Annotated in this window: 53 protein-coding genes (2 of these 53 running past the window's edge); 28 read left to right on the top strand and 25 right to left on the bottom strand. The window is 72.9% G+C overall.

Translation table 11 applies throughout. The annotated features are described in order from the left end of the window. Together ABD832_RS24165 and ABD832_RS24160 are read left to right on the top strand one after the other, a co-directional pair. A protein-coding gene (locus ABD832_RS24165) for a type I polyketide synthase (RefSeq protein WP_344899223.1) crosses the window boundary here: on the top strand, positions 1-447 show its final stretch. 3345 nt of this gene lie to the left of the window's left edge; only the last 447 of its 3792 coding nucleotides appear in the window; its start codon lies off the left edge, out of view; it ends in the stop codon at positions 445-447. Between the two features lie 175 nt (positions 448-622). Further along, the gene (locus ABD832_RS24160) at positions 623-1771 is read left to right on the top strand and encodes an NAD(P)/FAD-dependent oxidoreductase (RefSeq protein ID WP_344899221.1); all 1149 of its coding nucleotides are present in this window, start codon (positions 623-625) and stop codon (positions 1769-1771) included. A 31-nt stretch (positions 1772-1802) separates the two neighbouring features. Here ABD832_RS24160 and ABD832_RS24155 read toward each other — a convergent pair whose 3' ends face one another. Beyond that, positions 1803-2738: an AraC family transcriptional regulator gene (locus tag ABD832_RS24155; protein ID WP_344899219.1), complete on the bottom strand. Its 936-nt coding sequence runs from the start codon at positions 2736-2738 to the stop codon at positions 1803-1805. Positions 2739-2827: 89 nt separating this feature from the next. Here ABD832_RS24155 and ABD832_RS24150 point away from each other — a divergent pair, with 89 nt between their 5' ends. Continuing rightward, positions 2828-3760 (top strand): NADP-dependent oxidoreductase, encoded by a 933-nt coding sequence (locus tag ABD832_RS24150; protein WP_344899217.1) that lies wholly within the window; start codon positions 2828-2830, stop codon positions 3758-3760. Beyond that, positions 3757-4167: a DUF6069 family protein gene (locus ABD832_RS24145; protein WP_344899215.1), complete on the top strand. Its 411-nt coding sequence runs from the start codon at positions 3757-3759 to the stop codon at positions 4165-4167. The genes ABD832_RS24150 and ABD832_RS24145 overlap by 4 nt, the downstream gene beginning before the upstream one ends. A 95-nt stretch (positions 4168-4262) precedes the next feature. Here the strand turns inward: ABD832_RS24145 and ABD832_RS24140 are convergent, their stop codons facing one another. Together ABD832_RS24140 and ABD832_RS24135 are read right to left on the bottom strand one after the other, a co-directional pair. Further along, entirely contained in the window at positions 4263-4937 is a 675-nt protein-coding gene (locus ABD832_RS24140; protein ID WP_344899213.1) for a response regulator transcription factor, read from the bottom strand. Next, positions 4934-6154 (bottom strand): sensor histidine kinase, encoded by a 1221-nt coding sequence (locus ABD832_RS24135; protein WP_344899211.1) that lies wholly within the window; start codon positions 6152-6154, stop codon positions 4934-4936. Before ABD832_RS24135 ends, ABD832_RS24140 begins: the two co-directional genes overlap by 4 nt. Positions 6155-6264: 110 nt before the next feature. On the opposite strand from ABD832_RS24135, the gene ABD832_RS24130 reads away from it, so the two are divergent. Beyond that, entirely contained in the window at positions 6265-7986 is a 1722-nt protein-coding gene (locus ABD832_RS24130) for a DUF1349 domain-containing protein (RefSeq protein ID WP_344899209.1), read from the top strand. A 51-nt stretch (positions 7987-8037) separates the two neighbouring features. Here the strand turns inward: ABD832_RS24130 and ABD832_RS24125 are convergent, their stop codons facing one another. Beyond that, positions 8038-9669, bottom strand: coding sequence for a hypothetical protein (locus tag ABD832_RS24125; protein WP_344899207.1), 1632 nt, complete (start codon positions 9667-9669; stop codon positions 8038-8040). Positions 9670-10020: 351 nt separating this feature from the next. Between ABD832_RS24125 and ABD832_RS24120 the strand changes: the two genes are divergently transcribed. Continuing rightward, entirely contained in the window at positions 10021-11157 is a 1137-nt protein-coding gene (locus ABD832_RS24120; RefSeq protein ID WP_344899205.1) for an SMI1/KNR4 family protein, read from the top strand. Between the two features lie 68 nt (positions 11158-11225). On the opposite strand, the gene ABD832_RS24115 is transcribed toward ABD832_RS24120, so the two are convergent. The 3 genes from ABD832_RS24115 to ABD832_RS24105 form a co-directional block, all read right to left on the bottom strand. Continuing rightward, positions 11226-12194, bottom strand: coding sequence for an ankyrin repeat domain-containing protein (locus ABD832_RS24115; RefSeq protein ID WP_344899203.1), 969 nt, complete (start codon positions 12192-12194; stop codon positions 11226-11228). 108 nt (positions 12195-12302) lie between these two features. Next, positions 12303-13244, bottom strand: coding sequence for a trypsin-like serine peptidase (locus tag ABD832_RS24110; protein ID WP_344899201.1), 942 nt, complete (start codon positions 13242-13244; stop codon positions 12303-12305). A 435-nt stretch (positions 13245-13679) separates the two neighbouring features. Further along, positions 13680-14195, bottom strand: coding sequence for a carboxymuconolactone decarboxylase family protein (locus ABD832_RS24105; protein WP_344899199.1), 516 nt, complete (start codon positions 14193-14195; stop codon positions 13680-13682). Between the two features lie 208 nt (positions 14196-14403). Between ABD832_RS24105 and sigJ the strand changes: the two genes are divergently transcribed. Next, positions 14404-15411: an RNA polymerase sigma factor SigJ gene (gene sigJ / locus ABD832_RS24100; RefSeq protein ID WP_344899197.1), complete on the top strand. Its 1008-nt coding sequence runs from the start codon at positions 14404-14406 to the stop codon at positions 15409-15411. A gap of 209 nt (positions 15412-15620) precedes the next feature. Further along, complete coding sequence (locus ABD832_RS24095) at positions 15621-16034, top strand: hypothetical protein (RefSeq protein WP_344899195.1); 414 nt, start codon at positions 15621-15623, stop codon at positions 16032-16034. Here the strand turns inward: ABD832_RS24095 and ABD832_RS24090 are convergent. Continuing rightward, entirely contained in the window at positions 16012-17769 is a 1758-nt protein-coding gene (locus ABD832_RS24090) for a condensation domain-containing protein (protein WP_344899193.1), read from the bottom strand. The genes ABD832_RS24095 and ABD832_RS24090 overlap by 23 nt on opposite strands. 387 nt (positions 17770-18156) lie before the next feature. Here ABD832_RS24090 and ABD832_RS24085 point away from each other — a divergent pair, with 387 nt between their 5' ends. Both ABD832_RS24085 and helR read left to right on the top strand, forming a co-directional pair. Further along, positions 18157-18693, top strand: a complete 537-nt coding sequence (locus tag ABD832_RS24085; RefSeq protein WP_344899191.1) for a YceI family protein — start codon at positions 18157-18159, stop codon at positions 18691-18693. A 282-nt stretch (positions 18694-18975) separates the two neighbouring features. Beyond that, entirely contained in the window at positions 18976-21081 is a 2106-nt protein-coding gene (gene helR, locus ABD832_RS24080; protein WP_344900059.1) for an RNA polymerase recycling motor ATPase HelR, read from the top strand. A gap of 112 nt (positions 21082-21193) precedes the next feature. Here helR and ABD832_RS24075 read toward each other — a convergent pair whose 3' ends face one another. After that, the gene (locus ABD832_RS24075; protein ID WP_344899189.1) at positions 21194-21610 is read right to left on the bottom strand and encodes an ArsR/SmtB family transcription factor; all 417 of its coding nucleotides are present in this window, start codon (positions 21608-21610) and stop codon (positions 21194-21196) included. Between the two features lie 91 nt (positions 21611-21701). Further along, a complete protein-coding gene (locus tag ABD832_RS24070) occupies positions 21702-22661 on the bottom strand; it encodes a serine hydrolase (RefSeq protein ID WP_344899187.1) in 960 nt (319 codons plus the stop codon). A gap of 202 nt (positions 22662-22863) precedes the next feature. Between ABD832_RS24070 and ABD832_RS24065 the strand changes: the two genes are divergently transcribed. The 7 genes from ABD832_RS24065 (at position 22864) to ABD832_RS24035 (ending at position 31481) form a co-directional block, all read left to right on the top strand. Then, positions 22864-23637, top strand: a complete 774-nt coding sequence (locus ABD832_RS24065) for a hypothetical protein (protein ID WP_344899185.1) — start codon at positions 22864-22866, stop codon at positions 23635-23637. 617 nt (positions 23638-24254) lie between these two features. Then, positions 24255-25823: a pectate lyase family protein gene (locus tag ABD832_RS24060; protein ID WP_344899183.1), complete on the top strand. Its 1569-nt coding sequence runs from the start codon at positions 24255-24257 to the stop codon at positions 25821-25823. Positions 25824-26130: 307 nt separating this feature from the next. After that, positions 26131-26904 carry an AraC family transcriptional regulator gene (locus ABD832_RS24055; RefSeq protein WP_344899182.1) on the top strand — a complete coding sequence of 258 codons (774 nt, stop codon included), beginning with the start codon at positions 26131-26133 and terminating at the stop codon, positions 26902-26904. 330 nt (positions 26905-27234) lie between these two features. Then, positions 27235-28293 (top strand): iron-siderophore ABC transporter substrate-binding protein, encoded by a 1059-nt coding sequence (locus tag ABD832_RS24050; protein WP_344899180.1) that lies wholly within the window; start codon positions 27235-27237, stop codon positions 28291-28293. 46 nt (positions 28294-28339) lie between these two features. Further along, positions 28340-29383 (top strand): FecCD family ABC transporter permease, encoded by a 1044-nt coding sequence (locus tag ABD832_RS24045; protein WP_344899178.1) that lies wholly within the window; start codon positions 28340-28342, stop codon positions 29381-29383. Positions 29384-29517: 134 nt separating this feature from the next. After that, on the top strand, positions 29518-30576 hold the full coding sequence (locus ABD832_RS24040; protein ID WP_344899176.1) for a FecCD family ABC transporter permease: 1059 nt from the start codon (positions 29518-29520) through the stop codon (positions 30574-30576). Continuing rightward, positions 30573-31481, top strand: coding sequence for an ABC transporter ATP-binding protein (locus ABD832_RS24035; protein WP_344899174.1), 909 nt, complete (start codon positions 30573-30575; stop codon positions 31479-31481). The genes ABD832_RS24040 and ABD832_RS24035 overlap by 4 nt, the downstream gene beginning before the upstream one ends. A gap of 12 nt (positions 31482-31493) precedes the next feature. Here ABD832_RS24035 and ABD832_RS24030 read toward each other — a convergent pair whose 3' ends face one another. Both ABD832_RS24030 and ABD832_RS24025 read right to left on the bottom strand, forming a co-directional pair. Then, positions 31494-31937 carry an acyl-CoA thioesterase gene (locus ABD832_RS24030; RefSeq protein WP_344899172.1) on the bottom strand — a complete coding sequence of 148 codons (444 nt, stop codon included), beginning with the start codon at positions 31935-31937 and terminating at the stop codon, positions 31494-31496. Between the two features lie 2 nt (positions 31938-31939). Beyond that, positions 31940-32572: a TetR/AcrR family transcriptional regulator gene (locus tag ABD832_RS24025; protein ID WP_344899170.1), complete on the bottom strand. Its 633-nt coding sequence runs from the start codon at positions 32570-32572 to the stop codon at positions 31940-31942. A gap of 155 nt (positions 32573-32727) precedes the next feature. Between ABD832_RS24025 and ABD832_RS24020 the strand changes: the two genes are divergently transcribed. From ABD832_RS24020 to ABD832_RS24005, 4 genes are all read left to right on the top strand, one after another. Next, a complete protein-coding gene (locus tag ABD832_RS24020) occupies positions 32728-33096 on the top strand; it encodes a YciI family protein (RefSeq protein ID WP_344899168.1) in 369 nt (122 codons plus the stop codon). 70 nt (positions 33097-33166) lie between these two features. Beyond that, complete coding sequence (locus ABD832_RS24015; RefSeq protein ID WP_344899166.1) at positions 33167-34414, top strand: RNA polymerase sigma factor; 1248 nt, start codon at positions 33167-33169, stop codon at positions 34412-34414. Positions 34415-34674: 260 nt separating this feature from the next. Further along, a complete protein-coding gene (locus tag ABD832_RS24010) occupies positions 34675-35385 on the top strand; it encodes a dihydrofolate reductase family protein (protein ID WP_344899164.1) in 711 nt (236 codons plus the stop codon). Between the two features lie 164 nt (positions 35386-35549). Next, positions 35550-36077 carry a DoxX family protein gene (locus ABD832_RS24005; RefSeq protein ID WP_344899162.1) on the top strand — a complete coding sequence of 176 codons (528 nt, stop codon included), beginning with the start codon at positions 35550-35552 and terminating at the stop codon, positions 36075-36077. Positions 36078-36128: 51 nt separating this feature from the next. Here the strand turns inward: ABD832_RS24005 and ABD832_RS24000 are convergent, their stop codons facing one another. Further along, positions 36129-36920 (bottom strand): hypothetical protein, encoded by a 792-nt coding sequence (locus tag ABD832_RS24000; RefSeq protein WP_344899160.1) that lies wholly within the window; start codon positions 36918-36920, stop codon positions 36129-36131. Further along, positions 36917-38293 carry an alpha/beta hydrolase gene (locus ABD832_RS23995; RefSeq protein WP_344899158.1) on the bottom strand — a complete coding sequence of 459 codons (1377 nt, stop codon included), beginning with the start codon at positions 38291-38293 and terminating at the stop codon, positions 36917-36919. Before ABD832_RS23995 ends, ABD832_RS24000 begins: the two co-directional genes overlap by 4 nt. 100 nt (positions 38294-38393) lie before the next feature. On the opposite strand from ABD832_RS23995, the gene ABD832_RS23990 reads away from it, so the two are divergent. Both ABD832_RS23990 and ABD832_RS23985 read left to right on the top strand, forming a co-directional pair. After that, the gene (locus tag ABD832_RS23990; protein ID WP_344899156.1) at positions 38394-39467 is read left to right on the top strand and encodes a sensor histidine kinase; all 1074 of its coding nucleotides are present in this window, start codon (positions 38394-38396) and stop codon (positions 39465-39467) included. After that, positions 39464-40120 (top strand): response regulator, encoded by a 657-nt coding sequence (locus ABD832_RS23985; RefSeq protein ID WP_344899154.1) that lies wholly within the window; start codon positions 39464-39466, stop codon positions 40118-40120. The genes ABD832_RS23990 and ABD832_RS23985 overlap by 4 nt, the downstream gene beginning before the upstream one ends. 159 nt (positions 40121-40279) lie before the next feature. Here ABD832_RS23985 and ABD832_RS23980 read toward each other — a convergent pair whose 3' ends face one another. Continuing rightward, on the bottom strand, positions 40280-40618 hold the full coding sequence (locus ABD832_RS23980; protein WP_344899152.1) for a transposase: 339 nt from the start codon (positions 40616-40618) through the stop codon (positions 40280-40282). Between the two features lie 178 nt (positions 40619-40796). Here ABD832_RS23980 and ABD832_RS23975 point away from each other — a divergent pair, with 178 nt between their 5' ends. After that, positions 40797-41639, top strand: a complete 843-nt coding sequence (locus ABD832_RS23975; protein WP_344899150.1) for an NAD(P)H-binding protein — start codon at positions 40797-40799, stop codon at positions 41637-41639. 16 nt (positions 41640-41655) lie between these two features. On the opposite strand, the gene ABD832_RS23970 is transcribed toward ABD832_RS23975, so the two are convergent. Continuing rightward, entirely contained in the window at positions 41656-42147 is a 492-nt protein-coding gene (locus tag ABD832_RS23970) for an SRPBCC family protein (RefSeq protein WP_344899148.1), read from the bottom strand. 1 nt (position 42148) lies between these two features. After that, entirely contained in the window at positions 42149-42571 is a 423-nt protein-coding gene (locus tag ABD832_RS23965) for a nuclear transport factor 2 family protein (protein WP_344899146.1), read from the bottom strand. 71 nt (positions 42572-42642) lie between these two features. Between ABD832_RS23965 and ABD832_RS23960 the strand changes: the two genes are divergently transcribed. Continuing rightward, positions 42643-43137, top strand: coding sequence for a MarR family winged helix-turn-helix transcriptional regulator (locus tag ABD832_RS23960; protein ID WP_344899144.1), 495 nt, complete (start codon positions 42643-42645; stop codon positions 43135-43137). A 117-nt stretch (positions 43138-43254) separates the two neighbouring features. Here ABD832_RS23960 and ABD832_RS23955 read toward each other — a convergent pair whose 3' ends face one another. Next, positions 43255-44769: a ricin-type beta-trefoil lectin domain protein gene (locus tag ABD832_RS23955; RefSeq protein ID WP_344899142.1), complete on the bottom strand. Its 1515-nt coding sequence runs from the start codon at positions 44767-44769 to the stop codon at positions 43255-43257. Between the two features lie 172 nt (positions 44770-44941). Between ABD832_RS23955 and ABD832_RS23950 the strand changes: the two genes are divergently transcribed. Beyond that, entirely contained in the window at positions 44942-45529 is a 588-nt protein-coding gene (locus ABD832_RS23950) for a helix-turn-helix domain-containing protein (protein WP_344899140.1), read from the top strand. On the opposite strand, the gene ABD832_RS23945 is transcribed toward ABD832_RS23950, so the two are convergent. The 6 genes from ABD832_RS23945 to ABD832_RS23920 all read right to left on the bottom strand — a co-directional run bounded on the left by ABD832_RS23945 (position 45498) and on the right by ABD832_RS23920 (position 53007). After that, positions 45498-46490, bottom strand: coding sequence for a hypothetical protein (locus tag ABD832_RS23945; protein WP_344899138.1), 993 nt, complete (start codon positions 46488-46490; stop codon positions 45498-45500). The two genes, ABD832_RS23950 and ABD832_RS23945, sit on opposite strands and share 32 nt — an antisense overlap. Continuing rightward, positions 46487-47239, bottom strand: coding sequence for a MerR family transcriptional regulator (locus tag ABD832_RS23940; protein ID WP_344899136.1), 753 nt, complete (start codon positions 47237-47239; stop codon positions 46487-46489). The genes ABD832_RS23945 and ABD832_RS23940 overlap by 4 nt, the downstream gene beginning before the upstream one ends. 286 nt (positions 47240-47525) lie before the next feature. Continuing rightward, on the bottom strand, positions 47526-48170 hold the full coding sequence (locus ABD832_RS23935) for a hypothetical protein (RefSeq protein WP_344899134.1): 645 nt from the start codon (positions 48168-48170) through the stop codon (positions 47526-47528). A 266-nt stretch (positions 48171-48436) separates the two neighbouring features. After that, positions 48437-49843 carry an AI-2E family transporter gene (locus ABD832_RS23930; protein ID WP_344899132.1) on the bottom strand — a complete coding sequence of 469 codons (1407 nt, stop codon included), beginning with the start codon at positions 49841-49843 and terminating at the stop codon, positions 48437-48439. Positions 49844-50014: 171 nt separating this feature from the next. Next, complete coding sequence (locus tag ABD832_RS23925; protein WP_344899130.1) at positions 50015-51250, bottom strand: hypothetical protein; 1236 nt, start codon at positions 51248-51250, stop codon at positions 50015-50017. 110 nt (positions 51251-51360) lie between these two features. Beyond that, on the bottom strand, positions 51361-53007 hold the full coding sequence (locus ABD832_RS23920; protein WP_344899128.1) for a dolichyl-phosphate-mannose--protein mannosyltransferase: 1647 nt from the start codon (positions 53005-53007) through the stop codon (positions 51361-51363). A 67-nt stretch (positions 53008-53074) separates the two neighbouring features. Between ABD832_RS23920 and rsmI the strand changes: the two genes are divergently transcribed. Beyond that, positions 53075-53929 carry a 16S rRNA (cytidine(1402)-2'-O)-methyltransferase gene (gene rsmI, locus ABD832_RS23915; RefSeq protein WP_344899126.1) on the top strand — a complete coding sequence of 285 codons (855 nt, stop codon included), beginning with the start codon at positions 53075-53077 and terminating at the stop codon, positions 53927-53929. 45 nt (positions 53930-53974) lie between these two features. Beyond that, on the top strand, positions 53975-55513 hold the full coding sequence (locus tag ABD832_RS23910) for a dolichyl-phosphate-mannose--protein mannosyltransferase (RefSeq protein WP_344899124.1): 1539 nt from the start codon (positions 53975-53977) through the stop codon (positions 55511-55513). 51 nt (positions 55514-55564) lie between these two features. Here ABD832_RS23910 and ABD832_RS23905 read toward each other — a convergent pair whose 3' ends face one another. Continuing rightward, on the bottom strand, positions 55565-56375 hold the 3' portion of the coding sequence (locus ABD832_RS23905) for a hypothetical protein (RefSeq protein ID WP_344899122.1). The gene runs 764 nt beyond the window's last position; the window shows 811 of its 1575 coding nt (coding positions 765-1575); its start codon lies off the right edge, out of view; it ends in the stop codon at positions 55565-55567.

Here is a 56375-nt window from a genome sequence, read left to right as displayed (position 1 = left end):
GACACCGTCCGGGCACTCCTGGCCGACACGGACGGCCGGGTGGTGGGACACCTGGCGGGGCTGCGCTATCCGGTGATCGACGCGCCCGCCCCGGCCGAGGAGGATCTCCGGGGGGCCGCGGAGTCGTTCGCCGGGGTGGCGCCCGAGGACCTGCGCGAGCGCGTCCTGCCCGAGATCCGCGCGGAGATCGCGGCCGTGATGAGGCTGGCCCCCGAGGACCTGGCGATCCGGCGTCCCCTGGTCGAGCAGGGGCTGGACTCGGTGATGACCGTCATGGTCCGGCGGCGCCTGGAGAAGCGCTTCGGCCGGCGTCTCCCCGCGACCCTGCTGTGGCAGCAGCCCACCATCTCCGCGATCGCGGACCACCTGGCCGGGCTGCTCGCGGCTCCCAGGCCGGACGCGGTGGCGGAGAGCGTTCCCGAGAGCATGCCCGCGATCGGGGGCTGAGGCCGCGCCGGGCGGCCCGGGGGAGGATCTCCCCGGGCCGCCCGGCGTGCTCTCCGGGGACGTGACGCCGGTTCCGCGCCCGCCGCCCGCCGGGTGTGGCGGCGGTGTAGAGGTATGCGGCAGGTAGCGTGCAGACCGTCGTGCGGACGGGACATCGTCCCTAACGTCGCATGACATGCAGACAGTGGATGTACTGGTCGTGGGAGCGGGCCTGGCCGGCCTGCACACGGCCCGCCTGCTCGCCCGGCGGGGACTGGACGTGACGGTGGTCGAGCGCCGCAGGTCGCTGTCGGCGGGCATCCGCACGACAGGGATCTTCGTGCGCCGGACCCTCGACGACTTCGACCTGCCGGACCACCTGCTGGGGCCCGGGGTGCGGGACGTGCTGCTGTACCCGCCGTCGCGCCGGGCACCGGTCCGGCTCACCAGCGACCGGGACGAGTACCGCGTGGCCGACATGGCGGCCGTCTACCAGCACGCGCGCCGCGCGGCGGAGTCGGCCGGGGCCCGGGTCCTGCCGGGCGTACGGTACGTCGGCGTGTCCGCGGGCGTCGTGCGGTTCGCGGACGCGGAACCGATGAGGGCACGGTTCGTCGTCGGCGCGGACGGCGCCCGCTCCCGGGTGGCCCGGGACCTCGGCCTCGACGTCAACCGGCGCCTCCTCGTCGGCGCCGAGATCCTCTACCCGGTCGCGCCTGGCACCACCGTCCCGGCGTTCCACTGCGTGCTGGACCCCCGGATCGCCCCGGGGTACCTGGGATGGGTCATCGACGACGGCCGGCACGCGCACGTCGGCGTCGCGGGGTACCCGGACGCGATGCGCACCGGCGTCCGCCACCTGCTGGACGCCTTCGCCGCGGACGCGCCCGGCGGCGCACCGCCGGCCGGGCCGGTCGAGCGCCGGGGCGGTCCGATCCCGGTCGGCGGCGTGCTGCGACGGCTGGCGTGCCCCTCCGGGCTGCTCGTCGGGGACGCCGCCGGCGCGGTGTCGCCGCTGACGGCCGGTGGGCTGGACCCCTGCCTGCGCATGTCCGAACTGGCCGCGGCGGTCACCGCCGAGTACCTGCGCACCGGCGACCGGCGCGTGCTGAGCCGGTACGACGGGGACGCGCTGCGGGCCCGGTTCCGGGGCCGGCTGCTGCTGCGCCGCGCGTTCGCCGGGATCCGGTCCCCGGCTGTGGCGGAGGCGGCGGTGACCGTGCTGCGCGGCCGTGCCGGTCGTGCCGGTCGTGCCTTGGCGGCGCGGATCCTGTTCGGCGACGGCTCGTTCCCCGACGTCGGCCCACGGCCCGCGGCCGGAGCGCCGCGCGTCTCCCGCCGGTGAGCCGGTGGAACCGGCCCGTGACGGCGGTCCGCTACGCCTGGCGGCGGTACCTGCCGGGTGCGGTGCCGTACCGGCGCTTGAACGCGCCGGCGAAGGCGAACTCGGAGCCGTAGCCGACCTCGCCGGCGATGGTGCTCAGGGGCGCGTCGGTCTGCCGGAGAAGCCGCGCGGCGGTGGTCATGCGCCACCACGTGAGATAGGTCAGCGGCGGCTGGCCGAGGAGGGCGGTGAAGCGACGGGCGAACGGGGCGCGTGACAGCCGGGCCTCGGTGGCGAGGTCGGCGACGGTCCACGACCGTGCGGGATCGCGATGCATGGCCTGCAGCGCCGCGGCGATGGAGGGATCGTTGAGCGCCGCGGCCCAGCCGGTGGCGCGGAGCGCGGAACGCTGGTCGAACCAGTCGCGCAGGATGTACAGCAGGAGCGTGTCGAGCAGCGCCGGGATGAGCGCGTCGGTGCCGAGGCGGGGGCGTGTCAGTTCGGAGGTGAGCAGGTCGACGGCGGCCCGGAGCTCAGGGTGGCGCCCGAGGTGCGCGGGGATGTGGACAAGTTCCGGCAGGTCGTGCAGCAGCGGGTGGACGAGGACAGGGTCGAGCTCGTAGGCGCCGCAGAGGATCACCGCGACCGGGCCACCGGCCTCGGAAGGGGCGCCGACGGTGTCGACGGCGTACCGCTGCAGGAGGGCGGGCTCGTCCGGGCGGCACGCGGGCCCGGCGGGCCGGGTGGTCGGGGCGTCGGCCAGGGTGTGGCCCCGGCCGTGGGGCCGGAACACGACGTCCCCGGCGGCCAGGGGCAGCGGGTCGGCGTCCGGAGGGAGGAGCCAGCACGGTCCCCGGAGGATCACGTGGAAGCCCACGGCGCCGGGAACGGGCGCGAACCGCTGCGCCCAGGGGCCGTGCCAGGTGACCTGTACCGAACGGGGCCTGCCGGTTCGCATGACCGCGAGCACGTCACTCAGCACGTCCATTCTCATAGTCTACGTCTGAGAGACGACGACGTATGAAATCAGGATTCCCGAGCATTCAGCGTCCTCTGTTTCGTCCGTAGGTTGAGCACATGAAAGCCATGCGAATCCACCGGTACGGTGACGCGTCGGTCATCCGTCGCGACGACGTCCCCCGGCCGGTACCGAGCGGCGGCGAGGTCCTCCTCCGCGTCGCCGCGACATCGTTCAATCCGTCCGAGGCCGGATTGCGCCGCGGTCTGCTGCGCTCGGTGTTCCCGCTCGCCCTGCCCTACACGCTCGGCAGTGACGTCGCCGGGGTCGTCGAGGAGGTCGGTGAGGGCGTGTCCGCCCTCACCGTCGGAGACCGGGTCGTCGGCCGGCTCGACGGTGGCGCGGCGGCCGAGTACGTGACCGCCGCGGCCGAGGCCCTGGTGGCGGCGCCCACCACCGTCCCGCTGGCGCACGCCGCCGCCATGCCGATCGCCGGGGTCACCGCGTGGCAGGCGGTGTTCGAGCACGCGGACCTCGGTCCGGGACAACGGGTGCTGGTCATCGGCGCGGGCGCCATCGGCAGGTTCGCCATCCAGCTCGCCAGGTACGCCGGGGCGTACGTCGTCGCCACCGCGGGCCCGCGCAGCGCCGAGGTGGTCCGGCGGCTGGGAGCCGACCGGATCGTCGACTACACCGTGACGCCCGTCACCGGCGCCCTGGACGAGCCGGTCGACGCGCTGCTCAACTTCGCCGTGATCGACCCCTCCCGGGTCGCGGAGCTGGCGCCCCTGGTCCGGCCGGGCGGTGTGCTGGTGTCGGCCACGGTCGAGGTCGGGCACCTGGCGGGACCGCGGCTCAGAGCGGTGCGCTTCGTGGTCCGCAACGACACCGATCACCTCGCCGCCCTGGTGAAGCTGGTCGACGCCGGCGCGGTGAGCGTCGGCGTCGAGGCGTCCCGTCCGCTCGCCGAGCTCGCCTCGGTGCACCGCGATGCCGAGGCCGGGCGGCTTCCCGGAAAAACGATCATCGTCCCGGAAGGGAGCCCCGCATGACGGGCACCGCCTCCGTCGCCGTGGCCCCGCGGCTCCGCCGTGGTGCTCTCGCCGTCGCGGGCGCCGTCCTGTCCACGGTGCTGGTGTGGGCCGCGGCTCACGCCCTGGGCGTCGAACTCCGCGTCGATCCCCGCAACGGCCGGCCACCGGGGGTCATCGACCTGCCGTTCGCCGCCATGGTGACGCTCGCCGTCTCCCTGCTCGGATGGGGTGCCCGCGCGCTGCTGCAGCGGGTCACCCGCCGAGCGCCGGCCGTTTGGACGGTGCTGGCCCTCACCGTCCTGATCGTGTCGTTCCTGCCGGTGTTCATGGTCGGAGCCACCGGTGCGACCCGGGTGACCCTGGCCGCGATGCACCTCGCCGTGGCCGCCGTGCTCGTCCCGGTGTTCGGCCGCCGGACATCGTGACGCCCTCTTCCGCCTGAGAGCGGGTCTCCGCACGGCCGTGTCCCGGGAAACGCCCGCCGGCGTTCCACCGAAGCGCTCCCGCGGTCGTCACCGCGTCACGCCTCCTCGGCGGGGCCGGTGATGCGGTACCCCACCCCGGGTGTCGTCGTGATGACCGGCGGGCTCCCCAGTTTGCGGCGAAGCCTTCCGACGGTGACGGCGACGGTGTTGGTGAACGGGTCGGCGTTCTCGTCCCAGACCTGTTCGAGCAGGTCCTCGGTGCTGAGGAAGGCGGGACCGGCGCGCAGCAGGGCCTCCAGGAGCGCGAACTCCTTGACCGAGAGGTCGAGCCTCCTGCCGTCGCGGGTGACGGTGCGGCGTACCGGGTCGAGCTCGATCCCGGCCGCGCGCAGGGTGCGCGGCCGGGCGGACGGCCGGCGCCGGGCCAGGGCGTGGACGCGCAGGACCAGTTCGGGGAAGTGGAACGGTTTGGCGAGGTAGTCGTCGGCCCCCAGGGAGAGGCCGCTGACCCGGTCCCCCGGGGAGCCCGCGGCGGTCAGCATCAGGACCATCGCGCGCCCGTCCCGTTCGGCGATCATCCGGCAGAGGGTGTCGCCGTGGATCCCGGGCAGGTCACGGTCGAGGACCACCACGTCGTAGGGGGTCAGGTCGAGTTTCGCGGCGGCCTCCAGGCCGTCGTGGGCCACGTCGACGGCCATGCCCTGGTCCCGCAGGCCCTCGGCCAGCACCTCGGCGAGCGAGCGCGCGTCCTCCACCACCAGGACCCTCACGCGACAGCGCCTTCCGGTACGGGTGCCTGCGGCAGCGAGACGGTGACGCGCAGGCCGCCCTCGGGCCGGGCGCGCAGGTCCAGGAGGCCGTCGTGGGCCTCGACGACGGCCGCGACGATCGACAGGCCCAGGCCGGAGCCGGTCTCGGAGCCGGTCCGGTCGGCACCGAGCCGCCGGAAGGGCTCGGTGAGCCGGGCGACCTGCGCCGGGTCGAGGGGCGGCCCGCCGGTCTCCACGACCAGCCACGTCGAACCGTCCCCCGTGCCGTGCCCGATGCCGTTCCCCGGGCCGTGCCCGGTGCGGGTCCCGGTCTCCAGCCGGATCCGGCCGCCGCGCCGGTTGTGGACGACCGCGTTGTCGATCACGTTGTTCACCATGCGGGACAGCAGGGTCGGGTCGCCCCGGGTCCACGCGGCCTCCCCGGTACGGACCTCGACGGTCAGGTCCCTCTCCGCGACGTCGGCCGCGCGGGCGGCCAGTGCCTCGGACGCCAGGGTCGCGAGCGAGACCGGGACGCGGTCGCGGAACTCGCCGTGCCGCGCGCGGGCGAGGTCGAGGAAGCTCTCCAGAAGGCCGTCGACCCGGTCGAGCTCGGTGCGGAGCCGGTCGGCGAGCGCCAGCGTCTGCGGTGGCACCGGCCGCGGCTTGGCCACGGCCACGTCCAGCGACGCCCGCATGGTCGTCAGCGGCGTCCGCAGTTCGTGGGAGGCGTCGGCGACGAACCGGCGCTGGGCGGCGAAGGACGCCTCCAGGCGTTCCAGCAGCTCGTCGATGGTGTCCGCGAGGTCCTTGACCTCGTCGGCCGGGCCCGGCACGGCCAGCCGCTCGTGCAGGTTGTCGGCGGAGATCCGCCGCGTCGCCGCGGTGATCGTCCGCAGCGGGCGCAGCACCCGTCCGGCCACGAACCTGCCCAGCAGGACCGAGATCACCGCCATCACGACCAGCGCGACCAGCGAACCGGCCAGGAGCCGGCGCGACTGGATCGCCTGGGCGTCCACGAGCTGCGCCTCGAGCCGGTGGGCGTGCTCCCGGGCGAGGCCGGGCCACGGTGTGCCGGGTCCCTGACCGGGGGCGGGCTCGGTCACCCTGACGCCGGCCAGCAGGTTGGTGAGGACCAGCAGTCCCAGACCGGACGCAAGGAACAGCGCGGCGTACAGGGCGGTGAAACGCTGGCCCGCCGTCCGCCTCGGTGACGCGGGGCGTCGCGGCTTGCTCATCGGTTCTCTCCCGTTCGCGTGCGGACCTCCAGGATGCGCCGCCCCGCCTAACAGCGATGTGACAGCACCGGTTCGGCCCGTGTCACGGCCGGTTCCGTAGAACCGGACCCATGCCGCGATCCAGTGAAGACACCGCCGAGCCGTCCCTGACCGTACGCGTGCGACGGGAGTGGGGGAAGTTCCGCACCCGGGGCCGGACGGCCGCCATGACGTCCGCGATCCTCGTCACCGTCCTGCTCGGAGTGCTCTCCGCGATCGCGACGAGCCTCGGCACCTCCTGCACCGCCGGGACGGTGGAGGTCCCCTGCCCCGCCGATCCGGCCGGGCCGCACGGCCGGGCGGTGAGCGACACGTCCTACCTCGTCCACCGGCCCCTGGGGAGGAACGGTGAGATCACCGTCCGCCTGACGTCCATGACGGGCATCATCACCTACCCGCCGCCCGGCCACGACGAGATCGTCCCCGGCCTCGTCCCCTGGGCGAAGGCCGGCGTCATCATCAAGGACGGCACCGCGCGGGGCTCCTCCTACGCGGCGCTGATGCTCACCGGCGCGCACGGCGTGCGGATGCAGCACGACTACGTCCACGACACGGCCGGACGCCCGGGCGGCGTCTCGCCGCGGGCACCGCGCTGGCTGCGGCTGACCCGCTCCGGCGACACCGTCACCGGCCACGAGTCGGCCGACGGCACGCGGTGGGCGAAGGTCGGCACCGCCCGCCTCCCCGCACTGCCCGAGACGGTACGGGTCGGGCTCTTCGTCGCGTCCCCGGGTGACCTGACCCTCACCCGCGTCGGCCTCGGAGCGAGCCTTCCGGAGTCGCGCTTCACCCAGGCCACCGCCGTCTTCGACCACGTCAGCGTGCGGGGCGGCACGTCCACCGGTGGATGGAGCCACGGCAGCGTGGGCGAGATGGGGCACACCGACTGGGAGAGGCACCACCGGCCGCCCGGTCTCGTCGAGTCGGACGGCACGTTCACCGTCACCGGAACCGGCGACATCGGGCCGGTCGGCACCGGAGTGGGTCACGCCGTGGAGGGCTCCCTCGCGGGCCTGGTCGTCGGCCTGGTCATCGTGATGGTGGTGGCCGTACGGTTCATGACCACCGAGTACCGGCCGGGCCCGGCGGGTGGCGCGCCCGGTGACGTGACGGGTGGCGCGGCCGATGGCATGACGGGTGGCATGACCGGTGGCGCGACGGGTGACGTGACGGGTGGCATGACCGGTGGCGCGACGGGTGACGTGACGGGTGGTACGGCCGGTGACGTGAGGGGTGGTGCGTCCGGTGGGGCGGCGCCCGCCTTCCGTACGGCCGTGGCGAAGGCCGTCGTGACGGCAGCGGTCACCTTCGCGGCCGGGCTGGTCGCCGCAGCGGTCGTGGTGGCGGCCGGCCCGCGGATCCTGCGCGCGGGCGGTGCCGGCGTCCTTCCGGTACCGCTCCTCACCGAGCTGCGGGTCGTCGCCGGTGCCGCCGCGCTGCTCGCGGTCGCCGCCGTGCTCGCGCTCGCTCTCGGCGCGCTGTTGCGGCGGACCTGGGCGGCGATCCTCGTCGCGATCTCGGCGGTCGTCCTGCCGTACCTCCTGGCGGTCCTGCCGATCCTGCCCGACGACGTGGCCAGGTGGCTGCTGCGCCTCACCCCCGCCGCGGGCTTCGCCGTCTACCGGACCGCCCGCGAGTACCCGCAGGTGGTCGCCCACTACGCGCCGTCGGCGGGCTACCCCCCGCTTCCCTGGTGGGCCGGGTTCGGCGTGCTCTGCGGCTACGCCGTCGCCGTCCTCGCCCTGGTCCGCCTGCGGTCACACCGCCGCGACGGCGAGCGATCGCCCCGGTGACCGGACGGGGCGACGTCGCCGGCGGAACACGGCCGCCGTACCGGGCACCCGCTACCAGGCGATGCCGTCCAGCGCCCGTTCGCCCTGCCAGATCCTGCGGCCGGGCAGGTTCAGGGAGGGGACGTCTCCGGGGTACGCGTCGGGTGCGGGTGAGCCGGAGGTCCCGTCCAGGTCCACCCGGAACAACTCGTACGGCGGAGCGTCCCCGCAGATGGGCTCGGGCGGGTCACCCGTCATCACCCCGGCCGCGTTGTCCACACCGACCAGCAGGTACCGGCCCGAAGAGTCCGGGGCGAACGACACGACGCTTCCGCATCCGAGGGAGAGGATCGCCCCGACGGGCCGTCTCGCGGACGGCTCGACCAGCAGGAGCCGCCCGCCCCAGCCGCTTCCCGGCTCCGTCTGCAGGACGACCGTCCGGCCCCGGCCGGGGAGCGTGAGCGCGATGCCGTCACCGAGGGAGGGCATGCTCTGGAGCGTCTCGGCGGCGAGCAGGTCCGTGCCCGGCCGGCGGACGTCGAGCATGACCAGGCGGGGTGACCGCGCCTTGCGGGGGAAGGCGCGGAACACCAGCCGGTTCTCGTCCCGCCAGTGCAGTCCCAGCGCACCGTCACGGGAGTCGCCGAGTCCGTGGCCACCGGGAGCCGACCACTCCCGCCGTTCACCGGCGATGCCGGCCACCGTGGTCGCGATCTCACCAGGGTCGTCCGGGGCGGTGACCACGCGCGAGTAGGCCACCCGTCCCTGCGGGGAGACCGCCAGATCGCCGATCCTCCCCTCGAGATCGCCGCCCACCTGGTCACCGACCGTGGCGCCGCCGAAGCCGTCCAGGGCGACCCGATAGATCCGTGACGCCTGGCGGCCGAAGGCACCCCTCCACGCGGTGGTGACCGCGGCCAGATACCATCCCGGCTCGCCGTCCGCCACGACCGAGGTGTACCGGTGGAACCTCCGATCCGGCGCGGGGACCACGCCCGACTCGGTTCCCTCGGTCAGGTCCAGCACCACCAGGCGGTTCCCGGCGTTGACCAGCGCGTACCGGGAGGTCCCGTCGGCGGCGCGGATCGCGGCCTCCGTCACCGGCCCGGGGATCAGCCGGACGGCGACCACCGCCACCACCGTCGCCACCACCACGAGGACGGCTGTGACCGCCCGCCATGACGGCCGCGGGCGCGGTCGCGCCGGCCCCCTGACCCCGGTCGCGGCGCCGATCAGCACCAGCACCGCAGGGGCGAGGGTCCAGGCCGTCTGCTCCCAGCCGACGGCGTTGAGCGTGGCCGGGTCCACCGAGCAGCTCGCGTCCTCGGGCAGCGGATCCAGGAAGGTCATGGCGTGTTCCAGCCCGTGGTCCACGACGACGAGGACGACGGCCGTGAAGGCGGTCCACTGGTGAACGCGGGGACGACCGGCCCCCCGGGCGGCGATGAGCCAGATGCACAGTCCGAGCGCGACGGGCATCGCGAAGGTCAGGTGGCTCTCGACCGGCGCGAGCCGTGCCATCCATTCCCACCGCGACTCGGGCGAGGGCTTGGTCCCCACCCAGGAGCAACTGATCGTCTCGATCAGACCGGCCGTGGGGAAGAACGCGATCGCGAGGTTCCAGGCCGACAGCGTGAACGCCAGCCACCACCAGAACAGCGGGTATACCTGCCGGTTGGGTCCGGCGAGGGCGTTGGGCGGCATTGCGGACTCCTGCGTCCGGACAGATGATCAACTCGAGGAGTCTGGCCGCCCGCGCATATCGCGTCAACTCCGTCCGAGGCGGGGCGTCCGGGGTGGTGCGTGCCGTCGCCGGGGGGCTTCATGCCGCCCTGCCGAGGCCGCCCCGCCCACGCCACGTCCGGCCACGGCGTACCCGCCCGGCCTCGGCCGAACGCCCGCTGCCGCCGGTTCGCGGAAACTTCGCGGCGTTCGACCTGATGTGCACCGTCCACCTCAGGTCGCCATGACCGCAATCCGGCTCCTCGGGGGCCTTCCGATGTCGGTCGTCTCTGCTGGGATGAGCGCGACATGATCGAGGTGAGGGGAGTTCGCATGGACCGTACCGGTTGGAAGCCGTTCCTGGAGCGCTGGAGTGAGGAATGGCGGCTCGTCAATCCGGCCGAGGAGCCGGACGCCGATCCGTGGCTCGGGTTTCCCCCCGCGTCTCCTGAACAGGTGGAGGCCCTTGAGAGACGTCTGGGATGTGCGCTTCCCCCCTCGTTCCGGGAGTTTCTCCTGGTCACCAACGGCTGGCGGGACGCGGGCGACTTCGTGTGGCGGTTGCGCGACACCGACGAGATCGGGTGGATGCGCGACCTGGATCCCTTCATGGCCGACCTCTACGACGGCATGGACGACTACGCAGGCGAGGGAGCGGTTCTCTCGCGGCCGCTGCTGATCTCACTGGAGGCGGACGCCGGCGTCGTCTTCCTCGATCCGGGAGACGTGGACGAGCGAGGGGAGTGGGCCGCCTACGACATGTTCTCGTGGACGGCGTCAGGCCCGCAGCGCCACGACTCCTTCTACGAGAAGATGTACGACTTCTACGCCGGTTTCCACGCCCTGAACCGCCCGCGGTGCGCGACCCAACGCGAGTGGGACGCGAAGGTCGAACAGGCCCGGCTCGCCAGTCTGGCCGGGGAGGTGGATGAACCTCTGACGGTGCTGAAGGAGGCCTCGCGCTTCGGCCGGGACCGTGCCACCTTCCTGCTGTTCCAGATGTCGGCCATATGGGGCTCCGCCGACGCGAGCAACGAATTCGAACATCTCCTCGGACGAGACCACCGGTCCTGGACCCTTGACGAGGACCTCTTCACGCAGGAGATCCTGCCCTTCCTGTTCGCCCAGCACGAGCGCGATCGCTGCCGGGGTGGCCGGTCCATCGTCGCCAGGCTGATGGAGCACGGTTCCGGCCGGGTCCGGCAGTTGATCGCCGACCACCGCAGGCGGGCGGCCGAGCCCGGCTTCCAGGTCCGGTTCGGTAACCCGGACTTCGACACGGCCGTACGCGCCGTCCTCTCCGCCCCCGGCCATGATGACGCCTGGCCGCTCCTGCGTGAGGCCCTGCCGACGTGGCGGCCCCTGGGTGACGACCACCTTGTGCCGATCGCCCTGCTGGCCGATCCCCGGACCGCCCGCCTGATCACCCCGGAACGGGGCCGCGAGATCCTCGCCACGCGACGCAGCTGACCGGTCCTGATCGACGCGATCGGCCCCTCTCCGGCCCGTGCCGGACCGTTTTTGGCCGTGTCGCTCGGTCAGTGTCGCCAGTGGTGCCCGGGCAGTCTCAGCCACATGTCTGGTGGGCCGGTGATCGACCTGGCGTCGGCCGGACGCAGGCCCACGCGGGCGCAGCAATAGGCCACGGCCTCGTCCTGGTAGAGGTAGGCGGCAAGGATTTCCTCGGACGGTTCGTCGTCGGACACGTCGCCACTGCCGGGATACGTGTCCCATTCCTCGATGACGCCGTCGCGGGCGATGCTTCCCTGGTTGCCGCTCTTGGGATTGACGTACAGCCCATAGCAGACGGTGCCCATCGACAGCCGCTCGTTGACGCTGATCACGGAGGGGATGTATCCCCACGGTTGACTGACGATGCATCCGCCCGGCACGTCCGTGACACCGACGACGGCCAAGCCCGTGTCCGTACCCGGCCAGGGGGCCCTCGTGATCGCTTCCATGTCGTCGTCATCGGCCGATGTGGCTTCCAGACGCCGGACCGCCTCGGCCGCGCCGACACCTGCCACGCAGGCCAGGCCGAGGCCGTCGGTGTCGACGTCCCCCAATGCGGTGATCAGGCGTCTGGCCTCCGTCACCGCGGCGGTCTCGTCGGCGGACAGGCCGATCTCGTCGGCGGGCAGGGAGAACAGGCCAAGGGTGGGTCCGGCCAGACTGAGTCGTCCGGGGGACCAGCCGTTCATCATCGGCCGCCACGGGTCGGCTCCGGCGGCGGCCAGGGCGCGGGCGTTGTCGGGGCGGTCGTTGAAGACGGCAAGCCAGAGTGCGGTACGGCCCTCGTGCTCGGCGTCGACGTCGTCGACGCGCCGAGCCAGTTCCGCGACCACTTCCGGTGAGCCTTCCTCGGCCGCGTGGTGAAGGGGTGGTCGGTGAAGGTCGGTTCCCGAGTTCGGGTCGGCGCCCGCGTCGAGCCGGGCACGGATCGCGGCGAGATCCGTCCAGGGGTTCCAGCCCAGGCCGGACCATCCGGCTCCTTCGGTGACGGCCATGGCACTCCTTGAGGGGACGTACTGCACAGGAGCGTCGATCATGACGTACGAGTCCGACGGATCCGGATGAGCCGTGGAAAGCGCGGGCCACGGCGGAACGGGAGCCGTCTAAGCGATGGAACCGGTCCAGTAGTCGAAGGCCTTCCGGTAGACCGTGAGCGTCTGACCGTCGAAGTACGGCGAGACGCCGGTGTCGTACCGGCCGTCGCCATCGGTGTCGGCCACACTGATCGTGATGCCGTTGAGATAGCCCACGCGGTTGTCGCTCGTGTAACCGGTCAGCCATGAGGAACCGAGAGAGCCCTCACCGGTGAAGGAGGAGTCCGCGCCCGTCGGCCGGTCCATCGGGAGGCCGGTGATCTTCATCGTGAACGTCGATCCGGTCGACCGTTCGAGGGTCTGGCCCGTGTAGGGCGTGCTGCCGTCGGGCTGGGGGCCGGCGGGGTAGCCGAAGACGTCGACCGTGGGTGCGAGCGGCTGGTTGAACGTGATCCCCTGACCGCCGACGTTCTCGGTCAGCTTTCCGACGCTGGTCAGCACGTCCGGCGAGGAGAGGACGACACCGCGGTACACGTTGACGAAGGCGAAGTCGCGGTCGTGGTCCCGGATGTCGTCGAAGTCATGGTGGGTGAAGCCCTGCTTGCCGACGTACAGACCGAACGGTGTCGTGCCCTCGGAGTAGCCGGGGACGAAGACCCAGTTGGCCAGCGGGCCGGCCGGGGCCTCGACGTCCAGCAGGCAGTGACCCGCCGTCGCGACGATGTTCCAGTACTTCGACCGCATGGCCGTCCCGGTGCACCAGTGCGGCTGGAGGTCGCTGCCGATGAAGAACACCTTGCCCGAGGTCAGGGGAGTCTCCCCCTCCGGCATGGTCTCCATCTCGTCGGGCGGGAAGGAGAACGGAGAACCGTCCGGGACGATGTCCGTGGACAGGCGTTCCCCGCCGACCGCGGTCCGCACGGCGTACGGTGTGGCGTTCTTCAGGTTGGCGGCCCCGTCGGCGAGCCAGAACTTCGCGACCTGCTGGGCCGCCGCCACGGTGTGGGCCAACGGAACCGCTGTCACGCTCGCGGCCCGTGCCGTCCCGGTGACGACGGTGGAACCCAGCACACTCAAGCCGATGCCCAACGCGATCAACGCACGCCTCAAGATCGATCTCCGTTCGGTCGTGGGGCGTCTTCGCGCCCCGCAGTGTGGAGAACCGGCCGATCGACACGGCCGGCGAACAGCAAGATCGTAACCCTGACAGAAGCTCCGACATAGAAGTTTTAGATCACATGTTCGATACGGTGATGCCCGATGGCTCTCACGTTCTGGTTGTAGAGCGACCGACGTCGCCGCTCTCGCGAGCGACGCGGAGCGGCGCGGGGTGGACGCGCCGTGCGCCGGGAGGCGCGAACGCGCCAGAGGAGGGGAACGCCCGATCGGGGCCTGCCGTGCCCGGGGTGAGGCGCGGTCGTGCTCCGTCACCCCGGGCCCGGGGCGTCACCCCGTGTAGTTCTTCCCCGGGGGCTTGCCGGGGACCGGCTTGGCGATGAGGGCGACGGGGATGAAGAAGCAGATCTGGCCGATCGCCATGACGAGCGTCCAGAGCGCCTTGTCGTCGTAGCAGGCGGACGCCCTGGCGTACAGCTCGTCGGGGACGCGCTCACCGGACGGGTTCGGGGTCAGGACGGCCTCCACGAGCTCCAGCGCGACCCGTTCGGCGTCGGTGAAGTAGGGGGCGTCCCGCCACGACGCCACGGCGGTGATGCGCTCCTCCGTCTCCCCGGCCTTGCGGAGAAGGCCGGTCTGCCGGACGGTGTGGTACGTGCTGCCGACGATCTGCCCGGCGCGCAGGTGCACCAGGCCGACGGTGGTCTGCGGGATCGCGCCGTTGCGGGTGGCCGTGGTCATGCCCGCGGCGATCGTCATCAGGTCGGGAAAGAACGGGGCGGGGTCGGGCAGGCGGGACCGGAGGTCGTCCTGCCCGGCCGTGGTGGGTGTGGTGGGTGTGGACATCGAGGTCTTCCTTTCTCGATTTCGGCGGTGTTCTCGGGACGTACGGCCCGGTGCGGCCGGCCCCCGTCGTGAAGCGGCCGCCCGTGGAGGAGGATGAGGCGATCCGTGCCGGAGTCGCAGGGCTCCTCCGCGTACCGGACCGTGTCCCGGGAGTCCGACGACACGACCGCCGGGAATGTGAGGTGACGCGCCGGCCTCACGGTTCGGCGTGCTGTCTCGTCGATCCGGTGAGCACCGCCGCACCGAGGGAGCCGACGAGACCATGACCGCCCCGTCCGAGCCGGGCCACGCCCGCCCCGATCCGAGCCTGAGCGCGATCATCAGCGAGCGGCGTCACCTGATCAACCTCGCCTACCGGCTCCTCGGCACCCTGGCCGACGCCGAGGACGTCGTCCAGGAGACCTACGCCCGCTGGTACGCCATGTCCCGGCCGCAGCAGGAGGCCATACGGTCCCCGGGCGCCTGGCTGACGACGGTCGCCGGCCGCATCTGCCTGGACCTGCTCGGCTCGGCGCGGGCCCGGCGGGAGAGCTACGTGGGCGAGTGGATCCCCGAGCCGCTGCCCGATCGCACGGAGTGGACCGGCGGGAGGCCGGGCGGTGTCTCGGCCGATCCGGCCGACCGTGTCACCCTCGACGAGTCGGTCAACATGGCCTTCCTCGTCGTGCTGGAGTCGATGACCCCGGCCGAGCGGGTCGCGTTCGTCCTGCACGACGTCTTCCGCTACTCCTTCGCCGAGGTGGCCGGGATCGTCGGCCGTACGCCGGCGGCGTGCCGCCAGCTGGCCTCCTCGGCCCGGCGCCGTATCCGCGCGTCCCAGGCCCTCCCGGCTCCTTCGGCCCGGCGCGACGACGTCGTCAGGGACTTCAAACGGGCCTGGGAGGCAAAGGACATCGGCGCCCTCATCGGCCTGCTCGCCCCCGAGGCCACGATGATCTCCGACGGCGGCGGGCTCGCCAGCACCGCGCTCCACCCGATCGAGGGCGGCGAGCGGATCGCCCGCTACGCCCTGACCATCGCCGCCGTGGCGCCCGGCCTGACGATCCTGGAGCGGACCGTCAACGGCCAGCCCGGCCTGGTGGCCCAGCGGGACGGCGCCGTCTCGGCGGTGATGGCGTTCGAGGTCGTCGACGACCGGATCACCCGCATCTGGGCGGTACGCAACCCCGACAAGCTCCGGCCGTGGACGGACGGGACGGACGGGACGGACGGGTGACAGCCGGGTGACGGACGGGTGACGGCACCGGGACCGTCCCGGGCACGCGGCCGTCACGGCCTGTGACGCTCCGCGACCGGACGCGGATCCACCTCACATTTCCGGTGGTCGTGTCGTCGGAACGATGAGACACCGTCCGGCGGGCGGGAGGGCGTCGCGGTCGCCGTCGTCGCCGTCCGCACCCGCTCCGCAGCCCTCAAGGAGTCACCGTGTTCCTGCGTGTCGCGATCGTCCTGCAGACCGCCGCCCTCTTCGCCGCGCCGATCACCGCCGGCCTGATGCTGTCCTGGCCCAACGGGCACGTACTGCACAGCGCCTCGTCGTACGCGGTGTTCGTCGTGGCGCTGCTGCACCTGGGCACCGCGGTCCTGGTGTGGCGGCCGGGCGGCGGCTCGCCCAGGCCCATCCTGTACGCGGCCGGGTTCCTGGCGCTCACGCTGACGCAGGTCGCGCTGGGCCTCGCGCACCTGACGGCCCTGCACGTCCCGATGGGCGCGCTGCTGTTCGGCCTGAGCCTCCTCCAGCTCGACCGGGTCCTGGCCGTCCGCCGCGCCGGCGGTGCACCCGGCGGGACCGGGCGCGAGGACGCCGGACGGGGTGTCAGCGCCCGGAGCCCTCGGTGACCCTGGGCAGGTCCTGCCAGGGGGCGCCCGGGGCCGGGGCGGCCGCGCAGACGACGTAGTGGTGCGGGGTCATGGCCGACATGCGGCCGGGGAGCAGCCCCAGGCAGGCGGAGTGCAGCGCCGCCGGGGTGGTGGCGGCCGTCGTGAAGCACACCAGCCGATGCCCGAGCCGTTCGTCGGCCTCGGCGACGACGGCCGTCTCGGCGGCGGGGGCCGTCCCGTCGCCGCCGGTCAGCCGCGCGAGCGCGTCCGCCGTCAGGCGCCCGACCTCGGGCAGGTGGACCCAGCAGCCGTCGACCGGCAGCCAGCCGTCGTCACGGGGGACCGGGACGACGCCGGTGAGGGCGGTCAGCTCGGCCCGTGGCACGTCCCGGTCGCCCGCCTCGATGAGCAGCCGGGCGATCCCCTCGCCGAGGGCCAGCGCGTCGTCCCGGGGCAGGCAGCGCGGATCGGCCCACAGGGTGACGTCGAGCTCGCCGTGCGTCCGGTGGACCCAGAGCGAGGTGCGGGTGGGCAGGACGGCCGGTGGGAGCCACACCGAGTGGACGTCCTCACCGGCACGGACGGCCCGCGGGCCCCGGCCGGGGACGCTCATGTCGTTGAACACGATGTCGCGCGCGAAGAACAGGCCGCGCTCCCGCTGGACGTCCTCCATGATCCGGATGAGGGCGTCCGCGTCGAACCGGCTGTTCTGGTACGCGGTCATCGTCGCCGAGCGCGCGCCGCGCAGCACGGCGTCGAAGCCGTCCGCGCCGGTGTCCACGGGGATCAGCGCGTCCTGGGCGAGCGGCCCGACGTACTCGCGCAGCTCGGGCCGGAACCGGTTGGCCGAGATGGACAGCACGACGACCGTCCGCTGGCGGGCCCGTACCCCGGCCAGCACCGCCAGGGCCGCGAGCACCGCCGCCGACGGGCTCGCCCCGGTACGCGCGGAGATCCGCCCCAGCGCCCCGGCCGCGGGGACCGAGCGCACGCGCAGCCGGGGGAGCAGCCAGTCCGTCTCGCCGTCCACCGGGACCGTCAGCGTGGACCGGGGCACCGTGCGCAGGTGGCGCTCCCAGTGGCGGAGCGCCGACTCGGCCCGTCGCAGGCCGGCCGGGGTGCGCTCGGCCGCCACGACGTCGAGCGGCTGCGGCGCGGTCACCGGCGCGAGCGGCTTGCCGAGGAGGAGCTCGTCCCACTCGGTGAGCAGCACGGCCAGCCCGGCCGCGTCCATGGCGCTGTGCGTGGTCACCAGGACGACCTGCCGCGGTACGCCACCGGAGGTGATCACGGCGACCCGGAGCGGGATCTCCGTCCCCAGCGCGAAGCGCGTGCCCTGCAGGCGCCGCGCGACCTCCTCGGCGAGGTCGCTCTCGCGCGTCCCGGCGTCCTCGGGCCCGGCCGGGGACGCGCCGGTGTCGTGGACCTCGACGGTCACCTCCCCGGCGGCCAGGACCCGCTGGAGGCCGTCGTGGAAGGTCGTGCGCAGGGACTCGTGCCGGGTCACCAGCCGGAGCACGGCCTCGGTGAGCACGGCGAGCGTGGTGCCCGGCTGGACGGCGCGTACGACGCGGTAGTTCATGTGCTCGGGCGGGTCGGTGAGCATGCAGCGGACCATGTTGGCCTGGCCCGTCGTCAACGGGCCGTGGCGCGCCGTCAGGCCGGAGAAGCGCACGGTGCGGGAACGGTCCAGCGGGCCGGATCGGTGGAGGGACCGGAACCGTTCCTGTCCGGACGAGAGCGCTTGTGCCACGGGAAGCCACCAGACCGAAGGGTTCGTTATTGGAAAGTTTGCTTACAGTTTCGGGGGTGGTGTCAGTGAATCATGTCCGCGGGAGACGCGACAAGCCTTGCCGGGCACGGTTTTCACGCCTCCCCGGCCGGCTCCCGGCAGTGAGGACGCGTTCCCGGTACGGGACGCCGGCGCGGTCCCCCGGCACCGGGCGGGGAGGGCTTCCCGGTGGTCCCGCGGCCCCGGGGTGTACCTGGCCACACCCGGGTGTGCACGTAGCCCGATGTCGGCGGCGGACCGGACCTCCTACCGTTGTCCTCGGAAGCGACAGGCGTTCCGGGAACCCCCGGACCGGGGGCGGCCTCACACCGCCCGCCGTCGATCCATCGGCACGGGGAGGCGGTCGGCGTGACGGAGCGTTCGGACGGCGGGCACGCGTACGGGGCGGCACCGGGGACCTATCGCGTGGACCCGGACGCGACGACGGTCCGGTTCACGACACGCGCGGTGTTCGGCCTGCTGCCGGTACGAGGGTCCTTCGCGGTCGATCACGGCCGGATCGTGGTCACCGAAAGCGTCGGCGACTCCACCGTGGACGTGGTGATCCGGGCGGCCGGGTTCGAGAGCGGCAACCCGCAGCGCGACGAGCACGTCCGCTCCTCCGACTACCTGGACGCCGCCGCGTACCCCGAGATCGTCTTCCGCGGCCGGGAGGTCGAACGCTCCGCCGAGGGCGCCGGTGTGCGGGGGACGCTCACCGTACGGGACGTGACCCTGCCGACGGTCCTGAGCATCGGCCACGTCACCACCGGTGATGGGTGCCTGAGAGCGCGGGCCACGACGGACATCGACAGGTACGCCTTCGGCCTGACCAGGGCGAAGGGCATGACGGGCCGCCACCTCGGCATCACGATCGAGGTCGTCGCCTTCCTGGACGAGGCATGAGCCCGGCCGGGACGTGGGACTCGATCACCGGCGGGGACGAAGGGGAAAGGGGAGATCCACTCCTTTCCACTCTCAACGTATAGCGCACCGGGGGGCTTGCGGCAAGCCCCCGGTCGTGCCGCAGAATCGTCGGCCGAGGCCGTAACCTGCGGAAACGAGGATCACGACGTGCGTGTGGTGTTGCCGGCAGACAGAACGGGCGAGGACGCAGAGCCGTCGCCGGGGCTCGCGGCGCGGCCGCGGGAACCCCGGAGCGAAGGCGCGTTCGACCTTCCCGCCCACCTGGCCCCCAAGGCGGACCCGGCGCTGATCGCCGGTGACGAGCGGCACTTCGCGGCCATCGCGGAGAGCCTCGATCGGTCGATCGCCGACCTGTCCGACCGCCTCGACGCCGAGCGCAGGTCACCCGGGGGCAAGGGCCGGCAGGCCATGGACCGGGACCTGGAGATCCACCGGCTGGCCTCGCGCCTGCGTGCGCTGCGCCGCTTCGGCCTGGACCTCTGCCTCGGCCACATGGTCGCCGCGGACGACCCCGAACCCGTCTACATCGGACGGCTCGGACTCACCGACAGCGCGGGCCGCCGGCTGCTGCTCGACTGGCGGTCCCCCGCGGCGGAGCCGTTCTTCGGGGCCACGCACGCCGACCCGATGGGGCTGGTGAGCCGTCGCAGGTACCGCTGGGCCCGTGGCCGGATCAGCGACTACTGGGACGAGGTGTTCACCGCGGACGGCCTGGCCGGGCACGCCGCGCTCGACGACCGGTCCGCCTTCATCGCGAGCCTGGGCGCCGACCGGTCGACCAGGATGCGCGACGTGCTCGGCACCATCCAGGCCGACCAGGACGCCGTCATCCGCGCGGGATCGCGCGGCGCCCTCGTCGTCGACGGCGGCCCGGGGACGGGCAAGACCGTCGTCGCGCTGCACCGCGCCGCCTACCTCCTCTACTCCGACCCCCGCCTCGGTCACCGCCGGGGCGGGGTGCTGTTCGTCGGTCCGCACCAGCCCTACCTGGCCTACGTGGCCGACGTCCTTCCCAGCCTGGGGGAGGAGGGCGTGCAGACCTGCACCCTGCGGGACCTCGTCGCCGAGGGGGCCTCGGCGGGCGTCGAGACCGACCCGGAGGTGGCCCGCCTGAAGGCGTCCGCGGACCTGGTGAAGGCGATCGAACCGGCCGTCGCGTTCTACGAGAACCCGCCCGCCAAGGGGATGACGATCACGACGGACTGGTCCGAGATCTGGCTGAGCGCCGACGACTGGGCCGAGGCGTTCGAGGCACCGGAACCCGGTACCCCGCACAACGAGGCGCGCGACCGGATCTGGGAGGAGCTGCTCAGGATCGTGGCGGACAAGCACGACGACGAGGTCCCGCCCGGCCTGCTCCGCGCGTCGCTGTCGGCGGACAGGGAACTGCTGGCGACCTTCAACCGCGCGTGGCCGCTGATCGAGGCGGCCGACCTCGTCGGAGACCTGTGGACGGTCCCCGCCTACCTGCGGATGTGCGCTCCCTGGCTCGACGCCGACGACGTCCGGAGGCTGCAGCGCGAGGACGCCCAGGCCTGGACGGTGTCCGACCTGCCGCTCCTGGACGCGGCACGGCAGCGGCTCGGCGACCCGGAGGCCTCACGACGCGAGCGCCGCCGTAAGGCCTCCCTGGCGGCCGAGCGCGAGCGCATGTCCACGGTCGTCGACGCCCTGCTGGACGCCGACGACGACGGTGAGGGCGTGGTGACGATGCTGCACGGACAGGACCTCAAGGACGCCCTGGTCGACGAGGCCGCGTCGCCCGGCGCCGAACCGGACCTGCTCGCCGGCCCGTTCGCGCACGTCGTCGTGGACGAGGCCCAGGAGCTGACCGACGCGGAGTGGCAGATGCTGCTGCTGCGCTGCCCGTCCCGGAGCTTCACCGTCGTCGGGGACCGCGCCCAGGCCAGGCACGGGTTCACGGAGTCGTGGGAGGAACGGCTCCGGCGGATCGGGCTGGACCGGATCCGGTCGGCTCGCCTGAGCGTCAACTACCGGACGCCGGAGGAGATCATGGCGGAGGCCGAGCCGGTCATCCGGGCCGTGATCCCGGACGCCAACGTGCCGGTCTCCGTCCGCAGCGGGGGCGTCCCCGTCGAGCACGGATCCGCTTCGGAGCTGGACGCGATCCTCGGCACCTGGCTCGCCGAGAACGCCGACGGGGTGGCCTGCGTCATCGGCGACCCCACGTTCCGGGCGACGTCCCGCGTCCGGTCGCTGACCCCGGAACTGGCGAAGGGGCTGGAGTTCGACCTGGTCGTCCTCGTCGACCCGGAGGCGTTCGGCACGGGCGTCGAGGGAGCGGTCGACCGCTACGTCGCCATGACCCGGGCGACCCGGCGGCTCGTCGTCCTCACGAGCCCCTGACGCCGGTCACCACCTCGCCCGGCCCGTCCTCGCCGGTCCCGTTCTCGCCGGTCCCGTACAGGAGGGATCCGGTCACCGTCCCGTGGCGGAGACCCCGCGCGTCCGCCGGAGTTCAGCCGGGAGGGTCGCCGGGGCCCGCCGGGACGCCGGAGCGCTCGACCACGTCGACCGCGGCGGCGGCGAGGGCGAGCACAGGGAAGATCGCGTGTGGCGGCACCCGGTAGACCCCCCGCTCGGGCTGCTCGACCAGCCCGGCCGAGGCGAGCGTCTTGAGGTGGTGGTACAGCTGACCCGGCGAGGCGAGGGCCAGCTCAGCCTGCAGGTCGGCGACCTGTTTGGGCCCGGCCGCCAGCGACTGCAGGATCTCGAAGCGCGCCGGATGCCCGGCGGCGGCCAGCACCGCGGCCAGCGGCCCGGCCGGCTGCCGAAGCAGCCAGCCGGGACTGCGGGCCATCTCCCACGCCCAGTGGTAGCCGCCGATCACGGCCTGACCGCCGTAGGTGATCAGTCCGGTGTCGTCGCCCGCCACCGGTGGCGGGGGAGCGGCGAGCGCGGCCTCAAGGGCGGCGACCCGGGCCTCGAGGTCCTGGAACCGGTCGTCGGCACTGGTCAGGGTCGCCTCACTTCAACGCTGCGCGGACCCTCGCGAAAAAGGCGGGATCCGTCGCCGTTCGTACGATGAACTGCTGATGAGCATAGCTGCGCACCCCCGAGTACCAGGTCTCCTCGGGCAGGCGCCGCAGGGCGAGGACGGTCTCGCGCGGCTTCTCACCTGGCCGGACGGTGTACATGGCCTCGCTGAGGACACCGGGCAGCGCGCCGCCCTTGGTGCCGATGAGGAGCTTGTCCGGGTCGGCGCCGGGCTGGCGCATCGGCCACTCCAGGTGCCGGCTCGCGATCCTGTCCTTCCGGAGCCCGGCGAGCACCCTGCGCAGGACGCCCGGTTCGACACGGGTCACGGTCTCGGCCCAGTCGGCCTGCCGGGCGAAGTCGGGCAGCGTGAGCCGTACCTGCTCACCGGCCTTGACGTACCTCTTCAGGCAGGCGTCGGCGGACAGCGTGCAGCCGCCGAAGGCGCGCAGCATCGCGCCGTTGAGGGTGCCGACGCGCGTCTGCGCGACCTTGCGCAGCGCGCCGGGGCCGAGGCGGTCGCGCAGCAGGTCGGCGGCGGCGTTGTCACTCTCCTGGATCATGGCGGAGACGACCTGGTCGAGGGTGACGCTCGCACCGGGCTTGAGCCGCTTGAGCGCCGCCTCGTGGGCGCCGCCGTCGGTGCCGGGCAGGTGGTAGGCGTTCCACAGGGCCACCGGGACGCGCTCGCCCCGCTTGACCTTCCCCTTGCGGACGGCGTCGGCGTAGGCGGCGAGATGGGTGATCTTGAACGTCGATGCCACCGGGGTGAGGCGATCGGCGTTGTGGCTGATGCCCCGGGTCACCAGCGCGACGTCGTCGGGGTGGGCGCTGATGTAGGCGAGTACGGCCTCAACGTCCTTGAGGTCGGCGGGGGCGGGGGCGGCGGCGACGCCGGTCGTCGGGGCCGCCAGCGCTGCGGTCAGGAGCATGCTGAGGATTGATGACATGCCTCCAGTTAACCATAAATCCGAAATTTCGGAATAACGATTTTTCGACGGTGCGCTCGGCGGGAGGCGGGGGATCGAGAGGGAGGGCGAGAGCGAGGGGCAAGGGGCGAAAAAAGATGATCGACCTCGTCTTTGTCCCGCTATACCATGACGTGGTCGTCGCAGCTGCGAGGGAGAGCCCATGCGTCCTGGCGTTCCGGTCGTGCGAATCACCGTCACCCTGCTCGCGGCGCTGGCCGTCGGCCTCCTCCCCGCGAGCACCGCTCACGCGCAGCCGGACGCCCCGGATTCCCCCGGTGCTCCGGGCGCTCCGGGCCTGAAGATCAAGGAGAGCCGGTTCCACGTCAAGGCGACCGGCCCGGGATTCGTGCTGAAGCTGTCGCCGCGCGGGCTCGACGTGCGCATCGACGAGGAGAGGTTCGGCGACCCCGCCACCGGCAACCCGATCGTGCGGCAGACGATCGACCTCACCGGCCGCACGCTACGGCCCTTCGAGTGCGAGAACGGCACGTACACCATCAAGACCGGGACCTTCGAGCGCACCTACCGGATCTCGCAGCTCGCCAAGCGGCCGCTCCCGTACACCGAGGGGTTCGCCACCGGCTCGCCGGGCGTCTTCACCCCGTTCGTCGGCGAGATCGAGGGGACCGCGACCGACGCCGACGGCCGGACGGTGCGCTTCCTGATCTCGGATCTGGTGCAGGAGGTCCTCACCGAGGACGGCTTCTCCGCCACCGCGCCGATCCACGGCTTCTTCGTCGACGAGCGGGGCCGGGTCCGCGACCGTATCTCGCTCGTCGGGCGCTTCAACGCCGGTCCCGACGGCCGGAACGCCGTCCACGGGATCGAGGACCGCGGCACCTGCCGTCAGATCGCCGATCTCCCCTTCGGCCCGGGCAGCGAGCGGGCGGTGGTGACGGGGCCGTTCTTCGTGCTCCCGTTCAGCTCGCCCGTGACGGTGCCCAGGGGTCACTGAGCCTTCCCGCCGCGCGAACCGGCCGTCCCCGAGTCCTGGATCGGGGACCGCTGACCCGAATCGCGGGCCGCTGACTTTGACCGGGGACCGCTGACCTGGATCGGGGACGCGATCCGTCGTCCGGCGCCCCTCATGTCGAGGCCGGTACGCGCCTCCTGAGTGTCCGCGGCCGAGGAGGCGGTCCGTCAGGGCGCCTTGCAAGAACGCGGGCCGTCGTCCGGACACCCACTGCCGTGGACGCGGCCGTCGTCCGGGTACCCGTCACACGGGGCCCACGCCGTAGTTGGTGGACACCCGCGGAGCCTGGCGGCCTGAACCTTTCTTCCCCCGACTCCCGCGCACCTGCGGTTCGTCCGGATTTCCGTCCTCACCGTTGACACCTTTTGACAGCGGCCGCTAATGTCGAAGGACTTGGAAAGCGCTTTCCGTCAGCGTCGTCAGAGAAGGGCTTTCCGGCGTACCGCCCTCGGCGTTCCTCCCTTCGCCGTGGTGGCGGCACGTCGCAGCACCTCGCCGATCCCGTGCCGTCCCGCGCGGATCCGTGGCCTCTACCCGGTCCAAGGGAGACGCACCGAAATGGAACGCACCCGGCATTCGAGAACAAAGGTGAGACGAGCATGAGACGAGCAGTCGCATTGCGGCTTCAGGCGGCGCTGGCCACGGCGGCCGTCGCGGCCATGGCAGGGGTGGCCCTGCCGGCGATCCAGGCGTCGGCGGCGGTCGGCGGTGTCACCGGTTTCGCGAGCGTCAACGGCGGGACCACCGGTGGCGCGGGCGGGCAGACGGTCAGGGCCACCACGGGAACCGCGATCCACGCGGCCCTGTGCGGCCGGGCCAGCAGCAGCACCCCGATCACCATCCAGGTCGAGGGGACCATCAACCACGGCAACACCACCAAGGTGTCGGGGTCGAGCTGCAACACCGCCGCCGGCCTGATCGAGCTCAAGCAGATCAGCAACATCACGATCATCGGGGTCGGCTCCGGGGCGGTCTTCGACCAGCTGGGCATCCACATCCGCGACTCCAGCAACATCGTCATCCAGAACGTGACCATCCGGAACGTCAAGAAGTCGGGCTCGCCCACGTCCAACGGCGGCGACGCCATCGGCATGGAGGGCACCGTCCGCAACGTCTGGGTCGATCACGTGAACCTGGAGGCCTCGGGCGGGGAGTCGGAGGGGTACGACGGCCTCTTCGACATGAAGAACAACGTCCAGTACGTGACCCTGTCCTACAGCACCCTGCGCAACTCCGGCCGTGGCGGGCTCATCGGGTCCAGCGAGAGCGACCGCTCCAACGGCTTCATAACGTTCCACCACAACCTGTACGAGAACATCGACTCCCGTACGCCCCTGCTGCGCGGCGGCATCGCCCACGTCTACAACAACTCCTACGTGAACCTTCACGAGTCCGGCATCAACTCCCGGGCCGGGGCACGCGCCAAGGTGGAGAACAACTACTTCAAGGACTCCAAGGACGTCCTGGGCACGTTCTACACCGACCAGGCGGGCTACTGGCAGGTCGCCGGCAACATCTTCGACAACGTGACCTGGTCCGCCCCCGGCACCGACAACGCCCCGGCCGGCCCCAACCCGCAGTCCAACACCACCGTCAGCATCCCGTACTCCTACAGCCTGGACGGGGCGAGCTGCGTGCCGGACATCGTCCGCCAGACGGCGGGCGCCAACAAGGGGCTGCAGGTGTCGAACGGCAGCTGCTCGCCCCAGACGCCCACTCCCACCCCCACCCCGACGGTGACGCCGACCGTCACGCCCACCCCCACGCCCACCCCGACCGTGACGCCGACGGTGACGCCGACGCCCGGCGGGACCAACCTCAGCATCGGGGCCGGCTCCGACGGCTCCAGCAAGGCGAGCGGGACGAGCTACGGCAACGTGCGGGACGGCAACCTGAGCACCTACTGGTCGCCGGCCGGCGCGACCGGTGACATCTCGATCAAGTGGAGCTCCGCCAGGTCGGTGTCCAGCGCCGTCATCCGTGAGGCCTCGGGTTCCAGCATCGGGTCCTGGCAGCTCCTCAACGGCAGCAACGGCGCGGTCCTGAAGTCCGGCAGCGGAGCGGGCACCATCACCTTCGCCCCGACCTCGCTGACCAAGCTCACCTTCAAGATCACCAGCTCGTCCGGTACGCCGAGGATCGCCGAGTTCGAGACCTACGCCGGATAGAACCTACGCCGGACAGACCTGCGGCGGACCGCTTCCACCGTCCGCCACCGATCGTCCGACCGAGGGCGGGGCCGTCACACCGACGGCCCCGCCCGTTCTCGTGCTGACACCACCGACGCCCATCCGGTCCCCGTACGGGACGACCGCGTCATCGCGACCGCGTCCTGCGGACCGGACCCGGATCGACTCGACGCCGTGACCAGCGCCTCTTCTCGCCGGAGCCGCCGTACTAGGGTGGGGGAATGCCGTCCGCGTCCCGAAACGACATCGGTGTCTCCGGAATCACCGATGTCGGCCGTGTCGTTTCATGACCAGGGAGACCCGTACGCTGCCCGCCCTCGCGGCGGGGCCGGTCGAGATGCCGTCCATGATCCTGGGCTGGAGCGAGACCATCGCCCGCGACACCACCTGGAACGAGCACTCCCACCCCTTCCACGAACTGCTCTGGAACGAGCGGGGTGCGTCCACGACCGTGGTGGGGACGCGGGCCTGGACGGTCACCCCCACCCTGGGCCTGTGGATGCCCGCGGGCACGCTGCACTCCGGCTCGGCGATCGTGGGCACCTGCTGCCGTGCCAACTTCTTCGGCTTCGGCACCATGACCTCGATCTCTCCCGCGCCCGTCGGCGTCGAGATCACCCCGCTGCTCCGCCTGCTGCTGGAACGGCTCGCCGACACCGGGCTGCCCTCCGGGTCGCGGGCGGTGACCGAGGCGATGGTGCTCGACGTGCTCACCCCCTCCTCGCGCGAACTGCACCTGAACGTGCCCACCTCCGGCCTGCTGCGCCCGATCGTCGAGGCGGTCCGGGAGAACCCCGGTGATCCGCGGACGCTCGCGGGCTGGGCGTCCCACCTGGGTGTGAGCGCCCGTACGATCACCCGTGCCTTCAACGCGGAGACGGGGACCAGCTTCGCGCGCTGGGTCGCGGCGGTGCGGGCCCAGCACGCGGTCGCGCTGCTGACCCGGGGGTGGGAGGTCGACGTGGTGGCCGAGGAGGTCGGCTACCGCTCGGCGAGCGCGTTCGGCGCGGCCTTCCGCCGGACGACCGGGCTGACCCCGGGGGCGTTCCGGGCGCGTTGAGCCCTTCGGGCGGGACGCCTTCCCGGCACCGTGCGGGTCACCCGCAGGCCCTCCTCCCTCGCGCGGTACGGGTCCGTCGACCGTTTCACCCCGCCCCTGCCGACGTCACCGGAGGCCCGTTGCGCTCCTCCGTGTCCCGATCGCGACAACGGCTGTCTCAAAAGCTTGATTGCGACAAGTCGGTCATTTCTCCTAAAGTCTGCAAAGGCAAGCCTAACCTAACTAGATCAACTCCTGCGGTCGTCACGGTTGTACCGCTCCACGGACGCGCATCGCGCTCCGGACGTGTGAGGGCCGGCACCGGCGGAAATTCTGAAAGTGGAGTACGGATTGAAGCGTCCACGTAGCCTTCGCATCCTCGCCGTCGCGGCCGTCCTGCTGGGCATCGCGGGCTGCGGCGCCCAGCCGGAGACCACGACCGGGAGCGCGGGCACGAGCACCGCCCCGAGCGCGAGCAGCAGCTCCGGCGCGTTCCCCATGACGATCGAGCACGCGCTGGGGACGACCACCATCCCGGCGAAGCCCCAGCGGGTGGCCACGGTCAACTGGGCCAACCACGAGGCGCCGCTGGCCCTCGGCGTCGTCCCGGTCGGCATGGCCGCCGCGAACTTCGGCGACGACGACAAGGACGGGCTCCTGCCCTGGGTGAAGAAGCGCCTGGAGGAGCTCGGCGCCAAGACGCCCGTCCTGTTCGACGAGACCGACGGCATCGACTTCGAGGCCGTCGCCGACACGAAGCCGGACGTGATCCTGGCCGCCTACTCGGGCCTGACCAAGCAGGACTACGAGACCCTGAGCACGATCGCCCCGGTGGTGGCGTACCCGAAGGCCGCGTGGGCGACCCCGTGGCGCGAGATCATCCAGCTGAACAGCAAGGCCATCGGCCTCGCCGCCGAGGGGGAGAAGCTCATCGGTGACATCGAGGGCGACATCGCCGAGGTCGCCGCGAAGTATCCGCAGCTCAAGGGCAAGTCGGCGATGTTCATGACGCACGTCGACCCCAACGACGTGAGCGAGATCGGCTTCTACACCACGCACGACACGCGGACCCTGTTCTTCGAGGACCTCGGGCTGTCGATCCCCGGCAGCATCGCCAAGGCGTCCGAGGGCACCGACAAGTTCGCCCTGACGCGGAGCGCCGAGCAGGTCGACCTGTTCGACGACGTCGACATCATCACCGGGTACGGCGACGCCAAGGGCGAGCTGCTCGCGAAGATCCGCAAGGACCCGCTGCTGTCGAAGATCCCCGCCGTCAAGCGCGGCTCGGTGTACCTGCTGCCCGACAGCACGCCCCTGGGCACCGCCGCGAACCCGACCCCCCTGTCGATCTCCTGGGTGCTGGAGGACTACGCCAAGGCGCTCGCCGAGGCCGCGGACAAGGTCAAGTGATCCCTCCCCGCCCTCACGGACGGGGCATCCACGCCTTGGGCACTCGGTGACGCCGGTCGGCACCGCCCGCCCGCCGGACGCCGTCCTCGTACGGCGTCCGGCGCGCGTCCGCGTCCTGTGGCTGCTCGTCGCGGTCCTGGTCCTGGCCGCGTTCACGGTCGCCTCCGTCGCCCTCGGCTCGCGCGACGTCACCTGGACCGACGTCTGGACCGCCCTCGGCGGCGCGGACGGCTCCCTCGAACAGGCGGCGGTCGTCAAGCGGATACCGCGCACCCTGCTCGCGATCGTCGTCGGCGCCGCGCTCGGCCTGTCCGGAGCCGTCATGCAGGGCGTGACCCGCAACCCGCTGGCCGACCCGGGCATCCTGGGCGTCAACATGGGCGCGTCGCTCGCCGTCGTCAGCGCGGTCGCGTTCCTCGGGCTCACGTCGCCGACCGGGTACGTCTGGGTCGCGATGGCCGGGGCCGCCGTCTCTGCCGTGTTCGTCTACACCGTGGGGTCCCTCGGGCGCGGCGGGGCCACGCCCCTCAAGCTCGCGCTCGCCGGCGCCGCCACGTCGGCGGCCTTCGCGTCCCTGGTCAGCGCCGTGGTCCTGCCCCGCAACGACATCGCCGGGACCTTCCGGCTCTGGCAGGTCGGCGGGGTCGGCGGCGCGTCCTACGAGCGCATCGGGCTCATCCTGCCGTTCCTCGCCGTCGGCTTCGCTGTGTGCCTGCTGTCCGCGCGGGCGCTGAACTCGCTCGCCCTGGGCGACGAGCTCGCGGCCGGGCTGGGTGAGCGCGTCGTCCTCATCCGGGCCACGGCCGCCCTCGGCTCCGTCGTCCTGTGCGGCGCGTCGACGGCCGTCGCCGGGCCGATCGCCTTCGTCGGCCTCCTCGTCCCGCACGCGTGCCGCATCCTCGTCGGCGTCGACCACCGCTGGTCGCTGCCCTTCTCCGCCCTGGCCGGCGCGTCGCTGCTCACCGCGGCCGACGTCGTCGGCCGCGTGGTGGCGCGACCCGAGGACGTCGAGGTGGGCATCATCACGGCGCTGATCGGCGCCCCGTTCTTCATCCACATCGTCCGCAGTCAGAAGGTACGTGACCTGTGAGCGAGCGTAGCGAGTGAACCAGAAGCACAGCAGCGTCACGCTCACGGTCCCGACGAAGGAGGGGCTGTGAGCGAGCGTAGCGAGCGAACCAGAAGCACAGCAGCCATGCTCACGGTCCCGACGAAGGAGGGGCCATGAGCGTCTCCGCCCCCGCCGGCACCCGGACGCCCGTCGCCCGGATGGTCGCCCAGGGCCGGCGCCGGCGCGCCTCCCGGCGCCGTGTCGTCGTCCTGACGCTGGCGGTGCTCGTCGTCGCCGGATTCCTCGTGACGCTGATGGCCGGGCAGACGTTCTACCCGCTCGGCGACGTGGTCCGCGTCGTCCTCGGCGAGCAGGTCCCCGGTGCGTCCTTCACGGTCGGGCGGCTCCGGCTGCCGCGGGCCGTCCTCGCCGTGGCCGCGGGATTCTGCTTCGGCCTGGGCGGCGTGACCTTCCAGACGATGCTCCGCAACCCGCTGGCCAGCCCCGACATCATCGGCATCAGCTGGGCGGCGAGCGCCGCGGCGGCCGTCGCGATCGTGTCGCTGTCCCTGGATCGGGCCCAGGTGTCGTTCCTCGCCATCGTCTCCGCCCTCGCCGTCGCCCTGCTGGTGTACACCCTGGCGTTCCGGGACGGGGTCGCCGGCACGCGGCTCATCCTGATCGGCATCGGGATCGCCGCCATGCTGGAGAGCGTCACCTCCTACGTCCTGTCCCAGGCCGCCGACTGGGACCTGCAGGAGGCCCTGCGCTGGCTGACCGGCAGCCTCAACGGCACGACCTGGGAACAGGTCGTACCCGTCGTCGTGGCGCTGGCCGTCCTGGCCCCCGTCCTGCTGTCGCAGGGGCGTGACCTGTCGGCGCTGCAGCTCGGCGACGACACCGCCGCCGCCCTCGGGGTGCGCGTCGAACGCACCCGCCTCACGGTGATCGTCGCCTCGGTCGGCCTCATCGCCTTCGCCACGTCGGCGGCCGGGCCGATCGCGTTCGTGGCGTTCCTGTCCGGTCCCATCGCGGCCCGGCTCGTCGGGACGGACGGCTCCCTGCTCGTGCCCGCCGGGCTCGTCGGCGCCCTGCTGGTCCTGGTCGCCGACTTCACCGGGCAGTTCGCGTTCGACATCCGCTACCCGGTCGGCGTCGTCACCGGCGTCCTCGGGGCGCCGTACCTCGTCTACCTGATCGTCCGCACCCACCGGGCCGGAGGCTCGCTGTGACCACGTCCCACTCCCTCGCGGCCGAGGGCCTCACGCTCGGCTACGGCGACCGTGTCGTCATCGAGTCCCTCGACCTGGCCGTGCCGCCCGGCGAGGTCACGGTCATCGTCGGCGCGAACGCCTCCGGGAAGTCGACGCTGCTACGCTCCCTGTCCCGGCTGCTGCGGCCCCGCGCGGGCCGTGTCGTCCTGGACGGCAAGGAGGTGCACCGCATGCCCGCCAAGGAGCTGGCCCGCACGCTCGGGCTGCTGCCCCAGTCGCCGGTCGCGCCCGACGGCATCACCGTGCTCGACCTGGTGGGCCGTGGCCGCCACCCCCACCAGGGGATCTTCTCCCGGTGGACCGACCGGGACGACGCCGCGGTGGCGTCCGCGCTGGAGGCCACCCGGACGACGGAGCTCGCCGACCGCGCGATCGACGAGCTGTCCGGGGGCCAGCGCCAGCGGGTCTGGATCGCGATGGCGCTGGCCCAGCAGACCGACCTGCTCCTGCTGGACGAGCCCACGACCTTCCTCGACGCGAGCCACCAGATCGAGGTCCTGGACCTGCTGACCGACCTGAACCGCACGCGCGGCACCACCATCGTGATGGTCCTGCACGACCTCAACCTCGCGGCCCGCTACGCCGACCATCTCATCGCCCTCGCCGACGGCCGCCTGCACGCCTCCGGCGTCCCGGAGGAGGTCCTCACCGAGGACATCGTCCGCGCCGTCTTCGGCCTCGACAGCCGGATCATCGTCGACCCCGTCTCGGGCCGCCCCCTGATGCTCCCCATCGGCCGCCACCACGTCCGGTCCCGGCCCGTCCCGTCCGCGGGTCCCGCCGACGCGACGGAACCCGCGGAGCCCGTGGATCTCGCGGAGCCCCCGAGTTCCGCGAGATCCACGGGCTCCGCGCACCGCTGATCCGGTGGGATCTCAGCAGGCCGCCGCCGCCGTACGGCGGAGCAGGGGGTCGGCGGCGGTGCGCAGCTCGTCGCTGAAGGGTGCGGGCCGCAGCGTGGCCGGGTCCAGGTTGACGTTGACGCGGTAGCCCTCGGCGTGCACCACGGCGCGGTCGGGCGACAGCACGCGGAAGCCGTACACGCCGCTGCTGCGGCCCAGGCGGTCGATCCAGAAGTGCACCAGCGGCTCGCCCGCCCCGGCGATGGGGACGTGGTAGGTCACCTTGAACTCGCGTACGGCCAGGAAGACGTCCTTGAACGCGGACAGGGCCGGGTCGGGCGCCCAGCCCAGGCGCCGCCAGTACGCGCTGATCGCCCGCTCGACCAGCAGGGAGTAGCGGGAGTTGTGCAGCAGCCCCATGGCGTCGAGATCGTCGAAATGCACCTGGACCTGCTCGTGAACACCGTCTTCGATCATGGTCAGTCCTCCGGGAGAAGTGAGGGGTCCGGGCAGAGCGCGCGCAGGCGTTGCAGCACGGCACGGCGACCGTGGACGAAGGCGGCCGGCCCGTCGTGCAGGCGGGAGTGAAGGACGATCATCTCCCCGAGCGCGTCGATCTCGTACGCGAGCTGGGCCGGGTCCACGCTCCCGTCCAGCTCGCCCAGAGCCATGGCCTCGGACACCTGCCGCCGGATGAACCCCAGCCAGTCGCGCAGCGCCCGTGAGACACGGTCGCGCACCGCCCCGGGCCGGTCGTCGAACTCGGCCTGCACGCTGAAGAAGAAGCACCCGCCGGGCAGCACGCCGTCGCTGTAGAACCGCAACCGCGCCTCGTGCAGCGCGAACAGCCGCCGCACCCCGGCCGGGGCCAGCAGGGACGGAGCCACCACCGCCTCGGTCCACTGCCGGACGGCCCACTCCACCGCGTCGAGCTGCAGCTCCTCTTTGTCCTGCCAATGGGAGAAAAATCCGGACTTGCTGGTGCCGGTCGCGGTGGCGAGCCGGCCCAGGGAGAGCCCGTTCAGCCCCTCGACCGAGGCCAGGCTCACCGCCTGCTCCAGGATCGCCTCCCGGCTGCGCAGCCCGCGCAGCCGCCGTCCGTCGGTCGTCATGGGGGCACACTATATTAACGACCGATCGTTTGTATATCTCGTATAACGGCGCATCCGGCGACCGTCCCCGCTGCGGCAGAATCGGGGGACATGACGTGCGGGCCGGCCCCTGCGGCAGGTGGCGCCGGCCCGGTGACGACGAGGGGGACCCCGCGGTGAGATACCTGATGCTGATCTACGGCAACGAGGACATCTGGAACAGCCTGGCGCCCGAGGAGATGGCGCGGCTGGTCGACGAGGTCGACGCCTTCAACGCCGAGCTGCGCGAGTCCGGGGAGCTGCTCGGCTCCGAAGGGCTGGTCCCCCGGCCGCGGTCGCTCCGGCCGGTGCAGGGCGACGTGGTCGTCACCGACGGCCCCTACATCGAGGCGAAGGAGTACGTCGGCTCCTACTTCGTGGTCGACGTCGACGACGAGCGGCGGGCACTGGAGATCGCGAGGTCCTACCCCGGGCTGCGGCACGGCGCCGGTGGCCTGGAGGTGTGGCCGCTGATGGAACGCGGCTGGGCGAGTGACGAGGCCTGACGACCCGGTCGGGGAGCCGCCCGGAGCCTCCGCCGATCGGGTGGAGGGGCCGCGGGGGAGCGGGAACCCGGTGGAGGGGCCGCGGGGGGCCGATGACCCGGTCGAGGAGCTGCTGAGGTCGCTGGCCTCCCGGGTGCTCGGCTCGCTCGTGCGCCGGTACGGCGACTTCGCCCGGTGCGAGGACGCGACCCAGGAGGCGCTGATCGCCGCGGCGGGCACCTGGCCGCGTGACGGCGTCCCGGCCCGCCCGCTGGGATGGCTCGTCACGGTCGCCGCGAACCGCTACATCGACCAGGTCCGGGCCGACGGCGCCCGGGAGCGCCGGGAGCGGGCCGTCCACGACGCCACGCCGCGCGACGCGCTGGTCGCGCCGCCGCCGGACGCCGAGGAGACCCGCGACGACCTGCTGGAACTGCTGTTCCTGTGCTGCCACCCGGCGCTGACCCCCGCGTCGCAGATGGCCCTCACGCTGCGGGCCGTCGCCGGGCTGACCACCGGTGAGGTGGCCGCGTCCTTCCTGGTGCCCGAGAAGACGATGGGACAGCGCATCTCGCGGGCCAAGCAGCGCCTGCGCGAGGCCGGGGCGCGTTTCGAGGCGCCCGCGGAACCCGAGCGGGGGCCGCGGCTGCGGGTCGTGCTGCACGTGCTGTACCTGATGTTCAACGAGGGCTACAGCGCCAGCACCGGCTCGCACCTGCGCCGGCCCGACCTGACCCGCCAGGCCCTGCATCTCGTACGCCGGCTGCACGCGCGGCTCCCCGAGTCCGGCGAGACCGCGGGCCTGCTGGCGCTGATGCTGCTGACCGAGGCCCGTGGCGCGGCGCGTACCGGCCCCGACGGCGTGCTCGTGCCGCTGGCGGAGCAGGACCGGTCGCTCTGGGACGCCGCCGCCGTCGCCGAGGGAAGCGCCCTCGTCGCCCGTACGCTGGCGACCCGGCCGCTCGGCCCGTACCAGGTGCAGGCGGCCATCGCGGCGGTGCACGACGAGGCGCCCTCGGCCGAGGCCACCGACTGGCGGCAGATCCTGGGGCTGTACGAGGTCCTGGAGCGCCTGGAGCCCAACCCCGTCACCACCCTCAACCGGGCGGTCGCGCTGGCGATGGTGCGCGGGCCGCGCGCCGGGCTGGCCCTGCTGGAGGAGCTGGAGTCCGGGATGCTCGCCGGCCACCACCGGCTGCTGGCGGTCCGCGCGCACCTGCTCGACCGGGACGGCCGGTCCGCCGAGGCCGCCGAGGCGTACCGGGAGGCCGCGCGCCTGGCCGGCAGCCGTCCCGAGCAGCGGTTCCTCCTCGGGCGCGCCGCCCGCTGCGCCGGGTGAACCGGCCGGTCGCGGACGCGCCGGGCGGCCGTGCCGCGACGACGGCGCGGGCACGGAACCGACGCGGAACTGACACGGGCGGGTCGCGGGAGCGGGCCGGACGGCGCCGTCATGATCGCGGTGCGGCACGGGGAAGGCCGCGGGACCTGTCCGGACGACGGCACCGGGATTTCGGCGCGGGCATGTAGAAACGCGATCCGCGGCTCCGTTTCCTCCTCGAACGGGCCCCACCGGGGGCCGGTACGAAGGAGCGAAACGACATGACCAAGGTGACGGCACAGATGTCGGTCTCACTTGACGGCCACTACGCCGGCCCGCGCCACGACGGCACGGGGAGCTGGCTGCACTCGGCGGAGGCCGCGGGCTTCTTCCGGATCACCCGATGGGCGACCAGCGCCATGGCCTGGCGCGAGCGGCAGGGTTTCCGGGGCGGCGAGAGCGACGTCGACTCCGACATCATCGCCGAGTCGTTCGAGGCGGCCGGGGCGTACGTCATGGGGCGGAACATGGCGGACGGGGGAGAGGTGCCCTGGGGCGAGGAGCCGCCGTTCCGCGCGCCGGTGTTCGTGGTGACCCACCGCCCCCGCGAGGTCCTGAGGCGACAGGGCGGGACCAGCTTCACCTACGTCACCGACGGGGTGGCCAGCGCCGTCGAGCAGGCTCGCGCCGTCGCGGGCGGCAAGAACGTGGCGGTCTCCGGGGGCGGCACCCTGCTGCGCCAGGTCCTCAAGGCCGGTCTGCTGGACGAGCTGGAGCTGCACATCGTCCCGACCGTCCTCGGTACCGGGATGCGCCTGTTCGACGCCGATCTCGACCTCGCCCTGAAGGAGGCCATCGAGCTCACGCCCGTCAGGGTCGTGCACACCCCGAAGGTCACCCACATCCGCTACACCGTCGACGGGCGGGAGGCGCTCGTCCTGGACGACCGTGGCAGCGGCAGGGGCGTGCCGCCGGGAACCGACGCGTCGTAACCCTCCCGGCCCGCTCCCTGTCCGCTCCCGGGGGGCCACCCTTTTTCGGGGCCGGCCGCCGGTCCCCACCGGGATCGGCGGCCTCGTCCCGAAGAGGCGCCCTTATTGGATAGCGCCATTATCCAATATTGGGTAGTGTAGCTATCCAACGAAAGGGAGTCACCATGACCGTGATCGTTCTCATCCTCGCCACGCTGTTCTTCCGCCTGCTGGGCGCGATGGCCGGCCTGACCCGCTTCGGCACCTGGCGGGCGAGCGCCGCGCACGGCCTGGCCGTCATGCTGGTGATGACGGCCAGTGCCCACTTCGTCCCGGCGGACGTGACCTTCATGCCGAACCACGCCGACATGACGGCCATGGTCCCGCCGTTCGTCCCGTTCCCCGGGCTCGTGGTCTACCTGACCGGCGTGCTGGAACTGGCCGGGGCGGTCGGGCTGGTGCTGCCGGCCACCCGCCGGGCGGCCGGGATCTGCCTGGCGCTGCTGTTCGTGCTCATGCTCCCGGCCAACGTCCACGCCGCGCTGGCCGACGTCTCCCTGGCGGGGGAGCCTGCGACGCCGCTGTGGCAGCGCATCCCCGAGCAGGTCCTCTACATCGGCGTGGCCCTGTGGGCGGCGGGGGTCCTCGGGAGCCGCCCCGGCCGTACGGCAGTCGCGAGCGGCGGCCCCGCCGGAGCCCCGATCAACCGGTGAAGGCGCCGGCGTGGTCCCCGGCGTGGTTCCCGGCCTCTCCCGTACGGGAGGTCACGGCCGGGACGGCGGCGCGGGAGCCGTGATGCCCGTGGCCTCCGCGAAGGACTCTCCCGCCGACAGCCGTCCGGCGAGGTCCCGCACCGCCCGCGGCCCGTTCCCCGCCCCGGCCCAGCGGCTCACCCGGCACGCGGCCTCGGCGTAGACCCGGGGGTCGGCGGACGCGGCGCGCAGCCAGTCCTCCAGCGTGGCCGGGAGCACCGGCCGGGGCTCGGCCAGGCACCGGTCACCGGCCGGGGAGAGGTAGCGGGGATCCTCGCTGACCAGGACGGCGAGCCCCTCGTTGAACCACTGCGGCACCTCGCCGCCGCCGAGGCGGGCGTGCAGTTCCACGTGCGACAGCTCGTGGGAGGCGATCACGGGGTTCGCGCCGCGCGGGGAGAGCATCACCGCGCGGTTCAGCACGGCGACGCCGCGTTCCCCGCCGCCGCCGATCCGGCGGTAGCAGCCGTCGGTGAGGCACACCAGGACGTCCGGCGAGCTCTCCCGTCCCCCGTAGAAGTCGCTCACCCGCCGTTCCGCCCGCTCGGCGACCTGGATCACCTGGCGGCGCCGCTCCGGTGACAGGCCCGGCTCCGCGTACAGGCCGGGCCGGAGCCGTTCCAGCCCGTAGCAGCCGGGGCAGGTGGTGGCCGCGACGGAGGGGAAGGCCAGCGCCGTCACGGCCACGGCCGCGACGAGCAGGACGGCGAGCACGGTGGCGAGGAGGACGGCCACCCGGGCAGGCCGGCGCCTTCCACGAGGGGTACCGGGCTCCCCGGCCGTCCCGCCCTCCGCATCGATCATGGGCACACGGTACCCCGGGCCGGCAGCCGGCGCGTGGTGACGTACCTGCTGACGTGGTCGATGACGCACGGGTTGGCCATCGCGGCGAAGAGGTTGTGGCCGGGCCCGTCGAACTCGATCGTCCGGCTGCCCGGGATCTGGCCGGTGACCCTGCGGGTGGAGTCGAAGTCCAGCCACGTGCCCGCTCCCAGGATCGGTGGCAGGCCGCGGGGCATCGGTGCGGGCGGGTTGGCCACCGGTGCCGGCCAGCCGGCGCAGGTGACCGGCAGGTGCCACGCGAGCGGGAACGCGGCACCGGTATCGGGGGCGATCGCGCGCAGCCGCCGGACCGTGCGCGCCAGCTCCGCCTGCCCGGCCGGGCGCGGGAAGTCGAGGCACTCCTTCACCCCGCCGCCGGGAAGGCTGGGGTACGGCTCGCGGGCGGACAGGGCGAAGCCCGAGGCGTCGCCGCCCTCGGCCGCGGTGACGGCCGCCACGAGCTCGTCCCACCGCGCGGGGCCCGGCCGGAGCTTCAGGAACCCCAGCGCCTGGATCTGCGTCCCGTCGAAGCGGGCGTTCACCGAGGGGGCGGGGATCGGCTCGCGGTCCGCCGTGGCGATCAGCGCCCGCCAGCGCTTCCGCATGCCGGGGGGCGCCCAGTCGAAGAACCGCCCGATGAGGCGTTCGTTCTCCCGGGCCTGGACGTCGAGTTCCCGCCCCCAGTCGCGCACGCCGTGGTTGCGGGTCCCGTCGATGTAGATCGTCCGTACCGTGCGGGGGAACAGCCGGGCGTAGGACTGTGCGATCGTGCCCCCGTAGGAGAGCCCGATGAAGTTCATCCGGTCCTCGCCCAGGGCGCGCCGGACGGCATCGGCGTCCCGCGCGTCGCTCGCCGAGTCCATGTGGTCGAAGAGCTCGGGGTCGGTGTCGCGGCACCTGTCGCCCCTGGCCCTGTTGGCCGCGGCGAGCCGGTCGAATCCGGCCTGGTCGGCGGGGAACGCCGGGGTGCGCAGCAGTCCCCAGTCGCACTGCAGCACCGGGCCGCTCAGCCCGGGGTAGCCGCGCGGGTCCCAGGTCACGACGTCCATGGACGCGCGGATCGTGTCGAAGATCGCCGGACGCGAGCGCATCGTGGCGATCTGGTGTCCCTGGGGGCCGCCGAAGTTGACCAGCACGGCCCCCTTCCTCTTCCCGGTCGCGGGCAGGCGCGCCACCTTGAGGGTGATCTTCCGGTCGCTTCCGGGCGACAGGGCGACGGGGAGGTCCGCGCACTGCAGCTCGGACGTGCCCGTGCCGGGGCAGGCGCTCCATTCGAGGTCCCCGGGTGCCGGGGACGCCGAGGAGGCCGGGAGCGGTGACGCGAGGACGACCAGCGCCATGAGTGATGTGAGCATGCCGGAACGCTAGGGACGCGGGGTGGGTGCGGTCTGCCGCCGAAAGTCGTTGATCGTGTTCACTGAAGTCGACGGCCGGGCGGTCAGTAGGGTGAGGCCCATGGTGAGGTATGTCCTCGTTGTCGCGGTGGCGGTCGCCGACACGGCGCTGCTGTGGCTGGACGGGGCGGGCGGCTGGACCCTCGCCGCGTACGCCGTGTCGGTGGCGTCGGTGATGGCGGCGGTGGACCGCCTGCCGTTCGCGGCCTTCCTCGCCGCCCTGGCGCTGGCGGTGTTCACCGGCGGGTCGCTGGCGCTGCTGGTCTGCACCGGTTTCCACGCCGGTCACCGCGTCCGTACCCGCTCCGACGTCGTCGTGACGGCCGTCGTGCTCGCCGCGTACGTGGGGGTGGTGCTGATGGTCGCCCAGCGGGCGCCCGGCGGCCAGGAACCGTGGACGGTACTGGCGCGGGTCGCGGTGCTCACCGTGCTGCCCCTGCTGGCCGGCCGGTACCTGGTGCGCCAGCGGGAGCAGCTGCGCCGGGAGAGGGACCTCGTCGCCGAACGCGAGCGGCTGCGCATCTCCCGTGACATGCACGACTCGCTGGGACACCTGCTCAGCCTGGTGTCCGTGCGGGCCGCGGCGCTGGAGGCGGGGCCGCTCCCGGCGGACCAGCGGCGGGCGGTGCACGGTCTCGCCGCCGCCGCGCGCACGGCCGCGGCCGAACTGCACCACGTGGTCGGTACGCTCCGGCGGCACGAGGGTCCCGGCCTGGAGGGGATCGACGGCCTCGTCGCGCGCCTCCGGGCGGCGGGGGTGGCGGTGACGGCCGAGACGTCCGGCCGGAGCGTCCCGCTGCCCGGCGAGGACGTGGCCCGCGCCGCCTACCGGGTCGTCCAGGAGGGGCTGACCAACGCGGTCAGGCACGCTCCGGGCGCGCCGGTCACCCTGTCGCTCGACTGGCAGCCCGACGCGCTCCTCGTCACCGTGGCGAACCTGGTGCCCCGCCGCGCTCCCACCGGGGAGACCGGGGGCACCGGCCCGGCCGGGGAGACCGGGGGGACCGGCCTGGCGGGGCTGTCGGAACGCGTCGGCGCGGCCGGTGGGCTGCTGCGCGTCCGGTCGGAGCCGCACGAGTTCCGGCTGGTCGCGATGCTGCCGCTGGCACCGGCCGCCACCGGGGCCGCGGCATGATCAAGGTGCTGATCGCCGACGACGAGCCCCTCATCACCGCGGGCATCCGCACGGTCCTGGAGTCGGCCGGGGACATCGAGGTGGTGGCCGTCGCGCGCGACGGGCGCGAGGCGGTCGAGGTCGCCCGGCGGCACCGCGTCGACGTGGCCCTGCTGGACATCTCCATGCCGGTGCTGGACGGCCTGGCCGCGGCGGCGGAACTGGCGGGGCCGCGCGTGGTGATCCTCACCGCCTTCGGCGACGAGGAGAACGTACGGCGAGCCGTACGGCAGGGCGTGTCCGGGTTCGTGGTGAAGACCTGTGCCCCGGAGGAACTCATCCGGGCGGTGCGCGCCGCGCACGCCGGGCAGGCGTACCTGTCGCCCGTCGTGGCCCGGCAGGTGCTCGACATGGCCGGAGCGGGCGACGGCCGGGGACCGGGGGACGACCGGCGCGGGCACGACGCCTCCCGGCTGCTGGCCGCCCTGACGGCCCGCGAGGCCGACGTCCTCGCCCTGGTCGCGGAGGGGCTCTCCAACGCCGAGGCCGGGCGGCGGCTCCACATGACCGAGGCGACCGTCAAGACCTACATGAGCCGTGTCCTGGCCAAGCTCGGCTGCGCCAACCGGGTGCAGGCGGCCCTGCTGCTCCGCGACGCGGCATCACGGCACTGACCGGGACGCGAAGGGCCCGGTGGCGGGGGTTCACGGGATGCGTGGCGGGATGTGCGGCCGCTTCCCGTGGGCACCGGCGCGCACGGATCCGGGCCGTTGCCACCCCCTCGGACGGGACCCGGCCACCGGGTCGCGGGCCATGTCTCGGTTGGTGATTTTTCAGCCGTGGTCGCGCAGTGACGCGCAGTCGCGGATCGCGCGGGTCCACTCGGCCAGACCGGGGTCGCCGGACGACGCCTCCCGCAGGCGGTCCCACAGGCCGTCCCTGGTCCAGCGCGCGAACCAGCGGTGCGCGGTGGGCACGGTCACCCCGAAGGCCGGCGGCAGGTTCTGCCAGGCGCATCCGCTGGTGACCACGTAGACGACCGCGGCCAGCACCCTGCGCTGGTCCGCGGTCGCCCGGCCACCGCCCTGCGGTCTGGGCCGCCGTTCCGGCATGAGCGTCCGGGCCAGTGCCCACATCTCGTCGGGGACCAGCCTGCGGGCGAGAGCGTCCATGCCGTCGATCCTGCCCTGGCCGCGCGCCGCGGGGGACCACGCGCCGTCACGGGAGATCCCTCCCGGCGCCGCCGGAGGTCCCCGCCACCCCTTCCGACCTGCCATACGAGACATTCGCTCATGTGCGGACGGTGCCCTGGCGCGGTTATCGTCGGCCCTCCCCAACGGAAGGAAGATCATGAGAATCCTCGTGACGGCGGCGACGGGCACGGTCGGGCGCGTCGTGGTCGACCGGTTGCTCGCGGCGGGCCGTACGGTCCGGGCGCTGACCCGGAACCCGGACGGGGCGGGCCTGCCCGGCGCGGCCGAGGTGGTCGCCGGGGACCTGACGGACGCGGACGCGGTCGAGCGGGCCCTGGAGGGGGTCGACCACGCCTACCTCGTGCCCGGCGTCGTCGACCTGGACGCCTCGCGCCTGTTCGCGGACCGGGCGGCGCGGGCCGGGGTCCGGCGGATCGTCACGCTGACCAGCTCGGCGGTGACGGTACGGCGGCCCGGCAACCACGAGACGCTCCACCGGGCCGAACAGGCCGTCGAGGCGGCCGTGCCGGAGTGGACGCACGTGCGGCCGGGCGAGTTCGCCGTCAACAGGCTGGACTTCTGGGGGCCCTCCATCCGCGCGGAGAACGTGGTCCGCAACGCCTTCCCCGACGCGATCGGCGTGCCGATCCACGAGGCGGACATCGCCGAGGTGGCCGTCGCGGCGCTCGTGGAGGACGGTCACGCCGGCCGGGCGTACACGCTGAGCGGGCCCGAGGCGCTCAGCCACCGGCGGCAGGCCGCCGCGATCGGCGAGGGGCTGGGCAGGGAGATCCGTTTCGAGGCGCTGACCTACGGCCAGGCCCGCCGCGCCTACATCGAGGCCGGGCTGCCCATGGAGATCGCCGAGTACGTCCTGAGCTACCAGGCCGAGTACGCCGAGGAGCCGCCCGAGGTCTCGCCCGACGTCGAGCGGGTCCTCGGCAGGCCCGGCCGCACGCTCGCCAGGTGGGCCGCCGACCACGCGGCCGACCTGGGCTGAACGTCCGCCACGGCCGTCAGCGGTGACCTCCGGCGGCCGGACGGGAACGGGAGGAGGTGAGGTCCTCGTCGGGCACGCCGTCGCCCAGGATCGCGGCGAGGCGATCGAGGTCGTCCTCCTGCAGGCGCCGGTAGGAGGGGATCAGCAGCCCGGTGAGCGGACGCAGGGGGCCGCGCAGCCGGACGTCGAGGGTCGCGACGAGGGTGACCACGCCGTCGGGCCGCGCCTCCAGGCGGCGGGATCCGCTCACGGTGACCGCGGCGCCGCCGCCCCGGTACTCGGCGAAGGTGGGACCGGCCCGCTCGACGCGGGTGGGCGTGACGAAGGTCAGGCCCGCGAACCGCAGTTCCTCGACGATCCGCTGCCCGGTCACGGCCCGTCCCGGCGGCTCGACGTCCATCCGCCGGACCTGCGCCCGCCAGAGCGGGTCGCGCGACCAGTCGAGGAACAGCCGGGCCGCCGTGTCGAGCGAGGTCCGCACGACCCGCATGCCGGTGATCGTGCCCATCTCAGGCCCCCGCCGGCCGGGCGCCCCAGAACTCGTCGACCTCGTACTGGTCGCGGCTGTGCAGCCAGGACTCGGCGATGAGGCCGTCCCGCACGGTCATGACGTGCGCGAGGTTGTTCTCCAGCGGGACGTCCACGCCGGGACGGGTGGCGGTGTACGTGGCCAGGGCGACCGCCTGCTCGTCGTCGGCGAGGACGCGGTGGACGGTCAGCGTGAGCGTCCCCTCGGTGACGGCCGAGGCGTGGGCGACGAATCCAATGACCGCGTCGCGGCCCTCGTAGTCGCCGGTGTTGGCGCCTCGCCCGGGGACGTGCAGGACCGAGTCCGGGGTGAGCGCGCCGCGCGCCGCCTCCAGGTCGCCCCTGCCGAGTGCGGCGTAGAAGTCCCGGACGACCCGGGCGTTGGCGGTGACCGCGGTGTTCATGATCGGACCTCCCGAATGTATTTCGACGTGGAAATACTTGCACCGATCTATTTCGATGTCAAAATAGTGGCATGACGGAAGAGGCCGCAGATCCGGTACGGCGCATGGTCGAGCAGTGGGCCGCCCGGCGGCCCGACGTGGATCCGGGGCCCATGGCGCTGTTCGGCAGGCTGACCAGGGTCGAGAGGCAGGCCGGTGCCGCGATCGCCGCGGTGCTGCACCCGTACGGGCTCAACCGGGGGGAGTTCGACGTGCTCGCCACCCTCTACCGGGGAGGCGGGGAGCTGTCGCCGGGCGAGCTGGCGCCGGCGCTGCTGCTCTCACCGGCGGCGGTCACCAACCGCATCGACCGGCTGGAACGATCGGGCCACCTGCGACGGGACCCCGACCCGCAGGACGGGCGGGGCGTCCGCGTCCGGCTCACCGACACCGGGCGGGAACTGCTGGAGAAGGCGCTGGCCGACCACGTGGCCGGTCTGGCGAGGCTGGCCGCCGGGATCACCGAGGCCGAGCGCGCCCGGCTGGACGCGCTGCTGGAGAAGCTGGCCGGGAGCATGGAGGGCTGACGGGACGGCCACCGGGCCGCCCCGCCACTCCGTGTCCCCGGCCGCGGACGTCGCCGGCCGCGAACGTCCCTGACGGTGAACGTCCGGCCGCGGACGTCAACGGCCGCGACTACGGGGTCAGCCGCGGCGCCACTTCTGGTTGGCGCCGCCGAGGCAGTCCCACTGCTGCAGTTCCGTGCCGTTGCCGCCCCAGCTCGTGACGTCCACGCACTTGTTGGACTGCGGGTTGACCAGGTCGCCGGCCGCGCTCAGGACGAACTGCTGGGCGGGGTTGCCGCTGCAGTTGGCGAGCTGGATGGCGGCGCCGTTGGCGGTGGAGCCCCAGGCCACGTCCATGCACATGCCCATGGCCCGCACGGTGCCGTCACCGGGGAAGGTCCAGCTCTGGGCGGGGGTGGTGTTGCAGTCCCACACCCGCAGGCGCTTGCCGTCGGCGGGGATGCCGTCGGGGATGTCGATGCACCTGTCCTGCCAGCCGATGAGCCGGCTGCCGCCCCCGCCGCCGGTGGTGGTCAGGGTCAGCCCGTACACGCTCAGGATCTCGTTGAGCGGCTGGTAGAAGGTGTGGCCGCCGTTGGAGCAGTTGCCGGCGCCGCCGGAGGTCACGCCCTGGGCCTGGTCACCGGTGATGTAGGCGCCGCCCGAGTCGCCGCCCTCGGCGCAGGCGCTGGTCTGGGTGAGCCCGTGCACCAGGGAGCCGGAGTAGTTGACGGTCACGTTCTTGGCCTGGACGACGCCGCAGCGCCAGCCGGTGGTCCGCCCGGAGCGGCAGATCGAGGCGCCGACCACGGCCTCCTGGGAACCGGCCACCGGCACGCTGCCGCCGCCGTAGTTGTTCACCCACGGGCGGGGCGTCCAGTTGCCGTTGGTGCGCACCCAGGCGTAGTCGTTGCCCGGGAACGACGAGCCCGCGAAGGTGCCCTGGGAGACGTTGTTGTACCCGAGGGTGGGGCTGCCCGTGCCGCCGCAGTGCCCGGCCGTGACGAAGCCGCCGTTGTTGACGGAGAAGCCCACCGAGCACAGCGTGTTGCCGTTGATGACGTACTGGTCGCCGCCGCGGATGTCGTAGAGGGTCCTGGGCGCCTCGCTGACGGCGACGCGCACCGCGCCGGCGTCGACGGCACCGGCCTTGACGAAGCGCTCGGCGGCCGAACGCCCGGCCGCCGAGACCACCACGGTGTTCGCGGCCACGTCCACGTACCAGGTGTGCACGTCCTTGCCCGCGCGGTGGGCGGCGCGGTCGAGCGCGTCCTTGGTGGCGGTCAGCTGCCGCTCGCTGCGCGGCACGGGCACCGGCACCGCGCCGGCGGCACGGACCACGGCGGCGTCGGCGTCGTTCACGACACCGACGGCCAGCCGTGCCTCACCGGGGGCGAACCAGGCACCGGCGAACCGGTCGGCCAGGCCGGCGCGGAGCCGCCGCTCCACCACGGAGGCCGCGGCCTCGTGCGCCTGGCGGACGCGGACCTCGGTGGCGGTCAGCCCGAGGTCGCGCTGCAGCGCCTGCTCGGCGGTGGCCGCCCTGGACGGGTCGGGGCCGGGTTCGGGCACCGTGACGGCCTGCGCCGGCACGGGCGGGAGGACGAGCGCGGCGGCGAGTACCGCCACGCCGGTCAGCATGCTGAATCTCACGACGGGTCCTTCGAGTGGGGGGTGGACGAGGCGTGAGAGCGCTCTCAGGAAAGAAACTTTTCATTTCTTACAGATGAAGTCAATAAGGGTCGGGGGTGGAATGCGATCAGCGCACGGCCCGCCCGGGTCCGCCGGATCGGCCGGTCCCGTCGTGATGCAGCACTATGGAGGGGTGGACGACCTCGACGACGTACTGCACGCGGTGGGCCCCCGGCTGCGGTCGTTACGGCAGAGCAGGGGGGTCACCCTCGCCCAGCTCTCCACGACGACCGGGATCTCGGTGAGCACGCTCTCGCGGCTGGAGGCCGGGCAGCGCAGACCGACGCTGGAGCTGCTGCTGCCGCTGGCGCGGGCCCACCAGGTGCCGCTCGACGAGCTGGTCGGCGCGCCCGTGACGGGTGACCCGCGGGTCCACCCGCGTCCCTTCCAGCGGCACGGCATGACGTTCATCCCGCTGACGCGCCGCCCCGGAGGCCTGCAGGCCTACAAGATGGTGGTCCCGGTGAACTGGCCCTCGCACGAGCCGGAACTCCAGGTCCACGAGGGGTACGAGTGGATGTACCTGTTGTCCGGCAGGCTGCGGCTGCGGCTCAACGACCGGGACGTGCTGCTCACCGCCGGGGAGGTGGCCGAGTTCGACACCCGGATCCCGCACTTCTTCGCCAACCCCGGGCCCGGGGTGGCCGAGATGCTCAGCCTGTTCGGGCCCCAGGGCGAACGGGTGCACGTCAGGGCCCGCCCGCGGGGGGACGCCCACTGAGGGGCGGCCGGCCCGCCGCCCGGCCGGTCGCGGTCCCGCTCGTCCTGCCGGTTCCGGTGCCCGTGATGGCCCCGCCGGACCCATCGATCCCCGGGGTCGTCGGGGTCGTCGGGGTCGCCGGGGCCGCCGCGTGCTCGCCGGAGCGCAGCGCGCTCACCAGGACGCCGGGGGTGTCGGTGAAGAGGCGGATCACGGTCGCCTCGGCGAGCCCTCCGAGCGGGCGGACGACGGTGACCGGCTCGCTCAGCTCGACGACCACGTTGGTCTGCGACCCCACCGCCAGGCCCAGCCGGCCGTCCTGCACGGTGACCATTCCGCTCTCGTTGTAGCAGGGGGAGACCCGTACCGAGGAGATCAGGACGCGCGGGACGCGCAGGTCGAGATAGGCGCCGTAGCGCAGGCGCAGTTCGGCGGGGGTCACCACGTGCGGCCGGGTCACGCAGGCGGCGGCGAACGCCAGCGCGTACACGATCCCGGACAGGTCGATCACCAGCACCGCGAGGCGCGGTGCGGTGGGGACGCCTGTCGAGAGCAGCACCAGGTCCACCACGGCGGTCTCCACGGCCATCGCGAAGACCAGCAGCAGCAGCGTCCAGGACTGTCCCCCGGAGTAGGGCACGGCGACGGCTCCGGGTGGCACGCCGTCGCGGCGGCGCGCGGCCCAGAGCACGAGGCTCACCGCGCCCTTCAGCTCGAACCCCACGATCCGGCGCACCGGTGAGGGCACCAGTCCCTCCACGGTGGCCCGCAGCGCCTTCCGCCGGTCCGCGCCGGCCCGCCGTCCGGCCCGGAACAGCCGGTAGGCGACCGTCGCCTCCAGGACGAGCACCGCCGCCACCGCCACCTCGGCCCCGACCAGCAGCGGAACGGGCAGGGAGACCCCGGCCACGAGCAGGACCACCAGCAGCAGTTCCGCGGGGAGCACGGCGAACATCGCGGCACGCGCGATCCGGAGCATCATGCCCCCTCCCTCAGCATGGCCACGACCAGCCGGAACGTCTCGACCTGCGCGGGGGGCAGCATGTCGCCCATCGCCTCCGTCCATGCCTCTGCCTCCGGGTTCTCCAGCTCCGCGAGCATCGTCTCGGCCATCTCCGCGGGCAGGTGCGCGACCAGGTCGGCCGCGAGCACGGCCACCCGGGGGTCGCCGGGGTCGGCGTCGGCCAGCTCGTCGAGCCGCGCGTACAGGGCGTGCCCGCGCGCGAGCGCCTCGGGTTCGGTGAGCGGCCGGAGCAGGTCGAACATCCGGGCGCGGCCGGCCGGGTCGGTCGCGGTGTCCATCAGCGCCAGCAGCTCGCGGTCGGCCGCGGCGAACGCCGAGCCCTCGACGGACAGGTCGCGCAGCACCGACGCCATCTGCGGGGAGACCGCCGAGTCGGGGTGCGGGTCCGCCTCCGCGAGCAGCGCGGCCAGCCGTTCCCGCCGGGCGCCGATCGCCCGCTGCTGCGCGGCCAGGTCGGCGTCCAGTTCCTCCAGCACCTCGCGCAGCTCCCGGCCCCGGTCGTCGGCCAGCACGTCGCGGATCTCGTCCAGCGACAGGCCCAGCTCGGCCAGCCGCCGCACGCGGGCCAGGACGACCGCGTCGCGCAGCCGGTAGGTCCGGTAGCCGTTGGCCCGGCGTACCGGCTCGGGAAGGAGTCCCAGGTGGTGGTAGTGGCGCACCGTCCGGGTGGACACCCCGGCCAGCGCGGCGAGCTCGCCGATCCTCATGCCCTCATTAGAAACGTTGACGTCGCGGCAAGGTCAACCGCGCCCGCGCCGGTACGCCCGCCTAGGACGCGCGACGGCCCTGGCACGGGACGGCCGGACACGGTACGGCCCCGGGCGTACGAGGGCCCGGTCCGTGAGGACCCGGTGTGCGAGGGACGTGCGACGCCCGGGACGCGCGACGGCCGGGACGCGCGACGGGGCGCGGTCCCGGCCGGGGGGTCAGGGGTTCACGTGAGGGCCGGACGGCCCGGGAGGAGGTCGAGGGGACGGACGCCCGTGGAAGGGGTCAGAGATCGTGGTTCTCGATCGCCTGCTTCAGGGCGGCCTGCGTCGCCTGGTGGGAGGCGACCCCGTTCGCGATGGCGAAGTCGATCATGGAGGTGTCCGCCTCGAAGGTGAGGTACTCGGTGACCTCGGTCCTCGTACCGGACAGCCTCGTGAAGACGATCTTCTGGTGGGTGACGACGCCCGGGAACGTCCAGCTGTCCGTCTCGTAGTAGTGGCCCTGGTAGTTGACGCGCTGCTGGGCGTGCGTGTTGATGGTGACGGTCGTGCCCTCGTAGGGGATCTCCTCGACGGCGGTCAGGTCGATGTGGCGCTCGGCCCCCACGAACCGGTCCCTGTGGGTGACGACCCGCTTCAGGAAGGAGTGCTTGCCGATGTGGTTCTCGAAGTCGATGTACGCCGGGAACACCCGGGAGATCGGGGCGTCGATCGTGATGGAGATGCTGTCCTCGGCCCGGCTCCGGCCCGAGCCCGGTGCGGGCGGCGTGTTCTCGTAGAACCGGTGGGTGTCCCACGCGGCCTGCCATTCGGCGGCGAGCTGGGCGTCGCCCACCGGGGTGTCGGCGCGGGCGGGGCCGGAGAGAGCGGTGAGGACGAGGACGGCGGCGAACAGCTGGGCCGCAAGAAGTCGGAGGTGCTTCTTCACGTATACCCCAAGAAGAGACAGTAGTTACAAACGATCTTTTATCGCATGTTGTCGTGATCTACCGATTTTTTGGGGTTAAGAAGCAGAAATCTTTACGGCGCGGCCTCGGGTCGCCACGGCTCTCCGTCCGTCTCCGGCCCACCGGCCCGGTCCGACACACCCGGTCCGACACACCCGGTCCGACACACCCGGTCCGATCAGGGCCGGGCCCCACCGGGACCGGGCTCGACCGCGAACGGGCCGGGCCGAGTCGGGGATCCGGCGGGTCAGGAGCGTTCCTGCCGGGGCAGGACCACCTCCCGGACGATGAGCAGGACCGCGGCGACGATCGGGATGCCGAGCAGCGCGCCCAGCACGCCCAGCAGCGCGCCGCCTAGCAGGGCTCCGACGATCGTGGCCAGCGGTGGCACGTCGACCGAGCTCTTCATCACGGCCGGCGCGATCCAGTAGTTCTCGATCTGCTGGTAGATCGTGAAGAAGACCAGGCAGACGATGCCGACGGTCGGGGAGACGAAGAAGCCCACCAGGGAGGCGACGCCCGCGCCGATGAAGGCGCCGACCAGCGGGATGAGGTCGGTGAGCGCCACGATCAGGGAGAGCGCCAGGGCGTAGGGGACCTTCATGATGCTCAGGAAGATGAAGGTCGTGACACCCGCGATGAGCGAGATGATCAGGTTTCCGGCGACGTACCCGCCGATGCTGTCGATGATCTGGTCGCCCAGCAGGGCCGCGCGGTTGCGGCGGGTCCGGGGGAACAGCCGGTAGGCCATCCGCTTGAGCGACTTGAGCGAGCCCAGGAAGTACAGCGTCAGCACCAGGACCGTCAGCGAGTTGAAGACCGCGCCGATGACGACCGACCCGATGCCGAGCACGCCGCCGAACATCTGGGTGCCGAAGGCCCCGCTCGTGACGTACTGCTGGAGCTTCTCCAGGATCTGGAAGCGCTGGTCCAGGTCGCGGATGAGCGGGTTGTTCTGCAGCTCCTGGACGTACTGCGGGAGTTCGGCGACGAACTGGGTGGACTGGGTGGTCAGCGGGGGGACGATGGCCAGCCCGACGACCACGAAGACCAGGATGACGCCCAGGAAGACGACGGTGATGGCACCCGACCGCGGGACCCGGCGCCGCTGGAGGAACTCGACCGCCGGGTTCAGGCCGATGGCCAGGAAGAGCGAGACGATGATGAGGATCAGCACCGAGCTCACCGTCACCACCGCCTGCACCAGCCACCAGGCGGTGAGCACGCCCAGGGCGGCGGTGAAGCCGAACACGAACGGGTTGCCGCTCATCGAGCGTCCGGGACGGCCGAACGGCAGCGCCGGGGAGACGCCGGCCGGAGCCTCCGGGGGCACGACCCTGTCCGGGGCGACGGCCGCGGCCCTGCCGGGGGGCGCGGGCGGGACACCGGGCAGCACGAGGGGCCCCGCGGACGTCAGGATCGGTTCCGGGGCCGCCGTGACGGTCTCCGGCACGGCCGCCCCCGCGGGCGCACCCGCTACGGCGCTCCCGTCCGGTACGACGTTCTCGGCCGGTACGGCGTTCTCGGCGGGCGCGGCGGAGCGGGCGGGGGCCTCCGGTCCCGTCGGCGGGACACCGGAGGCGGGCGGGGAGGATGCCGACGGGCCGCGGCCGCCGGAAGTGGACTCGGACACCCCTGGCCACTGCCCGTTCACGCGAGAGATAGTCGGCCTTCCCGACAGGCCCTCGCCCTGGTCGTCGCCATGACCACCGTCGTGGTCGTCGCACGGACCGTGACCGCCGTCGTACAGCCGCCCCGGCCGACGCCCCGGCCGCCGTCGTGGTCGTCGCAAGGCCGGGGATCGCGGGACGGCCGGGCCCGCGGGTCAGGTCATGTTGACGTACTGGCGGGGCCGCAGGGCGTGGCCGCGCAGGGCGGCCAGGGCGGCGGAGCGACCGGCCGCGGTGAGGCGGCCCCCGGCCCGCAGCCCGAAGGCGTCCAGGCGTTTGCCTAGCTCGTTGAGCGAGGCGTCGACCTCCGCGGTCTGCCACTCCGCGCAGTCGATCACCGCGGCGACGTGGTCGCGGTCGGCCGGGGCGCCGTCGGCGAGCAGCATCAGCGCCACCTCCCTGGCCGAGGCGCGGAAGCCGTTCTCCCCGGACTCGGGGGCGAGCAGCGCGGCGGTGACGGTCTCCCAGAGCAGGTCGGCGTCGCCCAGCAGGCGCTCGCCCGCCTGGGTGGTCACCAGGCGCCTGCCGGTCCGCCGCAGCGCGCCCATCTGGTCCTGGGCCACCTCGCGGACGGCCGCCAGCTCGGCGCCGCTCCAGGGGCTCTCCGCGAGCACGGAACGGGCCAGGTTGTGCCGCTGGGTCAGCGGGACGCCGCCGGTCCGCCGGCCGGCCTCCAGCAGCCAGCGCAGCGCGTCCAGGTGGGCCTCCCGCGGCGCCGGGATGGGGGCGTGCAGCCGTACCTCGAAGGGCTGGGCGAGCTCGCGCCAGGCGGTGCCCCGGCCCAGCACCCAGCGGTTGAGCCGCTCGCCCTGGACGCGGTGGAGCCAGTTGTCGCCGCCCAGCTCGGGACGGGGCGCGGTGAGCCAGCGGCTGGTGAGCCGACGGCGCCCCTCGGCGGAGGGCAGGGACTCGCCGGGGTCGGGGACGAGCTCGCCGGAGACGATGGCCAGCTCCAGCGCGGCCGAGCAGGCGCCGTGCGCGCCCAGCTCCTCCGGGCCCATGATCGAGCTCCACCGCAGCTCGGGAACGTCGGGCGGGAGCACGCCGGTGGCGTCCAGGGCGCTCTGGTAGGCGGCCGTACCGGCGTCCTCGCCCAGCCGGGCGTAGGTGCGCAGGATGTGGGTGGTCGTGGACGAGGAGCAGAGCGCGGCGTAGCGCTCCAGGCCGCCCAGCCGCAGCAGGCGGCCCAGCGCCCGGGCGATCGCGACGCGGTCCCCGGTGACCTTGCAGGGCAGGGTGTACCAGAGGAACTCGCACACGTTGAGCTGGGTGATCGTCTCCAGCGGCTCGCCGCCGGTGAGCCAGTCGATCGCGCTGCGGGCGTGCTCGGCGGAGGCGGGCTCGGAACGCTCCAGCTCGGACAGGAGCGCGGCCACGTCCGGTGCAGGCATGCCTCGAAGTCTGCCGTATACGGGCCTGCTCTGACGATGAACGTGACGTAATGGATCCTGCACGGCGCCTACCCTAAGAAATGTCTTCCAAGTGGCTCATATCCGGGCTCTCAGATCCAGCCCTTCTTGAAGAGCATTCGTGAACTCCACTCGGCGTACGGGATGAGCTCGCCGGTGAGCACCGGGTACAGCCACCAGAAGTTGACCAGCGCCAGCAGGGCGAAGGCGCCCACGACCGCGGCGCCGACCATCCGCCGGACCGGGGTGGCGCTCACCGGGCCCAGGATCAGCCCGGCCGCGAGCACGATCGCCAGGATCATGAAGGGCACCATGGGGATCGCGTAGAACAGGAACATGGTCCGGTTGTCGGCGATCGCCCAGTAGAACCAGGGCAGCCAGCCCGCGGCGTAGGCGAGCAGGACGGCTCCGGCGCGCCAGTCGCGGGTGGCGACGTACCAGGCGATCATGGCGACGAGCGCGGCCAGGCCGCCGTACCAGATGACCGGGGTGCCGACGCCGAGCACGGCCTGCGAGCAGCTGTCGGCGCCGCAGGAGCCCTTGGGGCTCTCGTAGAAGAACGCGACCGGGCGCAGCAGCAGCGGCCAGGTCCACGGTTCGGACTGGTAGTTGTGCGGGGTCGCCAGCCCGGTGTGGAAGCCCAGCACCTGGACGTGGTAGCTCAGCCAGGAGCGCAGCGAGTCGAAGACGAAGAAGCCCGGCCCCTGGGAGGTGGCCTGTGCCCAGTTGCGGCCCCAGCCGCCCGCGGAGGCGAACCAGCCTGCCCAGGAGACGACGTAGGTCAGGACGGGGAGCAGTCCCAGGGACAGGATCGCTCCGGTGAGGTCTTTGTGGATCATGCCGGTGTAGGGGCGGCGCAGGCCGACGGCGCGGCGGGCTCCGGCGTCCCAGGCCAGGGTCAGGACGGTGAAGGCGATCAGGAAGAAGACTCCCGACCATTTGACCGCGCAGGCCGCGCCCAGGCACAGGCCGGCGGCGATGCGCCAGGGGCGCGGGCCCAGGTGGGGGCCGCGATCGGAGAGGGGGGAGTTTTCGTACCAGTCGACCAGGCGGGTGCGGGCGTGGTCGCGGTCGGCGACCAGGCAGGCGAAGCCGGCCAGGACCCAGAACATCAAGAAGATGTCCAGCAGCGCGGTGCGGGAGAGCACCAGGTGCAGGCCCTCGACCGCGAGCAGCAGCCCGGCCAGGCAGCCCAGCATGGTCGAGCGGGTCATCCTGCGCGCGGTACGGGCCAGGATCAGGATCGAGGCCACCCCGACCACCGCGGCGGCGAAGCGCCAGCCGAACGGGGTCATCCCGAACAGCTGCTCACCGGCACCGATCATCCACTTGCCCAGCGGAGGATGCACCACGTAGGAGGCGCACTTGTCGACCTCGGCCGGCGCGCACTGCTGCCAGATGCCGGTGCCGCCACCCATGATGATCTTGTCGGCGTCCTTGACCACGTTGTGCTCGGCGCCGAAGGTGGTCAGCGCCAGGGCGTCCTTGGCGTAGTAGGTCTCGTCGAACATGACCGCGTGCGGGTGGCCGAGGTTGACAAACCGCAGGATCGCGCCGAACGCCGCGATGAGCAACGGGCCCAGCCAGCCCCACAGGGCGCCGTCGGGCATCGGCGGCACCAGCCGGTCGCGCAGGGAGATCGTCGGCCCCGCGGGGGGCTTCGACTCCGGCTGATCTGACGCCTGGTCGGTGAAGTCGGTCACGGCCACCCGGACATCGTACGGGGACCTCGCCTTCATCAGCCCAGGAAATGCCTCCTACAGGTCTAATTAGGGAATTTCTCCCCAGGCAGGGGGTCCATCCGGAATGCGGGAGGATGGAACGGTGACGGAAAACGGCAGGCTTGTGCTGGCAGGAGCTCCGATCGGGCAGGCCGGGGACGTCTCGCCGCGGCTGCGCCAGGCGCTGGAGAGCGCCGACGTGGTGGCGGCCGAGGACACCCGGCGGCTGCGGAGGCTGGCCGGGGAGATCGGCGCGGAGATCGGCGGGCGGGTCGTGTCCTACTACGACGCCAACGAGGCCGGCCGGGCCGCCGAGCTCCTCGCGGCGCTCCAGGAGGGCAGGACGGTCCTGGTCATCACGGACGCGGGCATGCCCGGCGTCTCCGACCCCGGCTACCGGCTGACCCACCTGGCGGTGGAGGCCGGGATCACGGTCACCTCGCTGCCCGGCCCGTCCGCGGTGACCACGGCGCTGGCCGTCTCCGGGCTGCCCAGCGACCGGTTCTGCTTCGAGGGCTTCCCGCCGCGCAAGTCCGGTGAGCGCTCCCGGCGGCTCGCGGCGCTCGCGGCCGAGGAGCGCACCATGGTGTTCTTCGAGGCGCCGCACCGGCTGCACGCCGCGCTGGCGGCGATGGCGGAGGCGTTCGGCGCGGACCGGCGGGCCGCGGTCTGCCGCGAGCTGACCAAGACCTACGAGGAGGTACGGCGGGGCGGGCTCGGCGAGCTGGCCGAATGGGCGGCCGGCGGGGTGAAGGGGGAGATCACCGTGGTCGTCGCCGGGTACGTCCGGGCGGCGCTGCCACCGGTGATCGGGGACCTGGTCGAGGAGGTCGCGCGACGCGAGGAGACGGGGACGCCGAGGAAACAGGCGATCGTGGACGTGGCCAAGGCGGCGGGGATCCCCAAACGCGATCTCTATGACGCTGTCCATCGAGGCTGATTCATCATCATAATTCCCTAAATGGGAGTAATGCGGGATCGCCTCGTGCCGCCTGTGCCGGAGAACACCCCCTGGGGCTGGCTGGGGCCGTTGCTGGTCGCGGCCCTCGGGGGCGTCCTGCGGTTCACCGGCCTGGGACGGCCGCACGCGGTCGTCTTCGACGAGACCTACTACGTCAAGGACGCCTGGGCACTGATCCACCACGGCGTGGAACGGGCCTCGCTCGGCACGGTGAAGGACCCCGTCGCCGACCGGATGATCATCGCGGGGCAGACCGACTTCCTGGTGAAGTGCGCCCCGCCGGAGGCCGATCCCTGCCCGCTGTACGTGGCCCATCCTCCGCTGGGCAAGTGGATGATCGGTGCCGGTGAGCAGCTGTTCGGGATGACCCCGTTCGGCTGGCGCTTCGCCGCCGCGGTGGTCGGGGTGGCCTCGATCCTGATCCTGGCCCGTACCGCGCGCAGGATGACCCGCTCGACCATGCTGGGCTGCCTGGCCGGGCTGCTGCTCGCGGTCGAGGGCCTGCACCTGGTGCTCTCCCGCACCGCGCTGCTGGACATCTTCTTGATGTTCTGGGTCCTGGCCGGCTTCGCCTGCCTGGTCGCCGACCGCGACCACGCCCGCACCCGCCTGGTCGACTGGTACGAAAACTCCCCCCTCTCCGATCGCGGCCCCCACCTGGGCCCGCGCCCCTGGCGCATCGCCGCCGGCCTGTGCCTGGGCGCGGCCTGCGCGGTCAAATGGTCGGGAGTCTTCTTCCTGATCGCCTTCACCGTCCTGACCCTGGCCTGGGACGCCGGAGCCCGCCGCGCCGTCGGCCTGCGCCGCCCCTACACCGGCATGATCCACAAAGACCTCACCGGAGCGATCCTGTCCCTGGGACTGCTCCCCGTCCTGACCTACGTCGTCTCCTGGGCAGGCTGGTTCGCCTCCGCGGGCGGCTGGGGCCGCAACTGGGCACAGGCCACCTCCCAGGGGCCGGGCTTCTTCGTCTTCGACTCGCTGCGCTCCTGGCTGAGCTACCACGTCCAGGTGCTGGGCTACCACACCGGGCTGGAGGACCCGCATCCCTACCAGTCGGCCCCGTGGACCTGGCCCCTGCTGTCCCGGCCGGTCGCGTTCCACTACCAGACACCCAAGGGACGGTGCGGCACCGGCGACTGCGCCGAGGCCGTGCTCGGCGTCGGCACCCCGGTCATCTGGTACGCCGGGCTGGCCGCGCTCGTCGCCATGATCGCCTGGTACGTCGCCACCCGCGACTGGCGCGCCGGAGCCGTCCTGCTCGCCTACGCCGCGGGCTGGCTGCCCTGGTTCTACTACGCCCTGGCCGACAACCGGACCATGTACCTGTTCTACGCGATCACCATGGTGCCGTTCATGATCCTCGCGCTGACCATGGCCGCCGGGCTGGTCATCGGCCGGGCCGGCGCCACGCCCAACCGCAGGGCGATCGGCGCCGCGGTCGTGGGCGCCTTCACCCTGCTGGCGCTGGTCAACCTCTGGTGGCTGTACCCGGTGCTGGTGGCCGAGGTCGTCCCGCACTCGCAGTGGTGGGCGCGGATGATGTTCCGCGGCTGGGTGTGACGGAACGGGGACGGGGACGCGGGTCCCGCGAGGACCGGTCGCGCGGGAGCGTCACGCGGGGTCCGGGGTGCCGGGCCCGGCCGGTTCCGGCGTGACCGCCGCGGTGGCGGGCGAGGCGGTGACGGGGGCGGCAGGGGCGGCGGGCCGGGAGAACCCGCGGCGCAGCGTGATCGCCGCGGCCATGCAGGCCAGCGGCACCGCGGGCAGCAAGTAGCGGTAGTCGAACTCGGCGGTCGCCGCCGGGGCCAGGATGAGCCCGAACGCGGCCAGCCACGGCAGCAGCACGGCCCCGCCCAGCGTGCGCCAGCGCACCACCACCCCGGCCAGGCCGACCAGCAGCAGCGCGCCGATCACGATGCCGGGCAGCCGGACGACCCGCTGGTAGCCCTGCATGAACGTGGCCCAGGGATCGTTGAGCTCGGTGCCGATCACGCGCGGCTTGTCCTGGATCGCCGCGACCCGCAGGCCGGGGTCGTACGCGCGCGCGTCGGTGTCGGTGCTGCCCCGGTAGGACGACCAGACCGGCAGGACCTTGATCGTCGGCGGGAACTCGTACTGCAGGTAGGTCACGGCGTCGGGGAAGCGCGGCCGGCCCCAGTGGAAGGCGCGGAAGAAGTCGCCGGCCACGATGCCGAGGTAGTCCAGCGGCTGGGACAGGATGGCCCGCTGGGCGAACGCGCCCGCGGTCTTGTTCATCTCCGGGGTGAACGTGCTGCCCACCCCGAAGGCGTGGAAGCGCTGGCCGTTCTGCGCCCACCACAGGTACTTCTGCCCGGAGAAGTGGCGCTCGCTCGGCGGCGCGCTGATGCACAGCAGCGCCAGGTCCAGCTCCTCGCGCGGGTCGATCCCCATCTTCGTGCAG

This window comes from Streptosporangium longisporum, from assembly GCF_039534895.1.
GTDB classification, from domain to species: Bacteria; Actinomycetota; Actinomycetes; order Streptosporangiales; family Streptosporangiaceae; genus Streptosporangium; species Streptosporangium longisporum.
The sequence above is the reverse complement of the archived record's forward strand: the minus strand, read 5'-3'. Positions and strand labels throughout refer to the sequence as shown.

Bases quoted from the DNA above. Each gene is read 5' to 3' on its own strand.
- ABD832_RS24160 (WP_344899221.1), top strand. From the start codon at position 623: ATGCAGACAGTGGATGTACTGGTCGTGGGAGCGGGCCTGGCCGGCCTG.
- ABD832_RS24155 (WP_344899219.1), bottom strand. From the start codon at position 2,738: ATGGACGTGCTGAGTGACGTGCTCGCGGTCATGCGAACCGGCAGGCCC.
- ABD832_RS24150 (WP_344899217.1), top strand. From the start codon at position 2,828: ATGAAAGCCATGCGAATCCACCGGTACGGTGACGCGTCGGTCATCCGT.
- ABD832_RS24145 (WP_344899215.1), top strand. From the start codon at position 3,757: ATGACGGGCACCGCCTCCGTCGCCGTGGCCCCGCGGCTCCGCCGTGGT.
- ABD832_RS24135 (WP_344899211.1), bottom strand. From the start codon at position 6,154: ATGAGCAAGCCGCGACGCCCCGCGTCACCGAGGCGGACGGCGGGCCAG.
- ABD832_RS24130 (WP_344899209.1), top strand. From the start codon at position 6,265: ATGCCGCGATCCAGTGAAGACACCGCCGAGCCGTCCCTGACCGTACGC.
- ABD832_RS24125 (WP_344899207.1), bottom strand. From the start codon at position 9,669: ATGCCGCCCAACGCCCTCGCCGGACCCAACCGGCAGGTATACCCGCTG.
- ABD832_RS24120 (WP_344899205.1), top strand. From the start codon at position 10,021: ATGGACCGTACCGGTTGGAAGCCGTTCCTGGAGCGCTGGAGTGAGGAA.
- ABD832_RS24115 (WP_344899203.1), bottom strand. From the start codon at position 12,194: ATGGCCGTCACCGAAGGAGCCGGATGGTCCGGCCTGGGCTGGAACCCC.
- ABD832_RS24105 (WP_344899199.1), bottom strand. From the start codon at position 14,195: ATGTCCACACCCACCACACCCACCACGGCCGGGCAGGACGACCTCCGG.
- ABD832_RS24070 (WP_344899187.1), bottom strand. From the start codon at position 22,661: ATGTCATCAATCCTCAGCATGCTCCTGACCGCAGCGCTGGCGGCCCCG.
- ABD832_RS24060 (WP_344899183.1), top strand. From the start codon at position 24,255: ATGAGACGAGCAGTCGCATTGCGGCTTCAGGCGGCGCTGGCCACGGCG.
- ABD832_RS24055 (WP_344899182.1), top strand. From the start codon at position 26,131: ATGACCAGGGAGACCCGTACGCTGCCCGCCCTCGCGGCGGGGCCGGTC.
- ABD832_RS24040 (WP_344899176.1), top strand. From the start codon at position 29,518: ATGAGCGTCTCCGCCCCCGCCGGCACCCGGACGCCCGTCGCCCGGATG.
- ABD832_RS24030 (WP_344899172.1), bottom strand. From the start codon at position 31,937: ATGATCGAAGACGGTGTTCACGAGCAGGTCCAGGTGCATTTCGACGAT.
- ABD832_RS24025 (WP_344899170.1), bottom strand. From the start codon at position 32,572: ATGACGACCGACGGACGGCGGCTGCGCGGGCTGCGCAGCCGGGAGGCG.
- ABD832_RS24010 (WP_344899164.1), top strand. From the start codon at position 34,675: ATGACCAAGGTGACGGCACAGATGTCGGTCTCACTTGACGGCCACTAC.
- ABD832_RS24005 (WP_344899162.1), top strand. From the start codon at position 35,550: ATGACCGTGATCGTTCTCATCCTCGCCACGCTGTTCTTCCGCCTGCTG.
- ABD832_RS24000 (WP_344899160.1), bottom strand. From the start codon at position 36,920: ATGATCGATGCGGAGGGCGGGACGGCCGGGGAGCCCGGTACCCCTCGT.
- ABD832_RS23995 (WP_344899158.1), bottom strand. From the start codon at position 38,293: ATGCTCACATCACTCATGGCGCTGGTCGTCCTCGCGTCACCGCTCCCG.
- ABD832_RS23990 (WP_344899156.1), top strand. From the start codon at position 38,394: ATGGTGAGGTATGTCCTCGTTGTCGCGGTGGCGGTCGCCGACACGGCG.
- ABD832_RS23985 (WP_344899154.1), top strand. From the start codon at position 39,464: ATGATCAAGGTGCTGATCGCCGACGACGAGCCCCTCATCACCGCGGGC.
- ABD832_RS23980 (WP_344899152.1), bottom strand. From the start codon at position 40,618: ATGGACGCTCTCGCCCGCAGGCTGGTCCCCGACGAGATGTGGGCACTG.
- ABD832_RS23975 (WP_344899150.1), top strand. From the start codon at position 40,797: ATGAGAATCCTCGTGACGGCGGCGACGGGCACGGTCGGGCGCGTCGTG.
- ABD832_RS23970 (WP_344899148.1), bottom strand. From the start codon at position 42,147: ATGGGCACGATCACCGGCATGCGGGTCGTGCGGACCTCGCTCGACACG.
- ABD832_RS23965 (WP_344899146.1), bottom strand. From the start codon at position 42,571: ATGAACACCGCGGTCACCGCCAACGCCCGGGTCGTCCGGGACTTCTAC.
- ABD832_RS23960 (WP_344899144.1), top strand. From the start codon at position 42,643: ATGACGGAAGAGGCCGCAGATCCGGTACGGCGCATGGTCGAGCAGTGG.
- ABD832_RS23945 (WP_344899138.1), bottom strand. From the start codon at position 46,490: ATGATGCTCCGGATCGCGCGTGCCGCGATGTTCGCCGTGCTCCCCGCG.
- ABD832_RS23940 (WP_344899136.1), bottom strand. From the start codon at position 47,239: ATGAGGATCGGCGAGCTCGCCGCGCTGGCCGGGGTGTCCACCCGGACG.
- ABD832_RS23925 (WP_344899130.1), bottom strand. From the start codon at position 51,250: ATGCCTGCACCGGACGTGGCCGCGCTCCTGTCCGAGCTGGAGCGTTCC.
- ABD832_RS23920 (WP_344899128.1), bottom strand. From the start codon at position 53,007: ATGAAGGCGAGGTCCCCGTACGATGTCCGGGTGGCCGTGACCGACTTC.
- rsmI (WP_344899126.1), top strand. From the start codon at position 53,075: ATGCGGGAGGATGGAACGGTGACGGAAAACGGCAGGCTTGTGCTGGCA.